The organism is Flavobacterium esculini (assembly GCF_048284325.1).
In the GTDB taxonomy this organism is placed as follows: Bacteria; Bacteroidota; Bacteroidia; order Flavobacteriales; family Flavobacteriaceae; genus Flavobacterium.
The window spans coordinates 1-57671 of the sequence record NZ_JBLVPI010000002.1; the positions used below are offsets into that span (position 1 = coordinate 1).

Below are 57671 nucleotides of genomic sequence, written 5' to 3' on the forward strand. Positions count from 1 at the left end.
GTATTTCAGGAACGGGATTGGTAACAGCCAATGCTAATTCATATACATTTACGTTGACCAATGTTTCAGGATGTACTTCGTTAGACAGTAGTTCGATTGTGGTGAATGCGCAACCAGTTACACCAGCCGCCTCGACTATATCCTCAACTACAGCGACTTGTTCATCAATTGGCACGAGCACGATTAGTAATTATAGTTCTTCAAATACTTATGTTTTTGATCCCGCAACAGCAGGAATCACGATAAACACCACAACAGGATTGATCAGCGGCCTAACCATTGGAACATCATATACGGTAACTGCAGGAAACGGAAGTTGTACATCAGTGGGATCACTATCTTTTAGTAATGCAGCACAATTGGCAACTCCAAGTGCTACATTAGTATTAAGCGGAACAAGTTCAATTTGTATAAGTGCAACAACTAATATAAGTGTAGCAAATTCAGAAGTTGGAATTAGTTACCAATTAAGAAATGGAGTGACAAATGTAGGGACAGCGGTTATAGGTACAGGAGGAACGATTAGTCTTTCAACAGGAGCATTGAATTCAACTACTACTTTCAATGTTTTAGCAACAAATACTTCTACTACTTGTTCTACACAATTAACAGAAACTGAAATTGTAACTGTAAATAATTGTACGCCAGTAGCTTCGAACAGTACTATAAATGTAGCTGAAGAAAGTACCAATACAGGACTGGGATTAACCGTACCAACGGATCCTGACACTACTATTCTTACTATTGCTATTACAGGATTACCAACTTTAGGAACAGTAACCTTGGCTGACGGAACATCAGTAACTAATGGACAAACGCTTACTAGTACCCAATTGACAGAACTACAATATGACGCTCCAGCGGATTATAATGGAATCGATACAGTAGGTGATTTTGCTTACATTGTGAGTGATGGAACCACAGTGGTAAACGGACAAACTAGAATTGCTGTAACAATTGTTAACGACCCACCGGTTGCCGACAACGACCCGGCAACAACCGCTTACGACACGAACGTTGATATTTTGGCTTCAACAGGCGACACCGATATTGATGGCAGCATCAACTTGGCGAGCATTGACTTGGACCCAACAACACCAGCGAACGAAACTACCTTCACGGTAACAGGCGAAGGAACTTACACGGCCAATGCCAATGGAACGGTAACTTTTAATCCATTAGCAACCTTCAGTGGCATAACGACATTAGTCAACTACACCATCGAAGATGCAACAGGAACTAACTCGAATGTGGCTACCCTGCAAATAACCGTAGCAAACAACCCACCGGTTGCCGACAACGACCCGGCAACAACCGTTTACGACACGAACGTTGATATTTTGGCTTCAACAGGCGACACCGATATTGATGGCAGCATCAACTTGGCGAGCATTGACTTGGACCCAACAACACCAGCGAACGAAACTACCTTCACGGTAACAGGCGAAGGAACTTACACGGCCAATGCCAATGGAACGGTAACTTTTAATCCATTAGCAACCTTCAGTGGCATAACGACATTAGTCAACTACACCATCGAAGATGCAACAGGAACTAACTCGAATGTAGCGACCCTGCAAGTAACCGTAGCAAACAACCCACCGGTTGCCGACAACGACCCGGCAACGACCGCTTACGACACGAACGTTGACGTTTTAGCTTCAACAGGCGACACCGATATTGATGGCAACATCAACTTGGCGAGCATTGACTTGGACCCAACAACACCAGCGAACGAAACTACCTTCACGGTAACAGGCGAAGGAACTTACACGGCCAATGCCAACGGAACGGTAACTTTTAATCCATTAGCAACCTTCAGTGGCACAACGACATTAGTCAACTACACCATCGAAGATGCAACAGGAACTAACTCGAATGTGGCTACCCTGCAAATAACCGTAGCAAACAACCCACCGGTTGCCGATAATAATACTAATAGTAGTATTTCGTCAACCGCAGGTGCTACAGTTATTAGTCCATTAGCAGCAACTGATATAGATGGAATGGTATTGAGTTATACTGTTTTAAGTTTACCTGCAAACGGAATTTTAGCTTTGTCAGGAACGGCAGTATTCATAAATCAAGTGTTGACAGCAGCTCAAGTAGCTTTGTTGACGTATGATCCAAGTGGAACATTTGTAGGAAACGACATATTTACTTTTACTGCAACAGATAATAATGGTGCATTAGATGTTACGCCTGCAACGATTATCATTCCAGTTGGAAACAATGTGCCGATAGCGAATAACAATACCAATGCAGGTATTCTATCCACCGCAACAGCTATATTAATAGCTCCATTGACGGCTACGGATACCGATGGAACGATAGCGAGTTATACTATTTTAAGTTTACCTGCAAACGGAATTCTGGCTTTGTCAGGAGTATCGGTAAACATAAATCAAGTGTTGACATCAGCTCAAGTAGCTTTGTTGACGTATGATCCGAGTGGTTCTTTTTCAGGAAATGACAGCTTTACATTTACAGCTACGGATAACAATGGTAGTTTAGATTTGACACCTGCTACAATAACAGTAGTAGTTAACCCATCAATCGATGCCACAAATGATGTGATGTTAGCAGCAGTTCCAGGAGGAGTTGCAACCATAACGCTAAGTTTATTTGGCAATGACAGTGTAAACGGAAATTCATTTACTCCATCACAAATAACTTTGACGACATTGCTAATTGGTGGAGGAATCGTGATGAATGCAGACGGAACATTAAGTATTCCAGCTAATGCACCATCAGGAAGTTACCCAGTAATATACACAATCTGTACTGTAGCAACGCCTGTGGTTTGTGATACAGCAACCACAATGATTGTTGTTAACCCATCTGTTGATGCCACAAATGATGTGATGTTAGCAGCAGTTCCAGGAGGAGTTGCAACCATAACGCCAAGTTTATTTGGCAATGACAGTGTAAACGGAAATCCATTTACTCCATCACAAATAACTTTGACGACATTGCCAATTGGTGGAGGAATCGTGATGAATGCAGACGGAACATTAACGATTCCAGCTAATGCACCATCAGGAAACTATGCGGTGACTTATACCATTTGTACCAAAGCGACGCCAGTGGTTTGTGATACAGCAACCACAATGATTATTGTTAACCCATCTGTTGATGCTACAAATGATATGATGCCAGCAGCAGTTCCAGGAGGAGTTGTAACGACAACACCAAGTTTATTTGGTAATGATAGTGTAAACGGAAATCCATTTACTCCATCACAAATAACTTTGACGATATTACCAATTGGAGGTGGAATTGTGATGAATACAGACGGAACATTAACGATTCCAGCTAATGCACCATCAGGAAGCTATTTAGTAATTTATACAATTTGTACTAAAGCGACGCCAGTGGTTTGTGATACAGCAATCACAACAATCATTGTTAACCCGTCAATCGATGCCACAAATGATGTTACTACAACAGTTCCTGCAGGAGTTGTGACGGTACTTCCAACTTTGTATGCAAATGATAATGTAAATGGCAATCTATTTATCCCATCACAAATAACTCTAACAGTACTACAGCCAATCGGTGGAGGTATTGTAATGAATGAAGATGGAACATTATCTATTCCAGCCAATGCACCATCAGGAAGTTATGCTATAAGTTACAGGATATGTACTAATGCAACCCCAGTGGTTTGTGATACAGCAACAAAAACAATAATTGTTGCAGAAAATCCAAGTATTGCTTTGGTGAAGACAGCAACTTTCAATGATGAAAATGGAGATGGGTATGCTCAAGCTGATGAAACTATTTCATATTCTTTTGTAATTACAAACACAGGTAATGTTGCTCTTTCTAATGTTTCGGTCAAAGACAATTATTTGCCAGATGTAATTCTAACAGGTAGTCCAATAGTTAGTTTAGGAATAGGAAAAACGAATAGTACAGCTTATACAGCAATATATTCTATTAAACAGAATGATATTAATGTAGGTTCAATTGTAAACCAAGCTTCAGTGACTGCTACAAGTTTAAATGGGACTGTTATAACTGACCTGTCAGATGATTCAAGTGATCTTGATGATAAACCAACGGTGTTAGGCATTTTAGGATGTGTACTAGAAGTATTCAATGCAGTTTCTCCAAATGGAGATGGAGACAATGATGTGTTTTATATTAGAGGACTAGAATGTTATCCAAAGAATACTGTGGAGATTTATAATAGATGGGGTGTTTTAGTTTTCGAAATAAACGCTTACAATAATTCAGATAGAGCCTTTAAAGGAATTTCAGAAGGAAGAGTAACCGTTAATCAGGCCGAAGAATTGCCAGCAGGAACGTACTACTATATTTTGAGATATACTGACAGCGCTTCAATAGGACATGAGAAGGCCGGATATTTGTATATAAATAGATAAACATATTTTCTGAGGGTTAGTTAACATACCCTCAGAACCTAAAAACAAAAAATATGAGAATAAAATTAGTATTGTTTTTATTGCTATTATCGGGAGTAATTAGAGCCCAACAAGATGCTCAGTTTACCCAATATATGTACAATACCATTAATATCAATCCTGCTTATGCGGGTTCACGTGAAGCGATCAGTATTTTTACACTGCATCGAACTCAATGGGTTGGTTTAGATGGTGCGCCAGTTACAAACACAGCATCTATAAATACTCCTATAAACGGAAGTAATATAGGTTTGGGAGTTTCTGTTGTCAACGATAGAATTGGACCTTCTGATGAAAATAATATTGCGGTCGATATTTCGTATAGCATCAATACTTCTGAGAGATATAAATTATCATTTGGATTAAAAGCTTCAGCGAATCTACTCAACATAGATTTTACGAAGTTGAATAAGTATGATAAAAATGATTACGCATTTGACACCAATATTGATAATAAGTTTTCTCCCAATATAGGAGCTGGTTTGTATTTTCATTCAGATAACACTTATGTAGGATTGTCGGTTCCTAATTTATTGGAGACGCAACATTTTGACAGATATGCTGGTACAGCATCCAATAGTCACGTAGCCAAAGAGAAGATGCATTACTATTTTATAGCAGGTCATGTATTTGATTTGAGTGCCGATGTAAAATTTAAACCGTCGATTTTAACAAAGATGGTTCAAGGAGCACCATTGCAAGTAGATTTGTCAGCTAATTTTTTAATAAATGATAAATTTACCGCAGGAGTTGCTTACAGATGGAGTGCCGCTTTGAGTGCTATGGTGGGTTTTCAAGGTAGTGATTCTTGGTTTATAGGCTATGCTTATGATATGGAAACTACAAAATTGGCCAATTATAATTCAGGATCTCACGAGATTTTCTTGCGCTATGAATTGTTCAATAGTTATAATAAAATAATTTCTCCTAGATTTTTCTAAACTCTTATCTTTATGAAAGTTAAAAATTTTATTTATAGTACAATTTTGTTTAGCGTAGTTCATTTGGGTTACGCACAGAAAGCAAAAGTGGCCGGAGCAGATAAACAATATGAATAATTATGCTTATGTTGATGCAATTGCTACCTATGAGCGTGTGGCCGAGAAAGGGTACAAAAATGAAAAGATGTTTCAAAAGTTAGGAAACGCATATTATTTCAATGCCGAATTAGAAAAGGCCGCAAAGTGGTATGGAGAACTTTTCACAATGAATCAGGAGCAAGAACCAGAATATTATTATAGATATTCCCAATGTTTGAAAGCAGTTGACGATTATAGTAAGGCGGATAAAATGCTTGAATTATTTAATAAAAAATCTGGTAACGATCAAAGAGCCAGATTATTCGAGAAGAATAAAGATTATTTAGCAGAAATCAAAGCAAACTCAGGACGTTTCAACATAGAAGATGCAGGAATAAACTCAGAGTTTTCAGATTATGGAAGCTCCTTTTCAGGAAACAAATTAGTTTTTGCTTCCGCTAGAGATACTGGCGGGGTATCCAAAAAAGTATTCAAATGGACCAATCAATCCTTTACAAACCTGTATAGCTCAGAAGTTAATTCGAATGGGACATTGGCAATGCCAAAAAGATTTAGCAAAGTAATCAATTCCAAATTTCATGAGTCTACTCCGGTTTTTACTAAAGATGGTAAGACAATGTATTTCACCCGAAATAACTATTTAGATGGAAAGAAAGGGAAAGACAGTCAAAAAGTAACCTTGTTAAAACTATATAAAGCGACATTAGAAGAAGGAGAATGGAAGAAGGTAATCGAACTTTCTTTCAATAGCAACCAATACAGCGTAGCACATCCGGCATTAAGTTTTGATGATAAAGCCCTGTATTTTGCTTCGGATATGCCAGGTACTTTTGGGAAATCAGATTTATTTAAAGTTTCCATTAATGATGATGGTAGTTTTGGTGTTCCAGAAAATTTAGGTAAGTCTATTAACACAGAAGGTAGAGAAAGTTTTCCCTTCATCTCCAATGATAATGAATTGTATTTTGCTAGTGACGGTCGTCCTGGATTGGGAGGATTGGATATTTATGTTGCTAAAATCGAGGCGAATACTACTTTTGGAGAAGTACAGAACATAGGTTCACCAGTGAATAGTTCAAATGATGACTTTGCATTATTGATAGACAGCCAGAGTCGTAACGGTTTTTTTACTTCAAATAGATCAGAAGGAAAAGGGTATGATGATATTTATAAATTTACCGAAACCAAAAAATTGATTTGTGAGCAACTTTTAAAAGGTGTTATCACGGATCGGGAAACAAAAACTGTATTGTCAGAATCAAAGGTAAGTCTGTTTGATGAAAAATTCAAATTCTTAAAAGAAATTACTGCAGATCTAAATGGAGCCTATCGATTTGAGGTGGTTTGTGGAAAGACTTATTATATAAGAGCTGAGAAGAGGGATTTTGAAACTAAGGAAGGTGTAATTGCTATCCCGATTGCATCAGGAGTGAGTGAATTGCCTTTAGCATTGGATAAACGAATTAAACCAATAGTAGTTGGGACAGATTTGGCCAAAACATTAAATATACCAATCATTTATTTTGATTTGGATAAATCCTTCATTCGAAAAGACGCAGCATTTGAGTTAGAGAAAGTGTTAGCGGTAATGAAAGAGTATCCTAAGATGAAAATTGATGTTCGTTCTCATACGGATTGCAGACAAATAGCAAAATATAATGAAGCTTTGTCTGATAGAAGAGCTAAATCTACCGCGACTTGGTTGATTAAAAATGGAATTGAAGTCAACCGATTGGCAGCCAAAGGATATGGAGAATCTCAATTGGTTAATGATTGTGGTTGCGAACCAATCAATAAGTCAAGTTGTACCGAAGAACAGCATCAAGACAACAGACGTAGTGAATTTATCATTGTTTCGATGGAATAATAAATTATTATGTTGGCATAAAAATTAGGCTGTTCATTTTGAACTGCCTAATTTTTTTTATTAAATTGGAAAATATTATAAGTTTTGTTTCCGTTTTTTATTGATGTAATATTTTCCTCCTCTAGGACCGGTGTATCCTTTTTTACAGTTGTATTCGCTGGTAATTTTATCGGTCTCTGTGATTTTGTTTTTAATATTTTTTCTGTTTTAGTGGCTTTAGCTGCGCTTTGTACTTAACAGCTTTGTCTTTAGCTTCTACAGTAATAATACTAATTTTTTCATGATGTAGTTAATTTAACGTTGGGATTGTTAAATATAATTTCAGAATAAATTTAATAATTTCATTTTGAATAATTGAGGTAATAGCTTAAAAATAAGCCCTCAATTGTACGTTTCCTGTGTGAATGGGCTGGCTAGATTCACTTTTTCTTCCTTGGTAATTTAAATTTATATCCAAAAATTGGGTCAGGTTTTTTTGTAGTAATAATCTCCAAGTCAAGTTTTGACCCGTTTGCAATCCTTCTAACATTTGGAAACCAACCGAAGAGAATTCATTTCCTTTAAATTTATTTTGATAAAAAGAAACCTCTCCATTCATGGTGAATTTTTTATCACTCGAATAAGAAAACGAAGTTCCGAAGCGATTTTGTACTAATTTACCTAAAACCCCAATCTGATTTTCTTTGTTTTGCAATTCATAAAATAAATCCCAACTAGTGTTTTTGGAGAATAAATAACTGATTTTTGAAGCCAATTGATAGCCGCTTATACTATAATTTTTTTCAGAAAAATTTTCAGATTCAATAGCGGTTTGAATTGTTTTTGTAAAAAAATTAAACAACCACCTTTTTTGGTATAAGTTGGTATATTGTAGTTGATGTGAACTGTTTTTTGCTTCTTGAGTTCCTATTGACAATAAATTTTTTGTTTGATTTTGTAAATAGGAATATGTAATGGAATGTTTTTGTTTCCCTCGATTATAAAACAAACTATTCCTAAAACTGGAGTTCAATCCCAGCACATTTTCTTTGGAAGAACTAAAAGGATTTAATTCGAAATCGTCACCTTCGCTTTTTATTTTTCGATCAATTATAAAGGCCGTTTGATTATAAAAAAAGGATAGTGATTTTTTTAATCCAAGTTCATTTTGCCATTGATTTGGGTTTATGGTAACAGATTGTGAGAACTTATTTTGATGTGTTTTTATGTAAATTCGGTTCGGTAAGAATATCCGAATGTATTTTGCCTGGTCGATAAATGGAGCGATTTCAAACTCTTGTAATTCCTGAATTCCATTACTATTGTAGTCATTCCAGGTATAAACACCTTGGCCAGCCGGAACTTCTAAGTATGTGAATTCCTGTTGCGGAATACTTCCTGAATTGGTTTCATAAACAGTCGTGCTTTGAATTAATTGATTGAAAAAACGGTCTGAATACACTATCCTGGAATTTAAGGAAGCTTCTTTTTTCTTAGTTGGATCAGCAAAATCAAGTACTCTATAATTCACATAAGCGGTTAAATCACTTTTGTTTGTTTGAATTAATTTTGATTTCAAGTAGTACGTTTGCGATGCATTTACGCGCTGGATAAATCCATTTTGTAAACTATCATTTTTTCGTCTCAAATAGCCTAATTCTACAAAAACTTTAGTGCTGTCCCCGCGTCCTGTAAAAAAACTATATTCAGTGAATCTTTGGCTTAAAGCCGAAAATTTATTTGTAGTTTTTATTTTTTCTTGATTGTCTTCTAATCTTAAGCCGGTTCCAATCCAGTTGGTGTTAAAATGAAATCGAGTCTGCGTTTGGTTTCTATAAAATTTAGAAGATGATTCAACTCCATCGCTTTTTAAGAAATTGCCATGATTTTGAATCGTCCAATTTTTCAATTTAAATACGGCATTTATAGTATGTCTGCTGCCGGAAAAGCTTTCAGAGAAATCCAGTTTTTCAAATTGATAGTTGAGTAATCCTTTGTTCTGGAGATTTTCTTTTGGATTTAATTCGAAATGTAAGCCAGAAACCAGTAAACTTTGATTTCCGATGGCAGTAATTCCTAAATTCCAATCTCGGTCAAATTCAATGCTGTAAAGACGTTCCACAGATTTGAAATTTTTCTGGATAAATTGGTAACTGGCAAAAGCGTCAATATTCCATTTTTTTGAAAATAAGCGTTGTTTTGCATTTATTTTAGCTGCTAAGCCACGGTTGTCAGAATCATCTGTAGAGGAGAAAAGATTTTTATCATTGTTACTGATTCCTATTTCATAATCAAAGGTTGTTTTTTCTGTTGGCTTATACTTTCCTAAAAATGTTGCCACTTGAATTTTCGTGGGAGAAACTAATGGTATTGTAGGTTCATAATTTCCTTGCGGAGTAGTATTAATTGGCGGGGCATATTCATAAATTCGGCCATTAGCCGATGAATTTTTCAAGATATAATTTCCTTTATTTGCACCCACTAAACTGAATCGAACATTGAATAATTCAGCTTCGGGGTTGTTCGAATATTCGAAAATTTCAATAGAATTAAAGTTTGTTTTTCGATACAACACTTTATTATCCGAATAGGAATCTGGATAGGCAGAAGGTGCCGTCATCAAATCCGGATTGTCACCGGCATTCACTAAAATCTGGGCTTGTTCTGGAGAAAGATTCTGTTGTAAGGGTTGGTTTTTTAAATCACTTTCGGAATATAAATAGCCTCCAAAACTCCATTTCTCATTTTCGTGTGAAGCTCCGGCATAAGTTACAAATCGAGAGTAATTCCGATCCGAATATTGGTATTCTATAGCGATTCGCATTTCGGAAGTAATAGTGAAAAGAGGTGTAAACACAATTTCTCCAGCATTATAGTCGATGGTGTAATCATTATTTTCGCCTCGTTTCAATAAAGTGCCGTTTACATAAACCCGTTCTGAACCTGAAATGACAAGAACATATAATTCGCCATTTTGCCCTTTTAATTTATATGGGCCCTGATTGCCTTCCTGACCAACAAAATTGCTTTTGGCATATTGCCCTTTGACTAAAGCGACCGATGCAAAAACATTGGTTTTGCTGTCTTCAGTTCCGAAGTTAAAATTAGTGGAGAGTCCCTGTACTTTTTTATTGAAATTAAGGAACTGTGTGTTTTTGTTTTCAAGAAAAACATCTCCGGCTCTAATATTCCATTTGTCACTAAAAAGTTCCATGAAAATATTGTCAAACTGATCTAATTTTTGAGAATAACCTCCATCTTGCAAAGGAATATTGCTGTCTTGCAAGGAAGCCCTGAGGCTCACTTTCTCGGATAGTTTTCCTGTGATTTGTAAATCGAGGTTCGAATTTAAAACGGTGTTTTGATTGTTGCCAATAGTAACACCACGTGTGATACTTCCGGAAGTGTTTAATCCGTCAAAAGGGATGTTTTTTTTGATTGGATTTGTTTCAATTTTATATAAATTTCCTGTTGTGGCTTCGTTACTGACTATTTGGCTTGAATCATAAATGCGATATTCTCTAGTTAGGATTTCAGGAAGTTTGAGATAATTAATCCTAATGGAGTCTGACTGTTGAGTGAAATTTTTATTAAAAATTAAGAAAGCTTTCTGGAAATTTATTTTATAAAAAACGGTGTCTATTGGTTTTTCATTGGCATCAAGCACTTTGAAGAAACTCGAATTGATACTTTCATTTTCAAGATGAATGGTATCACGGGTAGCGGGTATTTTTTTTGTTTTGTATAACGAGTTAGTTTCCTGGGCTTGCAGTCCGGAAAAACACAGTATTAAAAATAAAAACACTACTTTTTTTAACATAAATACTTAAACTCGAAAGTGTCAAAAGTAGTATTTATAATTGGTAAATTGTAATTAGGATATTTGAGGTTGAAATTGGGATTTTAGAGTGAAATTAGTATGATGCCTGTCATTGTGTGGGACGAAGCAATCTTATTTGCAATGAAAAAAAAATACCGCAAATTTACAAATTTTAAAATCTGCGAATTTGCGGTAAAATTATGAAATGACTTCTATTTTCGGTTTCGTCCCCCTCTCCTTTGCAGGGTCCCTGAAGCGTCGTGAGAGAAGAGGATTTTCTTCTAACTTTCTTTCGTTACTATCTGCATGGTCTCACGGCTCACTTGTTTCAATAAAACAGTTTTGTTTTCTTCAACAGTTGCAGCTGCTTTATCATTGAAATGTCTAATGGTATATAAAGTAACATTTTCGTTAAATTCTACTTTGAATTTTTTCGAAAGAATGGCATTCAAATCTTTAAAATTTTCAAATTTGTCTTCAACACATACGGAGAAACTGATCGCTGAATTTTGAATCAAATTCACTTTTATTTTAAATTGGTGAAACAAAGCAAAAATTTCGCTGATGTTTTCTTCCATGATAAAAGAGAAATCTATTGACGAAAGCGAAATTAAGAGTTGGTTTCTTTTAACAATAAAACAAGGTAAATAAGGTTCTAAATCGGCGCCTTTGGCAACACGAGTTCCTGGTAGCAAAGGATTAATAAACGATTTTACAAACAAAGGAATTTCCTTTTTTTGCAAAGGTTGTAAGGTTTTCGGGTGAATAACCGTAGCGCCATAAAAAGCCAATTCTATCGCTTCACGGTAGGAAATTTGGTTCAGCAAACTTGCATTTTCAAAATACCTGGGGTCAGCATTCATAACTCCAGGAACATCTTTCCAGATGGTTACACTTTCTGCATTTAGGCAATAAGCAAAAATCGCAGCAGTATAATCAGAACCTTCACGACCTAAAGTAGTGGTAAAGTTATTTTCGTCAGATCCCAAGAAACCTTGAGTAATATTTAATGTTTTTCTTTTTACGTTTTTGGCAATATTTTTTTGGGTCAATTCCCAGTCTACTTCGGCATCTCTATAAGTAGCATCGGTTTTTATAAAATTCCGCACGTCTAACCACTGCGTTTTTATTCCCATAAAGCTCATAAAATGGCTTAGGATAGTGGTAGATATTAATTCACCATAACTTACGATTTGATCGTAAACGAAATTATAATTTGGCGATTTATTATGCGCTAAAAAATATTCTAAGTCAGAAAATTGATTGTTTACGGCAGTAAAAACTTCGTGCTTTTCTTCTTCAAACAAATCCATCAGAATTTGATTGTGGTATTTTTTTACCTCTTGAACCGATGAATTTAATTCAGCCGATTTATCAAAATAATTTTTTATTACGGTTTCAAGTGCATTAGTGGTTTTTCCCATTGCAGAAACGACCAATAATACATCCTCATAACCTACTTTTTGCAAAACGTCATATACGTTTTTTATTCCTTCGGCATCTTTTACAGAAGCACCACCAAATTTGAATACTCTCATACTTTTTTAAACAAAAAAATTTGTAATTTTATTTCAATCTATTATCTACAAAATAGTTAATCCCTGCTTCATCCATTTGTGCCACGTACCAATCTCGGAGCACTTTTGCACCTGATTTTTCATAAAAATCAATTGCAGGAGTATTCCAGTCAAGAACATGCCAGTCAATTCTTCGAACATTATCTCTTTTCCCTTGCTTGATAATTTCAGAATACAAAGCATAGCCTAATCCTGTTCCTCGCATTTTATCTTTTACCACTAAATCTTCCAGATGGATTATTTTTCCTTTCCAGGTAGAATAACGATAATAATACAAAGCGATACCTACAATTTCAGATTCCACTTCGGCAACAAAAACATGAAATAAAGGAGTTGTTCCAAAACCATCGCGGATTAAATCATCAACAGTGATAAGAACTGCATCAGGCTCTTTTTCAAAGTCCGCTAACTCTTGAATAAGTCCTAAAACCGCTTCCATGTCTTCTGGATTTCCTTTTCTAATGTTCATATATTCTTTTTTTAATGGTTGAATTGCTCAAAATAAAGCATTTTCTACCCATTATTCAACTATTTTATAAGCAAATATACAATACTGCCAAACTAAGTAAATATTATTCAATTCATTTTCACAAAAAATCCGATATTTGTGACTTCAAACTAACTACAACGATTTCTTAATGGAAGAACGCAACAGAACACTAGGTGAATTTATCATCGAAAATCAAAATGCTTTTCAATATTCGTCAGGCGAATTGTCCCGAATTATCAATTCTATACGATTGGCAGCGAAAGTAGTCAACTACAAAGTAAACAAAGCTGGACTAGTAGACATAATTGGTGCCGCAGGTGAACAAAATATACAAGGGGAAGATCAGCAAAAACTCGATGTGTATGCCAATGATATTTTTATTCAAACTTTAATCAACCGTGAAATTGTATGTGGAATCGCTTCCGAAGAAAATGATGATTTTATTACAGTAGAAGGAAGTGACAAAAGCCATAATAATAAATATGTGGTTTTGATGGATCCTCTCGACGGATCTTCTAATATTGATGTAAATGTTTCCGTAGGGACAATATTCTCGGTGTACAGACGCGTTACTCCAATAGGTACTCCTGTTACAATTGAAGATTTTTTACAGCCGGGAACGAATCAGGTTGCTGCTGGTTATGTGATTTATGGTACTTCAACAATGCTAGTCTATACTACAGGACATGGCGTAAATGGATTTACATTAAATCCGGCAATTGGAACCTTTTATTTGTCGCATCCCAATATGCAGTTTTCTAAGGACGGAAATATTTATTCTATCAATGAAGGAAACTATGTTCATTTTCCGCAAGGGGTGAAAGACTATATTAAATATTGCCAACTCGAAGAGGAAGACAGGCCTTATACTTCACGCTATATAGGAAGTTTAGTTTCTGATATTCATAGAAATATGATAAAAGGGGGGATTTATATTTATCCAACAAGTTCTAAAGCTCCAAAAGGTAAATTACGTTTGTTGTATGAATGTAATCCAATGGCGTTTATTGTGGAACAAGCTGGTGGTAAAGCTTCTGATGGTTTTGGAAGTATAATGGAAATTGTGCCTACTGAATTGCATCAACGTGTTCCTTTTTTCTGTGGAAGTTATAATATGGTAGAGAAGGCCGAAGATTTCATGCAAAAAGCAAAATTAAGCAAATACTAAAAACAACTATAAAAAAAGCTCCTAGAATTTTTAGGAGCTTTTTTATGATTTTTATTTATGCATATTTTGCATTTCGAAAAGGAAAGTATCTAAATCTACTTTTTTATCTACTAATGATAATGCTTTTGATATGATATAGTTCACGTTTTCACCATTAAAGCCTAATGCTACTCCAATTTTCCCTAACAATAATTCTTGTTTATCTCCTAAATGATGATCAACATGAACCATTCTGGCTAAATCATACAAACGTTCCAGTCTTTGCTCGTGTAAATAGGGAGCGTTAATAGGATATTTTAATGGGTTTTCTAAAATTTCGGTATATTCTTCCGGAGAAATTTCTAGTCTGACGGCCAGTTTATCCAAAAATAATTTTTCCTCTGGAACAAACTTTTCATCGGCAAGTGCTACACGAACTATGGCTGAAAAATGACCTTTATTTCTTTGTTTGAATTCGCTATCAAATAAATCTGAAAATGACATAATTATTAATTTTTTATCTTACAAAGATAAATCTATTTTTAAATTATTGATTTTAATTTTATTTTAAATTATGATTTGTTAATCAAAGTGTTTTAAATCCTTTTTTAAGGAATGATTTATATTTTCAAAACAATCATTTTCAAAATTAATCGTAAGTTTACAACCCCTTATCAATATAATAAATTACCTATGTCAGAATTTTGGATTTACTTTCAAATAGGGTTAAAACACGTTTTGGATATTCATGCGTATGACCATGTTTTGTTTTTAATAGCATTAGCTGTTCCTTTCTCTTTTAAGGATTGGCCGCGAATAGTACTCTTGATAACGCTGTTTACAATTGGACATACGTTGGCTTTAGTACTTTCCGTTTTTGGTATAATTGCAATAAAAGTGAATGTTGTTGAGTTGTTGATACCAATAACGATATTAATAACAGCCTTGTTTAATCTTTTTACGGCTGGTAAATCCAGTAAAAAAGAAAGTATAAATTTGGTGTTTTTTATAACACTTTTCTTTGGGATTATTCATGGTTTGGGTTTTTCAAACTATTTTAAATCAATTTTGGGAGGAAGTGGAACCTCTAAATTATTGCCTTTGGGCGAATTTGCATTGGGGATAGAAGCAGCTCAAATTATTGTAGTTTTTGTTGTTTTGGTATTGTCTTATATTATCCAAACTTTTTTTAGATTCTCTAAACGGGATTGGACTTTGGTGATGTCAGCCTTTATAATAGGAGTAGTTTTGCCAATGATTATTGAAAATGAAATCTGGATTAGATAAAAATAATGGAATCAAAAAAATTAAATAAATACGATAAAGCGTATCTTAGAATTGCGACTGAATGGGGACTTTTGTCTTATTGTAAAAGAAAGCAAGTGGGGGCAATCATCGTAAGAGACCGAATGATTATTTCTGATGGTTACAACGGAACGCCATCCGGATTTGAAAACTGTTGCGAAGATGAAGAAGGGTTAACGCGTTGGGATGTGTTGCACGCTGAAGCGAATGCTATTCTCAAAGTGGCACGATCAACACAGTCTTGCGAAGGGGCAACATTATATATTACGCTTTCACCTTGCAAAGAATGCAGTAAATTAATCCATCAATCGGGGATAAAAAGAGTGGTGTATCACAATGGATATCGTGATGATTCAGGAATTCAGTTTTTGATAAAAGCGGGAGTAGAAGTGGAGCATATTCCAGTATTAGAAGAATAAAATGAAAACTGATAATAAATACCTACCTATAATTATTAGTGTGGCTCTTGGTTTAGGAGTTGTTCTGGGCGGGTTATTGAATGCTCCAAATCAAAGCTCCTTTTTTGCTAAAAACAGTTCGAAGAATAAACTCAATAAACTGATTGATTTTATTGATAATGAGTATGTTGATAATGTCAATACAGATTCTATTGTAAATCTGACCGTTGACAATATTTTGGCAAAATTGGATCCGCATTCTGTATATATTCCACCAAGTGAGCAAGCTGAAGTTGTGGAAAGCATGAAAGGAGATTTTGTGGGTATAGGTGTCAATTTCTATATGTACAATGATTCGGTGGCGATAATAAAACCAGTTGAAAATGGCCCTTCGGCAAAAGCAGGAATAAAAGCGGGCGACCGAATTTTGTATGCTGATAAAACCAAATTATTTGGACGTAAATTGCCTAATGACAGTTTGTTTTCTAAACTAAAAGGTACTGTAGGTTCCGAAATTGAACTTACCGTTTACAGAAAATCAGAGCGTAAAAAAATTAAATTAATAGTAAAACGAGATGTCATTCCTCTGAAAAGCGTTGATGTTTCTATGCTTTTGAAAAATAATACCGGTTATATAAAAATAAATCGATTTGCCGAAACTACTTACGGCGAGTTTAAAAGAGGTTTGGATGCGTTGAAAAAAGAAGGTGCTAAATCATTAATTATTGATCTTCGGGATAATGGTGGCGGTTATATGGAAGAAGCCATTGCAATTGCCGATGAATTACTGAAAGACAAACAATTAATTGTTTTTACCAAAAATAAAAAAGGAAACACCGATAAAACTTTTGCGACTGAAAGAGGAAGTTTTGAAAACGGAAATGTTTTTGTATTAATTAATGAAAACAGTGCATCAGCAAGTGAAATTCTCGCGGGAGCCATACAAGATAATGACAGGGGGACAATTGTGGGCCGACGCTCTTTTGGGAAAGGATTGGTGCAACGCGAGATGGATTTTGACGACGGATCGGCAGTTCGGTTGACTATTGCGAGATATTATACGCCAACCGGGCGTTCCATTCAAAAGCCGTATGCTAAAGGAAATGATGCGTATTTTAAAGAATCGGATAATCGTTTTGAAAACGGGGAACTGTATGAAAAAGACAGTATAAAAGTTTCGGATTCTTTAAAATTTAAAACTAAAAAAGGTAAAATCGTATACGGAGGTGGAGGGATTGTTCCGGATGTTTTTGTGCCGCTTGAAGTAGAGCATGGGAATGAAAGTACTGCTTATTTGTTGCAGTCGGGTGTTGTTGGACATTTTGTATTTGAGCAATTAGACAAAAATAGAAATGCTTTTAAAGGATTAACTTTTCAACAATTCATGACGAAGATGAATGAAACGGATGTGTATTTCAATTCGTTTCAAAAATATATTTTTGAAAACGGATTGGATTTGAAATTTGGAAAAAGCAAGTTGTTAGTAAAACGTTATGTAGCTGGAGAATTCGCCAGACAATTGTATGGTGAAAAGTATTACTATGAAATTGTATTGAAAGAAGACGCGATGATTAAAGCGGTTTTAAAGAATCAATAGTAAAGAATTGCCTCTTTTTTACACGGATTAAATTTATAAAATTACAGCTAATTTTCACTGTCCCAATCTTTTCTATAGCGAATGAGTTCTTTATCGATTATGTCTTTGGATGTGTTCAATAGATAGGTTGCATCCTCAGAGTAAATAGGAGCAAAGAAAGTTATTTTAATTTCGGTGGTAGGTTTTCCAAAACATTTTAAAAAATGTGGAATAAAAGTGTCGTTTCCTATGAAGGCATCCGTTTTTTCTTTATAATCAATCGCAATAGGTATAACTGCGGATTCTATTTTGGTTGCCATGACAAATGAGCCATAATTGAAAGCTAGAGTTGTAGGCAAATCATGAGTTGTGCCTTCAGGAAAATTGATGATTGAGTATCCTTTGCTAAGAACTTCCCGAATATTTTCGGCGGTGTTTTGTCTGCTTTTTGAACATTTTCTGTCCACAAATAACACCCCTGATATTTTACAGATGTATCCAATAAGTGGCCATGAAGCGACTTCTATTTTTCCAACAGGATAGGCATGGATTAGATTTACAATTACGATTGGGTCAAAATAAGACCAATGATTGGCCACGATTAACCCTTGTACGGTGGGTTTTTCGCCATAAACGATGGTGCGTATACCTAAAATTACATTTGATGTTTTTATTAAAAAATCGCGTAATACAAGTGCTTTTTTAGAATTAGTTTCTTCACTCCAAAAGAAACTCATGAAATAGAAAATAATCGAGAAAAAGGAAACAAATACTATAAAAACGATGAGTCTTATGAAGCTCAATAATAGTGATAACATAAAAATTGATTAATGAAAGTGTAAACCTACCATTATTTTTCTAGAGATTTTTCACAATGAAATTCTATTTATCTAATACTATCATGACAATGCGTTTGCACGCCACCATTCCATAAAGTTAGAATGTCAGTAGCAACGGCAGCGCCACTTCCGGCAGCAATGGCCAGTTGACTTCTCCAGCCCGCTAGAGTTCCTATAACATAAATCCCATCAGTAACTTTGTGGTCACTATTTTTAAGTTGGATTCGTTGTTTTTCAGGAAGTGCTTTTTTGTGCGGTTCTACATAATGCATTAATCCGTCTATTGCAAAAGTGTTTGCAGACCCAATGCCAATGACGATTGTTCTGGTTTTGTAAGTGCTCTTGTTTGTAGTTATGGTGAATTCAGGAAAAACACCTTCAATTTGCAGCACTTTTTCATTCGGAATTTGTGTAATGTGTGGATAGCTTTCTGAAAGATGCTGAATACTCTCGGTCAATAATTCAGATCCTAGTTTACCTGCAGCGATTCCATAAGCATTATTAAACAATGCATCTTGCAGAGCAGATGCTTTTTGATGAGTGAAAACACCAATTTTTTTATCAGTGGCAAAAGATTTGTTTTTTGCGGAACCCAAAACGAGCGTGCATGACATTCCGGAAACACCGCCACCAATAATTAGAACATCAAATATGTTAGTCATGCATTTTTTTTTCAATTTCTTTCGACATTCTAAAGATAACAAGAATTAGAACGGCACAAAATGAAGCTGCAACACCAATTAGAGCGTACATGCTATCACCTTGAAATAGATGCTTAAAATCAAGACGTGTAATATTAAAGATAATTAGAGCAACTGCTAAAAATATCAAAATGTTAGTAAAGATTTTCATAAGATTTTTTGTTTTTAATATAAAAATAGATGGTTAGGAATATTTCTTTTGGAAATTTAAGTCCAAATAAAATCAAATTATTTTATATTATTGCGTTATGGGGTAAATTTATGAAAATTTATTTTAGACAAACAAACCTTTAACATTCGCAGCGAATAATTTAACAGCAATTGCAAGAAGTACCACTCCAAAAGTCTTTCGGATGACTCCAAGTCCATTTTCTCCTAACATCCGTTCAATTTTAGCAGAAGATTTCAAAACGATATATACCAGAATAATGTTTAAAATAATGGCAACAATAATATTGATGGTCTGAAATTCTGCTTTCAGGGATAATAAAGTGGTCATGGTTCCTGCTCCTGCAACAAGTGGGAATGCGATAGGAACAATTGAAGCGGAGCTAGCTGCTTCATCACGATACAATCGAATGCCTAAAATCATTTCCAATGCTAGAAAAAATAAGACAAAAGACCCCGCTACTGCAAAAGAATTGACATCGATTCCAATTAAATTTAAGAATTCTTCTCCTATAAAAAGAAAGACAATCATAATTGCTCCGGAGGCCAAAGATGCTTTTTCGGATTCAATATGGCCGAATTTCGCTCTCAAATCGATGATAATAGGAATAGTACCAATGATATCAATTACGGCAAAAAGTACCATACTTACGGTAACAATTTCTCTGATGTCAAATCCTATCATAGCTTTTTATTTACAAAGTTAAACTTTTCGGATAAAATAGAATGGTATTGTGATTTATTTAGGCAGTTTTTTAAGATTGGAAAAGAATAATTATTTTGGTTATTTTTTTTATATACTATACTTAATATTAGATTGTTACTGTTGATTTGTTACTCAATTTTCTGATAAAGTTAAAGTTGATTTTTATCTAAAAAAATACAATTTACTTTGACTACCTTTGCTCTTTATAATCACAGTAACCCAAAAGAATGTTTCAATTAGGAAAAACCATCGTCTCAGAAGACATACTCAAAAAAGATTTTGTTTGCAATTTATCAGCCTGTAAAGGGGCTTGTTGTGTAGATGGCGATGCCGGAGCTCCATTGAGTATTGAGGAAACTAAGATATTAGAAGAAATCTATCCTAAAGTAAAACCATTTCTTCGTAAACAAGGAATTGCTGTTATTGAGGCGCAAGGGACTTGGGTAACAGGGACAGATGGTGATCTTGAAACACCACTGATTGACGATAAAGATTGTGCTTACGTGATTTTTGACGGAAAAACAGCACTTTGCGGTATCGAACAAGCGTACAATCAAGGAATAATTGACTGGAAAAAACCAGTTTCTTGTCATTTATATCCTATTCGTGTAAAAGATTTTACTGAGTTTGCCGCTGTCAATTATGACAAATGGGATATTTGTGATGCAGCCTGTTCTTTAGGTCAGGAACTCGAAGTTCCTGTTTACAAATTTGTTAAAGAAGCCTTAGTTAGAAAGTTTGGAGAAGACTGGTATGCAGAGCTTGAAAAAGTGGCTCTGGACATGAAAAAATAAATCTAAAAAAAAATAAATTTTTCTTGTTTTCTGTTTTTAAAATCCTATATTTTACGGTACTTTACACTCTTTTTTAGATTTTAAGTAACTGATATACAGTTTTTTATAGTTTATGCGAAAAAGGTCCTAATTTTTTCTATTTGTTAAAAACTAGGTCCGATTGTGAATAAGTTTGACTTTTAATTTCGGCAATATTTCACAATCTTTGTAATCCACAGAAAGCATAAAATTTCGTTAAAATCTCAATAAAATAAACAATTATAATGGCGCAAGTTGAACCAATTTTACAAGAAAATAAAAATCGTTTCGTAATTTTTCCTATCAAACACCATGATATTTGGGAATTTTATAAAAGTATGGAAGCCAGTTTCTGGACTGCTGAAGAAATCGATTTGTCACAGGATTTAAACGACTGGAATAACAAACTTTCGGACGAGGAACGGTATTTTGTAAAACACATTTTAGCATTTTTTGCTGCTTCTGACGGAATCGTAAATGAAAATCTTGCTGAAAATTTTGTAAACGAAGTGCAATATGCTGAAGCAAAATTCTTTTACGGTTTTCAAATCATGATGGAAAACATCCATAGCGAAACGTATTCTTTGTTGATTGATACCTATGTGAAAGATGAAGTGGAGAAAGATGAATTGTTCAATGCTTTAGAAGTTTTTCCTGCGATTAAGAAAAAAGCAGACTGGGCCTTGAAATGGATTGAATCTGATTCGTTTGCAGAGCGTTTGATTGCTTTTGCAGCGGTGGAAGGAATTTTCTTTTCTGGAGCGTTTTGTTCTATTTATTGGCTGAAAAAACGTGGATTAATGCCAGGATTGACGTTTTCTAACGAATTGATTTCTCGTGATGAAGGCGTTCATTGTGATTTTGCAGTGCATTTACACAACCACCACTTGGTAAATAAAGTTCCAAAAGAAAGAATCAGAAGTATTATTGTCGATGCTTTGAATATAGAGAGAGAATTTATCACGGAGTCACTTCCTGTGAGTTTGATAGGGATGAATGCGGTATTAATGACACAATATTTAGAATTTGTTGCCGACCGATTATTAGTAGAATTGGGTTGCGACAGAGAATACAATACCTCAAATCCTTTTGATTTCATGGATATGATTTCGCTTCAAGGGAAAACAAATTTCTTTGAAAAGAAAGTGGCCGAATATCAAAAAGCAGGTGTTATGAATACCGATGAAGATGCTCAGAAAATTAGTTTTGATGCTGATTTTTAGAAAACAGTTATCGCATCATCGGGTATTTTAGCCCCGATGGAAGGGAATATCCTTTCTAGTCCTGAACTTGTTTCAGGATCCTGAAACAAGTTCAGGACTAGAAAGATTGGAATGACAGCGGGATTAGCTTCCCAAAAAAATGAAACAAATACTCAAAAACGGGAAAGGGATTTTCTGTTTTTTAAAACAATTAAGCGTATGTACGTAGTTAAAAGAGATGGGCACAAAGAGCCGGTAATGTTCGACAAAATCACAGATAGGATTAAAAAACTATGTTATGGTTTGAATGATTTAGTTGATGCCGTGAAAGTGGCAATGCGAGTAATTGAAGGGCTTTATGATGGTGTTTCAACATCTGAGTTAGATAATCTTGCTGCCGAAACTGCGGCTTCGATGACTATTGCGCATCCGGATTATGCACAATTAGCCGCTCGTATTGCAATCTCAAATTTACATTCGAATACAAAAAAATCATTTTCGGAAACGATGAATGATATGTTCAATTATGTAAACCCAAGAAACGGTCAATATGCTCCGTTGCTTTCTGAGGAAGTACATAAAGTGATTATGGATAATGCGGAGTTTCTAGACTCACATATTATATACAATAGAGATTTCAATTACGATTATTTTGGGTTTAAAACTTTGGAAAGATCGTATTTGCTAAAAATAAACGGTAAAATTGTAGAGCGTCCGCAACACATGTTAATGCGGGTGTCAGTCGGGATTCACTTAGACGATTTGAAATCGGTAATAGAAACCTACGACTTAATGTCGAAAAAGTTCTTTACGCATGCAACGCCAACATTGTTCAACGCTGGAACGCCAAAGCCTCAAATGTCTTCTTGTTTCCTTTTGGCAATGCAAGATGATAGTATTGACGGGATTTATGATACGTTGAAACAAACGGCAAAAATCTCCCAATCGGCAGGTGGAGTTGGACTTTCTATTCATAATGTAAGGGCTACCGGTTCTTACATACGTGGGACAAACGGAACTTCAAATGGAATTGTTCCGATGTTGCGTGTTTTCAATGATACCGCTCGTTATGTGGATCAAGGTGGTGGAAAACGTAAAGGTAGTTTTGCTATTTATATCGAAACTTGGCATGCGGATATCTTTGAATTCCTAGACTTGAAAAAGAATACCGGAAAAGAAGAAATGCGTGCAAGAGATTTGTTTTTTGCCATGTGGACTTCAGATTTGTTTATGAAAAGAGTACAGGAAGACAGTTATTGGACATTAATGTGTCCTAATGAATGTCCTGGATTGTATGATGTGTATGGTGAAGAATTTGAGGCGATGTACATTGATTACGAGAAACGTGGAAAAGGTAGAAAAACCATCAAAGCACATGAATTGTGGGAGAAAATTCTGGAATCACAAATCGAGACTGGAACCCCTTACATGTTGTACAAAGATGCTGCCAACAGAAAATCAAACCAAAAAAATCTAGGTACGATTCGTTCTTCGAATTTGTGTACCGAGATTATGGAATTCACTTCGAAAGATGAAATTGCGGTTTGTAACCTGGCTTCACTTTCGTTGCCAATGTTTGTGGAAAACAAAAAATTCAATCACGATTTGTTGTTCACCGTTACAAAACGCGTGACCAGAAACTTGAATAAAGTTATTGACAGAAATTATTATCCGGTACAAGAAGCGGAAAACTCGAATATGCGTCACAGACCAGTTGGTCTTGGAGTGCAAGGATTGGCCGATGCTTTCATTATGTTGCGTTTGCCATTTACGAGTGACGAAGCGAAGAAACTGAATCAGGAAATTTTTGAAACTTTATATTTTGCTGCCGTTACCGCTTCAATGGAAATGGCCAAAGAAGAAGGTCCTTATTCTACTTTTGAAGGGTCGCCAATGTCACAAGGAGAATTCCAGTACAATTTGTGGGGAATGAAAGATGAGGAATTATCCGGTCGCTGGGACTGGGCTTCCTTGCGAAAAGAAGTGATGGAACACGGAGTGAGAAACTCCTTGTTAGTAGCGCCAATGCCAACGGCTTCGACTTCTCAAATTTTGGGTAACAACGAGGCATTCGAACCTTATACTTCTAATATTTATACCAGAAGAGTGCTTTCGGGAGAATTTATTGTGGTAAACAAACACTTGTTGCACGATTTAGTGGAGCGTGGTTTGTGGAACGAAACCTTGAAACAAGAGTTAATGCGAAATAACGGTTCGGTTCAAGACTTAAACATTCCGCAAGACTTGAAAGAACTGTACAAAACCGTTTGGGAAATGTCCATGAAAGACATTATCGATATGTCGCGTCAACGTGGTTATTTTGTGGATCAATCACAATCGTTGAACTTATTCATGCAAAATGCCAATTATTCTAAATTGACATCGATGCATTTCTACGCTTGGCAATCCGGATTGAAAACGGGAATGTATTATTTAAGAACAAAAGCTGCAGTGGATGCAATTAAATTTACATTGAACAATGATAAAAAAGCGGAGCCAATCGAAATTAAAGAGCAACCCATCGCTGTTCCTGTAGTTGCAGAACAAGTAGAAATGACTACCGAAGAATACAAAGCAATGATTGAATTGTCTAAAAATGCTGGTCCGGACGATTGTGAAATGTGTGGGTCTTAGGAATTGTAGAATGATGATTAACGATTTTTGATTTTTGATCGAAAATCAGTATAAATAAACCTTTTACATTTTGGCGAAGGAGAAATTTTAAGCAGTTATTGTAATGATAGCTGCTTTTTTTTGGAGCAATTTCCCGCTTTCCGTTACAATCTTTTTATTTTTAAAGAAAAAATAAAAAGGATTTCCACTTCAATCGGGGCTAAAACCCCAAGATTTAAGAGTAAAATTTGTAAATAATTCACTATATTTGAGATAATTATTAGCCCTTAAAGTCTTTTATTATAATCAAAAACGATAAAAATGGAAAATAAAAAATTTACTGTTACAGATGATTTATTAGCTTCCAAAAGCCAGCGTTTCCTGAATTTCCTTATCGATCTACTGATTATTTATATTATCGGAATCACTATCGGCACCACCATAACTATAATTGGAGATTTAACTCATAGTTATGCTGCGTCGAATTGGGTTACATCATTAAGCCTAATTGAAAGCTTCTTTTTTGGACTGATTATCCTGTTTTTTTATTACTCAATTACTGAAATGTATTTTTCCAGAACCTTCGCTAAATATTTTACAAAAACACTAGTTGTAAAGCAGGACGGTTCAAAACCCAATATGAAAAGCATTATTATACGTACAGTATCGAGATTAATTCCTTTGGAGCCTTTTTCTTTTTTAATGGCTGAGCGAGGATGGCATGATACATTGTCCGTTACGTATGTGGTGAAAAAGTATGAATTTGTAGAAAAAAAGAGATTACTTGATCCATCAGATGAGATTGTAGTTTGACAACAGTATCCCTTAAAAACAAAACCTAGTAGATTTTTAAATCTACTAGGTTTTTTTAATGATTAAACAGTTGCAATGTTTTCTACAGCAATTCTCATCTCTTGAGCTGCAGCTACCATTTCGACTAAAGCCTTTTTAGTTTCGTCCCAATGACGGGTTTTTAAACCACAATCCGGATTGACCCAAAGTTGGTCGACAGGAATAACTGCCGAAGCTTTTTCTAATAATTTTACCATTTCGGTACTGGAAGGCACACGAGGCGAGTGAATGTCATACACACCAGGCCCTATTTCATTTGGATAATTGAAATCGGCAAAAGCATCCAGTAATTCCATTTGCGAACGCGAACATTCTATGGTGATTACATCGGCATCCATATCAGCAATATTCTGGATGATGTCATTGAATTCGCTGTAACACATGTGCGTATGAATCTGTGTGTCATCTTTTACGCCACTTGCCGAAATTCTGAACGCTTTTACCGCCCAATCCAAATACGTTGCCCATTCTTCTTTGCGTAAAGGCAATCCTTCTCGAATGGCAGGTTCATCAATTTGAATAATCTTAATTCCTGCATTTTCTAAATCGACAACTTCATCTCGAATCGCTAATGCAATTTGGGTACAGGTTTCCGAGCGCGGCTGATCGTTACGGACAAAGGACCATTGCAAAATAGTCACGGGACCGGTTAACATTCCTTTTACCCATTTTGGCGTAAGCGATTGAGCAAAAGCCGACCATTTCACAGTCATTGGATTTGGTCTTGATACATCGCCATAAATAACGGGAGGTTTCACACATCGGCTTCCGTAACTTTGTACCCAACCATTTTTGGTAAACGTAAATCCGTCGAGTTGTTCACCAAAATATTCCACCATATCATTGCGTTCAAATTCTCCATGTACTAATACATCAATGCCGGTTTCTTCTTGAAAACGAATCGTTTCTTCGGTTTCTTTTTGAAGCAAATCATCATATTGTTGTTGGTTTAATTCGCCTTTTTTGAACTTCGCTCTCCAGCTACGCACTTCGGTGGTTTGCGGGAAAGAACCAATAGTTGTAGTAGGAAATAAGGGAAGATTCAATACATCTATTTGTTTTTTTCTTCGAACGGAAAATGGATTTTGTCTTTGATCATCACCAGTTGTAATGCTGGCAACACGATTTTTTACCGCATCATTATGGATTAATTTTGATGTTTTTCGGTTTTCGTTGGCGATCGTATTTTCTTGAAATAAAACCGATTCATGTTGAGTTATCTCATTTAAAGCAAAGCTTTGAAGCAGTACTACTTCATCGATTTTTTGTTTGGCGAAAGCCAGCCATTGTTTGATTTCAGGAGTTAATGTTGTGTTGTTGGTTTCTAGTTCCAAATCACATGGCGAGTGAATAAGGGAACACGATGGTGCAATTAGGATTCTGTTTTCGCCAAGTGCGTCCGTTGCTTTTTTGATAAGGGCTAAAGATTTTTTGAAATCATTTTTCCAAATGTTCCTTCCATCGACAACGCCAAGGGAAAGATTTACGTTGTCTGATAATTGTCCGGATTCTAAAATATCATCCAACTGCGAATGACAACGCACCAAATCCAAATGTAAAGTGTGAACAGGTAACGCAAGAACAGTTTCAAGATTTTCGCCAAAACAATCAAAGTAGTTTGCAAGAATTAGCTTGATTTTAGGGAAGCGTTTGTTGATTTCGGTATACACATAAGTGATAGCGCTTCTTTCTTTATCCGTTAGATTCAAAGCCAAAAAGGGTTCGTCAAATTGAATCCATTTTACATTTTCATTTTCCAGTTTTTGAAGAATTTCAAAATATACCGGAAGTAATTTATCAATAAGGTCTATTCTATGGAACCCTTCTTCTTTTTCTTTTCCAAGGAGTAAGTAGGTAACAGGTCCTATAAGTACCGGTTTTGTTGCAATTCCTAAAGTATTGGCTTCTTTGAATTCGTCGATTATTTTTTCGGAGAATAATTTAAATTCTTGATCTTTTGTAAATTCCGGTACGATGTAATGGTAATTGGTATCAAACCATTTTGTCATTTCCATGGCAACCACATCTTCTCCGTCTTTTTGTGAACCTCTTGCCATGGCAAAATACAAATCGATAATGGAGTTTGTTTTGGCTAATTCTTGATAGCGTTTTGGGATAACACCTAATGTAAGTGATAAATCCAGTACTTGATCGTAAAACGAAAAGTCATTGGAAGGGATTAAATCGATTCCGGCCTCGGCTTGTAACTGCCAGTTTTCCTTGCGGATAGTTGCACCTACAGTTAAAAGTTCTGCTACAGAAATTTTTCCTGCCCAATACGATTCACAGGCTTTTTTTAATTCTCTGTTGCTACCAATTCTTGGATAACCTAGATTGTTTGTTTTCATTGTATATAGTATTTTTTACTATGCAAAGTTATTGTATTGGATATTTAAACTTAAATTAGCGCATTGTTTCAGTGAATAAAAATGCTGTATGAGTATATGGCAGGTTTTAGTTCTGAATGAAACTTTTAAAATGATTTTTAACAGTAAAAAATACTATGGAAAATATAGACAACATTGATTTACAAATTTTAAAACACCTACAAGAAAACTCCAATATCAATACTAAAGAGCTAGCAAGTAAATTATTTCTGACGGTTACACCAGTCTATGAGCGGATAAAAAGACTGGAACGAGATGGCTATATTATGAAATATGTTGCCTTGCTTGATAAGAAAAAATTAAATCTTGGAATGACTGTTTTTTGTAATGTACGACTAAAGGAACATGCTAAAAATGTGGGGAGTAATTTTGTAAAAGATATTGTTGCCCTTCCTGAAATTATCGAATGCTACAACATTGCAGGAGATTATGATTTTATGTTGAAAATCCTGGTGGAAGATATGTCCAGTTACCAAGATTTTGTGATGAATAAACTATCCACTATCGAAAATATCGGGAATACGCAAAGTGTTTTTGTGATGGGAGAAATCAAGCACAGTACGGCATTGGCTATTTAACAATGCAAAATGATTGAGTTGGAATTTTTGTTTTAAGAGAATTTTAATTGCGGGGTAAAATCTTAAAATAAAATGTATTTTTGGTTCTTTTAAATCGGAGATCAAAATTCGTTAATCTGAAATTATAAATCATAATGAACTGGGAACAACTTTTATCACTAAGAAGACAAGGCGACAAGGGCAAAAGATTGCGTGTAGAACAAGACGATACCCGTTTGGGTTTTGAGGTTGATTATGATCGTATAATCTTCTCGTCTGCTTTTAGAAGTTTACAGGATAAAACACAAGTTATTCCATTGTCGAAAACTGATTTTGTACATACCAGATTAACACACAGTTTAGAAGTTTCGGTAGTAGGACGCTCTTTAGGGCGATTGGTTGGTAAGAAAATCATAGAAAAATATCCACATTTGAAAGAAGTTCATGGCTATCATATGAATGATTTTGGGGCTATTGTTGCCGCAGCGTCTTTGGCGCATGATATTGGGAATCCGCCCTTTGGACATTCAGGAGAAAAAGCGATTGGAGAGTATTTTTCGATTGGAAAAGGACAGCAATACAAAGACCAGCTTACAGCCAAAGAGTGGCAGGATTTAATTGATTTTGAAGGAAATGCGAATGGATTTTCAGTACTGACAGCAGGTCGCCCCGGAATTGAAGGTGGACTTAGAATTTCCTATGCGACTCTTGGTGCTTTTATGAAATATCCAAAAGAAAGTCTGCCGAAAAAACCTACCGCAGCTATTGCAGATAAAAAATACGGTTTTTTTCAAACTGATAAAGTCTTTTTTCAAGATGTGGCTGCTGATATGGGTTTGATTCTAAATAAATCAGGAGATAATATAGGTTTCGAAAGACATCCTTTGGCTTATTTAGTCGAAGCTGCGGATGATATTTGTTATACCATTATCGATTTTGAAGACGGAATCAATTTAGGGTTAGTTTCGGAGGATTTTGCCTTGGAATATTTGATAAAATTGGTAAAAGACAGTATTGATACTTCTAAATACAAGACTTTAGAAACCAAAGAAGATAGAATAAGTTATTTGAGAGCCTTGGCAATCGGTAGTTTAATTAATGATGCAGTGAAAGTTTTTATCGAAAATGAAGCCTTAATTTTGGAGGGTAAATTTCCGTATGCTATAATGGATAAAAGTAAGTACAAAGCGCAGATGGATGATATCATTAAAATCAGCGTTAAAAACATTTACCAAAGCCGTGAAGTCATCGAGAAAGAAATCGTCGGATATCAAATTATACAAACTTTATTGGATAAATTCATAACCGCTTTCAATAATAAATTCAACGGAGAAGCATCAAATTATGATGCTCTCATTATGAAAATGTTGCCAGAGAAACATCATTTAGAAAAGGAAAATCTTTATGGAAGATTACTTCATATTTGTCATTATGTATCGCTGCTGACTGATGGGAATGCGCTCGAATTATTTGAAACTATTAATGGAAGAAAAAAAGCTTAATTGTTTTAGAAAGCATATACTATTCCCACACCTAAAAGTTGTTTTAGTTGTGTTTTTGGACCTTCGGTAATTTGTTTGCCATCAATTTCTTTTTTTGTTTTTATATCATCATCATAGACTATTCGGGTTCCTATATTTGCTTTTACATATTGGTTTACAACTAAGTCTAATGTTAAATCGCAATCAACATCAACATTGCCAAAATTATTAATGTAATCAGAGTATAAACTTAAGCGGTTTTCTATATTAATATTTTTGGCAATTTCTTTTTTATAAGAGCTAGTCACTAAAAAACCAAGTTCAGTTTTTGACATTTTACCTTCAGAAATTAGAAGCCCAGCACTGTCATAAGTTGCTTTTTCAACACCAAAGGCACCTTGATTGGCTAATTTTTGATCTAAAACCAATGTGGTTTTAAAAGTAAAAGGGGAAATATAGAATATTCTATTTTTATCTTTACTGCTGTTTTCAGCTCCCATCCCCATAAATGCATATGCTGGCGCTAAAGGTTTTGATTTGGCAATTTCTGTATTAGGATACGAATAACCATTTGAAAATTGTGAGTTGAAGTTGAATTTTGCAGTGTGGTACCAATTTGAAAGGGTGTCATTTCGATACCCAAATGAGGAATTAAATCGTATGGCATCTTCCGTTTTTCTTACTTCGATTCCATCTTGTTTGTTTAAACCATATCGAATAACAAGTTCGTTTACCCATTTGCGATTTTTTTTGGCATAAACTCTTGTAAAATCACCTTTAACCAATCCAGATATGGAGCTTGTTCCACCAGCACTCCAATTGACAAAAGCAATTTCAGAGAGGTAGAAGCCTAAACTATTTTTTTTTGTCCAGGGAGATACCGTATATATAGGGGTTGGCGGGTGTATTTTTAGTGCAACTGTCAAAGGTTCGAATGTGGTTACTTTTACGAGTGTTGTTGTAGGTATAAGGCCATCTGTTATAGGCATTGTTGGTGTTTCCTGAGAAAAACTATTTATAGAAATTGTTAGCGAAAACAAGAGTAAAGCGTAGGATAGTAATTTCATAAAATCGTATAAATTTAAGGGCGAAAAATAATTATTTTAATAACTCGAAAAAAGTATTTCAAGACTTTTAACGTCAATTTTGCAATATTGTTGTAGTTCCGTAACAGTGCCCTGTTCGATAAATTCATCGGGAATCCCAAGAACAGTTATTTTTGAAGTATAATTATTCTCGGACGCAAACTCGAGAATTGCACTTCCAAAGCCGCCTTTGATAACGCCGTCTTCTATTGTTAGTATATGTTTAAATTCAGTAAAAATGGAATGTAATTGATTGTTGTATAATGGCTTAACGAAAGGAAAGTCGTAATGGGCAATGATTGTTGTGTTTTTTATTTTGGCTAAAGCCAAAGTAACATTATTACCAATTGTACCATTGGATAAAACGGCTACTTTCGAACCTTTTTTGATGCAAATACTTTTTCCAATTTCTATTTTTTCATACTTGCCAAGATGTTGAATATGCCAATTTTCAATGACACCACGACCTCTCGGATAACGAATCGCTATTGGATTATTCAAGCCCAACTGTGCCGTATATAGAATGTTTTGTAAAGCTATTTCGTTTAATGGAGCATAAACAATCATATTGGGAATGCATCGTAAAAAAGCCAAATCGAAAACGCCATGATGAGTTGCGCCGTCTTCACCCACTAGACCAGCTCTGTCCAAACAAAAAATTACCGGTAAATTCTGTATAGCCACATCGTGGATAACCTGATCGTAGCCTCTTTGTAAAAAAGTAGAATAGATGTTGCAGAAAACCACCATACCTTGTGTTGCCATTCCGGCTGCTAGAGTCACCGCATGCTGCTCGGCAATACCTACATCAAAAGCACGTTTTGGGAAAGCCTCCATCATAAATTTCAAGGAACTTCCGGATGGCATTGCAGGAGTAATTCCTATGATTTTTTCGTTCTTTTTAGCTAAATCCAATAGGGTCAAACCAAATACATCTTGGTATTTTGGGGGTAAATTTTCTTCGGATTTTACGTGGATTTCACCTGTGCTTGCATCAAATTTTCCGGGGGCATGGTATTTCACCTGATCCTCTTCGGCTTGTTGCAGTCCTTTTCCCTTGGTGGTAATGATATGGAGGAATTTTGGACCTTTTGTTTTCTGTAATCGCTTTAATTCCTTAATTACCGCAAAAATATCATGTCCGTCTATTGGTCCCGAATAATTAAAATTCAGAGACTTAATCATGTTGTTTTGTCTTGGATTCTTTCCTTCTTTAACTGCAGTGAGGTATTTTTTCAATGCGCCTACGCTTGGGTCAATGCCAATAGCGTTGTCATTCAGAATCACCAATAAATTAGCATCAGTGACTCCTGCGTGATTTAAACCTTCAAAAGCCATTCCTGATGCGATGGAAGCGTCTCCAATTACTGCAATGTGTTGTTTGTTGAAGTCGCCTTTCAAATTGGAAGCAATTGCCATTCCAAGAGCTGCCGAAATGGAAGTAGAGGAGTGGCCTACGCCAAAAGCATCGTAACTACTCTCACTTCTTTTTGGAAAACCCGAAATGCCCCCTAATTGTCGATTGGTATGAAAATTTTCTCTTCTGCCCGTCAGTATTTTATGTCCGTAGGCTTGGTGGCCTACATCCCAAATCAATAAATCGTTTGGTGTATCAAAAACATAATGCAAAGCGATAGTGAGTTCTATAACGCCAAGACTTGCGCCGAGATGACCTTCTTTTACTGAGACAATATCGATGATGAAATCACGTAATTCCTGAGCAACTTGAGGAAGTTGGGCTTCGTCGAGTACCCGTAAATCGGTTGGGTTATTTATGTTTGAAAGTAAATTATCTGACATAAAGCAAATGTACGAATTGAATTCTTATTTTTGTAGCTATGATAAATCCTTTCACCGACGAATATTTTATGAAAAAAGCGTTGCAAGAAGCCGAAATGGCTTTTGATAAAGACGAAATTCCTGTTGGTGCCATTATTGTCGTTGATAATAAAGTGATAGCCCGAGGTCATAATCTTACTGAAATGCTCGTTGACGTTACTGCTCATGCCGAAATGCAGGCTATTACAGCTGCTGCGAATTATCTCGGGGGTAAATATTTAATTGGGTGCACACTTTATGTGACATTAGAACCTTGCCAAATGTGTGCCGGCGCTTTGTACTGGAGTCAGATTTCGAAAATTGTTTTTGGTGCAACCGATGAAAATCGAGGTTTTACAAAAATGGGAACACAATTGCATCCTAAAACTACTGTTGTTTCTGGAGTTTTAGCTGAGCAAGCTGCAGAGCTGATGAAAAGATTTTTTGTGGAGAGAAGGAAATAATTATATAGAATAACGGTTATTTTGCTTTATATCCTTCAAGCAAATAAACCAGCATATTTCTAACATGCTTTTTATTCCTGAATTGTCTGATGACTACTGGCGTGTTAATTTTTTCGAACATTATTTTGTATGGCTCACTCGGATCGCTAAAATTATTGGATACTGTAATAAAGTAGGCGTCATCACCATATTTTAGTTTCTTTCTGTATTTGTTTAACCATTCATAGGTATGAATATCCTCTAATTTACCAACAGCAATGAAATCTAAATGCAACGGTTGTGCAATATAATTATCGATATGTGCACCAGGAAACCACTTGTTGTTAATTATAAAAGTTGTAGTCGTTTTTCCAGATTCAATCTCTTTTTTATATGTTTTTTGAAACTCATTTTTGAAGAAATTCCAATCGTACATGTCTAATGTTACATCACCTTTACCAAACGATTCTTCTTTTTTATTTCCAATGGTGCCGGGAAAGTAATTAATTAACAGAATTCCAGAAATTGTTATTATCAATATGAAAATACAAGAAGAAATGGCTAATTTATTTAATCTTAGATTTTTATTTTTTAAAGTTTGTACTTCATCAGCAATGTAACAAGCGGTGAGAATCATCAATGCTATAAAGGCCGGTCCGGACCAATGTGGAAGCGTATCTCTGAACAATGACATAAAAAGCAGCAAGAAAATTAATGGAATACTTAATAAAAGAAGTACTCTTTTGATTGGCGCTGCGATATCGAGTTTGTTTTTCCAAAGTGCAATTATTGATACAATAAACAAAAAATAATTAATCGGGTTATTATAAAAAATACCTCCAAAAAATTCTCTAAAAAAACTACTGGAATTAATACCGCTATTAATGGAAACTCTATTACTGTGAAAAGTATAGGTAATGAAATGATTATTAATATTCCAGATTAATACGGGTGAAATAATTATAATAGTGATTAATACCGCAAGATAGAGGTATCCATTTGCCAGCAGAGTCCTTTTATAGCATAAAATATACAATGCAAAGCCGAACCATAAAAATATACCATGTATTTTACTCATAATACACAAGCCAGTAACTAGTCCAAAAAGTAAAAGATTATAATTTAGATTGGTGTCAGTTTTGGTAGCTGATACAATTTTTATAAGTAAAGAAACACAGATCATCCAAAAAAATAATTGTGGGGAATCAGGCATAATAAAAACACCTGCAATTATACTCGAATAAAAAGAACCAGTAAACAATAAAGCAGCGATAAAACCTGCTTTTTCATTCTTTATATTTTTGCAAATAGTATAAATCAAATAGGTGTTAACTCCTGCTAAAATAATAGAACCTAAACGGATGAAAAGTTCGTTTGTGAAAAACAAATTGAGAGTTGTCAATCTGATAAGTAAGGCAACCATAGGTGGATGGTCGAAATAATTCCATTGCAAATGTTGGGCATAAGTAAGGTAATAAACTTCATCGTTGCCCAGTCCTGTTGTAATTGCAATAATCCCCCTAACTAAAGTGGCAATAAGTATCAATAATAATAGCTTGTGCTTTTCTGTCATTATAATTTAAAGGTATACAGTTTGTTGGCGCTAAAATTCCAAACGACCACAATAATAGTAACGATTACTTTGCATATATAAAAATTGATTTTCGTGTTTTTTTGAAGCAAATAAAGCAAAATTGTATTTAATATAAAGCCTATAATTGAAATAAGCAAAAAACTAAAAAACTGAGATACAACATGGCTATCGTTATTATGAAAAGTAAAATATTTGTTGAGAATATAATTGTTTACAACGGCAAATGAAAAACCTAACGAGTTAGCAACATATTTATTTAGTCGCAATTGTTCTTTACAAAACCAAGTAATACAGAAATCGATTGCAAGACCTGTGAAGCCAACTAATCCAAATTTTATAAATATAATGAAATCCATTTAGCCGTTGGTTATTGAAGAGTTTGGAAAAGTAGTGCCCCAAGGTTTTAGCATTAAACGTCTTTGTTTAGTAATTATTTTGATGATTTTTAAACTGATTGTATCGTACCAAACTATAGATAAAGACGCAAACAAAATCCCTATTATAGCTCCGCCCAATACATCTATTAAAAAATGATGGGCCAGATATATTCTGGAATATCCTATTAAAAGGCCAAAGCCAAATGAAAAACCACTAACACGTTTACTTGTGAAATAAGTAGAAAAAATTGTGGCCATTGCAAAAGCGGATGCGGAATGGCCGGAAGGAAAGCTGCGAAATCCAACTCTACTATTCACAAAAGTATCTAAATAAAATTTGTATTTATGGGCTGCAAAATACACACTGGGCCTAGGTGCAGTAATAATTGATTTGAAAATTTGGGAAAATATACCAGAAAACAAATAAGCCATTATTAAAAGGAAAGCTAGTTTTCTATGCTTTTTAGAAAAAACAAGAATTACTGAACTAACTAAAAAAGTGAACATACCATCTCCCAAAAAAGTGATATTCTGAAAGAAGATTTTTAGGGTTTTTGTGTGAAAACTATTCAGAAAAATAAAACCTTCAGTTCTTGAAAGAACGCACAAAAAAACAGCAATAGTTATTGTCAACAGTAAATTAATTTTATAAAACAGACTGTTTTTATTGAGTATGGTTAAAAGGTCATTCATTTTTAAAAAAAAAATATTTTCACAAAAATAACAGCTTACTGTATTTTTAATAGAAGATAAATATTATAAAAATAAAATCAAATTGTGAAACCAATGTTAAGTATGCTGAGATGATTTTATTGAATCAAGTGTCGTATTTTTATAAAAAAACAGAACAAGCTATAACGGCGATCAAAGATTTGGAGAACACAAAAACGTCTAAAAAAAAAGCATAAAAAAACCGCCAATCTCACGAAAGGCGGTTTTTTATTCTGAATTTTATTTCAGAATCTATTCTATAATAACATTTTCTTTTTTATCGAAGAAATGATATTCTAAATACGTGTAAGCGTCACGAGGTATGATTTTCACCCACTTTTTATGTTCAAGAAACCATTTTGAACGTAATGATGGAAAACCTTTGGTAAGGTATGCTGCCACAAATGGATGTACATTAAGTACTACTTCTTTGTGATTTTTTAAAACTCTTTCTAAATCGGAAGCAATTTTATCAATGATTAATATTGGAGCTTCAATTTCTCCATTTTCATTGTTTGGATCTTCTTCTCTAGTTTTAATGTTTACTTCTGGTCTTACTCTTTGTCTTGTAATCTGGACTAATCCAAATTTGCTAGGAGGTAAGATTTTGTGTTTTGCTTTATCATCGCTCATTTCTTCCCTTAGGAATTCGAACAAAACTTTACGATTTTCTGGATTAGACATATCGATAAAATCAACTACAATGATACCGCCCATATCACGAAGACGTAATTGTCTTGCAATTTCGGCAGCAGCAATCATATTCACTTCCATGGCTGTGTCTTCTTGGTTGGTAGCCTTATTAGAACGGTTTCCGCTGTTTACGTCTATAACGTGTAAAGCTTCAGTATGTTCGATAATAAGATAAGCCCCTTTACTCATGGACACTGTTTTTCCAAAAGAAGTTTTGATTTGTCTCTCTATGTTGTATTTCTCAAAAATAGGCGTGTCATTTGATTGATAAAACTTAACAATTGTTTGTTTTGAAGGTGCAATTTCTTGTAAATAATCCTTCGTTTGGTTGAACAACTCTTCATCATCAATTTGAATACCACTAAAGGTATCATTAAATACGTCTCTTAATATAGAAGAGGCTCTGTTGAGTTCTCCTAATACTTTGGACGGATGATGAGCAGTTGGTAATTTTTTACACATTGCAGTCCATCTGCTAAGCAGGTTCTGCAAATCTTTTTCTAATTCGGCTGTATTTTTGCCTTCGGCTACTGTGCGAACAATAACACCAAATCCTTTTGGTTTGATGGATTGTACCAATCGTTTCAAGCGTTCTTTTTCCTTTTTGTCTTCTATTTTTTGAGAAATAGAAACGCGGTCAGAAAACGGAACTAAAACTATAAATCTTCCGGCAAGAGAAAGCTCAGCGCTAATTCTTGGACCTTTAGTAGATATTGGTTCTTTGACGACTTGTACTAAAATAGATTGATTGGCACTCAATACATCAGTAATGGTACCATCTTTGTCTATTTCTTTTTCAAACTGAAAGTTTTTTAGGGAGAAATCTTTTAATTTACCTGCGCTTACAAGTTTTATGAATTTCAGTTGGGAAGATAAATTAGGGCCTAAATCGTGATAATGTAGAAATGCATCTTTTTCGAAGCCTACATTTACAAAAGCAGCATTAAGTCCGGCAACGGGTTTCCTAATTTTGGCAATAAAAATATCACCAACCTGGAAGTTGCTTTTTTCTTCTTCTTTGTGTAATTCAATTAGTTTTCCATCTTTTAATAAGGCAAAATCTACTGCTTCAGAACTAGATCTAATGATTAATTCTTTATTCACACTGTAAATTTTTTATCTATTCGCCAAGGCGAACAAATGGATTAAACAATATTTTAACAGGTATTGAACCCGGGGAGGTTTTAGATTTCTGAGTTTTGATTCTTGATTTTAGATTTTTAAAATCTGCAATCTTAAATCTGTAATCTACAATCTTAAATCTCAATTTCAATGAACGTTTAAAAAGAAAAAAGTAGTTTAAAACTACTTTTTCTTTTTGTGACGGTTAGCTCTCGCTCTTTTTTTACGTTTGTGAGTCGCTACCTTATGTCTCTTTCTTTTTTTACCGCTTGGCATATCTTGAAGATTTTATGATTAATTAATTTATTATTTTGCTTCGTTATTTATTTTTACTCCTTCAACAAAAACTTTTGCAGGTTTGAAGGCTGGAATGTTGTGTGCAGGAATTTTTATTGTTGTATTTTTAGAGATATTTCTACCTGTTTTCTCCGCTCTAGTTTTTACGATAAAACTTCCAAAACCTCTTAAATAAACATTGTCTCCAGTTTCTAATGAATTTTTTACTTCATTCATAAAAGTCTCTACAGTTGCTTGCACATCTCCTTTTTCAAGACCTAATTTTTCTGAAATTTTTGCTACGATATCTGCTTTCGTCATTTTCTTTCCTATTTATTATGTTGTACTATTTTTTTGAGTTTGCAAATATAGGAATTTAAAAAACAATTATTCAAGCTAATTCATTAAATTTTAATAACATAAACTTTTACTTTTGCCAACAAATAATTAAAACATGACTTTTTCTAACTTGCTAATACAATGGTATTTACATAACAAGCGCGATTTGCCTTGGCGGAATACAACCAATCCTTACCCTATTTGGCTCTCGGAAATTATGTTGCAACAGACAAGAGTCGCTCAGGGGATGCCTTATTTTCTGTCTTTTACAGCTGCATTTCCTACTGTTTTTGATTTGGCGAAAGCCGATGAGGAGCAAGTTTTGAAACTTTGGCAAGGTTTGGGGTATTATTCCCGTGCCCGAAATTTACACAAAACGGCTCAGCATGTAGCTGATGAATTAGCAGGCGTTTTCCCTACTAGTTATAAGGACTTATTGCAATTAAAAGGAATTGGAGAATATACCGCTGCCGCAATAGCTTCTTTTTCTTATAATGAAGTGGTTCCAGTTGTTGATGGAAATGTGTTCCGGGTCTTGTCGCGTTATTTTGATGTTGAAACTGATATTGCTGCGGCTTCCGCCAAAAAAGAATTCGCTGCTCTGGCTTTTGAATTAATGCCAAAAGACAATCCCGCGATTTTCAATCAAGCCATCATGGAGTTCGGTGCCTTGCAATGCGTTCCTAAAAGTCCGAATTGTGGTATTTGCGTTTTTAACGAAAGTTGTGCCGCTTTGCAAAAAAACAAAGTAGATCAATTGCCAGTAAAATCTAAAAAATTGAAAGTAAGGAGCCGCTTTTTTAATTATTTGGTAGTCAATGATGAACAGGGAAATACTGTAATTCAAAAGCGAACTGATAAAGGAATTTGGCATAATCTATATGAGTTTCCTTTGATAGAAACTGAAAAAGTGGAAGACTTTGGTTTTATTGCGGAACGCATTCAAAAAGAATTTTTTACTAATAATGAGATCGTCAGTATAATGGAGTGTAATGAAAAGTGTATCATTCATAAACTGTCGCACCAACACTTGCATATCAAGTTTTGGAAAGTAAATATAAAAGGTACAATTGAAAACGGAATAGATGCTGCGACTTTAATTAGATTTCCTTTCCCAATTGTGATTCATAATTTTATTGAAAAGGATTTATAAAGTTTCTAAAAAAATGTATCTTTGATTGAAATACAATTCTACTATTATGAACGGAACATTGAATAAGGTTATGTTGATAGGTCATCTTGGTGATGATGTCAAAATGCATTATTTTGATGGAGGAAATTGTATCGGTAGATTTCAACTGGCGACAAACGAAGTCTATATTAATAAAACGACCAATGAAAAAATCACTTCTACGGAATGGCACAATTTGGTTGTACGCAATAAAGCAGCCGAACTTTGTGAAAAGTACCTTTCGAAAGGGGATAAAATTTATGTAGAAGGCCGATTAAAATCCCGACAATGGCAAGCGGAGGATGGCTCTACTAAATACACAACTGAAATTCAAGTAACCGAGTTTACTTTTTTAACCACCAAAAAGGATAACGAGAACAACAAACAAATTCAAAATCCAGAATCCGTAAAAAACACTAACTTTGACCCGCAAAACAGCGGTTTACCAGTTAATGATTTGCCGTTTTGATGTTTAACTAATCTTTTTTAATTTGGACCCAGAGCCCAGTTTATTTTTTGCCTACGCCATAGACACTGACTTGGTGTTTGGTTTTGTTGGCATATTTGCCTTACTTTTTTGTTCAGCAATTGTTTCAGGAGCTGAAGTGGCTTTGTTTTCATTGTCGCAAAAAGACATTGACGAAACGTTGCTAGAGAATGTTTCAAAAGGGAAAATTATCTCAGGACTTTTAGAAAAACCAAAAAAGCTTTTAGCTACACTTCTGGTCGCTAACAATTTCATCAACATTGGAGTTGTAATCTTATTTTCATTTGTTGGTAAAGATCTGTTTGCTGCTGTCACTTCCCCTATTTTAAAATTTATTCTCGAAGTAATTGTAGTTACTTTTCTATTGTTGTTGTTTGGAGAGGTTTTGCCCAAAGTTTATGCCAGCAGAAACAACATTAAGTTTGCCAAGTTGATCGTTTATCCTGTTGCAGTACTAGATAAATTGCTTTCGCCAATAAGTTTGCCGATGCGAAAAATTACTATTTATTTACATAATAAATTGGGAAAACAAAAGACAAATTTTTCTGTAAATCAATTGTCACAGGCACTGGAGCTGACAGATTCGGATGAAACAACTTCAGATGAGCAAAAAATATTAGAGGGAATTGTAAGTTTTGGGAATACCGATACGAAACAGGTGATGAGTCCCAGGATTGATATTTTTGCTTTAGAAATAGACGAATCTTTTTCAGTTATTTGTCCAAAAATTATAGAAAAAGGGTATTCCAGAATTCCGGTTTACCGAGACAATATAGATCAGATAGAAGGCGTTTTGTTTGTGAAAGATTTGCTTCCACATATAAACACCAGTGAATTTGATTGGAAGTCATTAGTAAGAGAGCCGTTTTTTGTTCCTGAAAATAAAAAATTAGACAATTTGCTGAAAGATTTTCAAAGTATGAAAAGTCATTTGGCCATTGTAGTTGATGAATATGGAGGAACTTCTGGTTTAGTCTCTTTGGAAGATGTAATCGAAGAAATCGTTGGTGATATCAGTGACGAATTTGATGATGATAATATCATTTTTTCTCAAATTGATGATAAAAATTATCTTTTTGAAGGAAAAATAAATCTCAAAGATTTCTATAGAATTATTGATGTAGACGAAGAATTATTCGAAATTAAAAAAGGGGAAGCCGAAACATTAGCTGGATTTATTCTTGAGATTTTAGGAAATTTTCCAAAAAAAGATCAAAAAATCTCATTTGAAAACTGCCAGTTTACGGTAGAGGCAGTGGATGAGAAACGAATTAAACAAATAAAAGTAACGATTGAATAATTAAAAATGTTAAAAAAAATAATCACTTTTTCAACAATACTACTGTCATTATTGAGCATTAGCTGCAAAGACGATGTTATACCAAAGCCATCAAGCTATTTAAGATTGGATTATCCAGAAGCAAAATATGTAAATTTTGAAAATGAATGTCCTTTTACTTTCGAGATGAATTCGGAGGCTGTTATCAAAGGAGAGAAAGATTGCGGATTTACCATTACTTATCCAAAAATGAAAGCCACTATTTATCTGACTTATAAGCCAGTCAATAATAACATTAATAAATTGTTGCGTGATGCTCAAAAACTAACATATGAACACGTTATAAAAGCAGATGATATATTGGAACAACCGTATTTAAATCCTAAACGAAAGGTGTATGGCATGTTTTATCAGGTAGATGGAAATGCGGCCACTAACTCGCAGTTTTATGCAACTGACAGTACAAAACATTTTGTAACCGGCTCTATTTATTTCTATGCGAAACCTAATTTTGATTCTATTATGCCAGCCGCAAGCTATGTCAAAAATGATATGCAAAGGTTAATGGAAACCTTAAAATGGAAATGATTTTTATAGAAAGTTCAATAAAAAAAATTAACCATATAAGATATTTAAGAACAAATAAGCTTATTGATAATAGTGATATGACCTTCAATTTCTTATATGGTTCAATAAAAAAAGCTTCTCAATTGTTGAGAAGCTTTTTTTACGAAATTAAATGATTTCTATTACGACTTCAGATTCGAAACTTTATATGTTTTACCGTCAGCCGTTGCTTCTACAACTTTAGTCAGAGTTTCAGGATTTTGAACGGTTTTGTCAAAAGTTACCGTTGCCAGTTTTTTATCAAAATCTACGGTAGCTTTTTGTACGCCATCCAGATCAGATAATTCACTTTCTATTGTTTTGGCACAACCAATCGCACAAGTCATTCCTTCTACTTTGAAACTTGCTGTTTGCAAATTAGCGGCTACAATTTCTTTTTTAACTTTCGGAACAGTAGTCTCTGTCGAAGCTGTTTTAGTTGGAGCAGTTTCTACAGTATTTTTTTTGCAACTTACAAATAAAAGACCTGCAAGGGCTATCGCTGCTATTGATTTTGTGAAATTCATTTTTATGAGATTTAAATTAAAGGTCTAATTATCAGTTGCAAAATTAATGAAAAAAAGAAGCCCTATTTCATAAAATTATTACAATTTTGGGGCAAAATTAGATTTATGAATGCAAGACAATTGAAATGGGTTTACTTGATGATTCTTGCCTTGATTTGGGGAAGTTCATTTATTTTAATAAAAAAGGGATTAGTTGGTTTAACTGCTTTGCAATTAGGTTCTTTGCGAATCCTGTTTGCAGCGGTTTTTTTGTTATTGATAGGTTTTAAAAGTTTAACAAAAATTCCAAAGGAAAAATGGAAATATATTGCACTCACTTCGTTATTTGGGACATTTACTCCAGCATATCTTTTTGCTATTGCCGAAACTGAAATTGACAGTTCCATAACCGCGATTCTTAATTCCTTGACGCCATTAAATACTTTGATTTTGGGAGCGATGGCTTTTGGGATACATTTCAAAAGAAGTCAGGTTTGGGGCGTTTTTATAGGTCTTGTAGGGAGTATGCTTTTAGTTTTTAACGGTGCCATAAATCATCCGGAGCAAAATTATTATTACGCTATTTTAGTTATAGTCGCTTCTGTTTGCTATGCCATAAACGTCAATTTATTAAAAAAATATTTGCATGATTTGAGCCCGTTGAGTATTACTACCGGGAATTTTGCATTTCTGTTGTTGCCAACATTGCTTATTTTAATTTTCTCTGGTTTTTTTGATGTAATTCATGTTGAGACCGTACAGCATTCGGTTTTGTTTATCATGATTTTGGGAGTGGTAGGAACTGGAATCGCTAATATTCTTTTCTTTAAATTAATCCAAATGTCCTCGCCGGTTTTTGCCACTTCGGTGACGTATTTAATCCCGATAGTCGCTTTTTTCTGGGGATTATTAGACAATGAAATGTTGACGCCAGTTCAGTTTTTTGGCGCTTTTATTATTTTGATTGGAGTTTATTTATCGGCAAAAAAGTAGTTTTAGCATTCAGATTTCAGGTGATGCGATTAGTAAAAAAAAAGGCTTTCTTTTAGGATAGCCTTTGTTGATTTTATTTGTAAACGGGCTTCTCTACAGGATTTCCGTAATTGTCAAAATAGAATAGTGGAATGTTTAGTTTTTCCAATCCCGGAATCACTTCAGATCCTTTTCCGGCAATTATAATTCGGGTATTATCTAAAAGGAAATACGTGTTGGCAGCACGAAGAATGTCATCTGGCGTTACTGCGTTTATGGTTTTAATATAATTTTCATAGAAATCAGCAGGAAGATCTTCTGTTTCTATGTTTAAGGCGTATCGTGCAATTGCCTGTGGCTTTTCCACTTGCATTACAAACCGACCGATGTATCCGGCTTTTACATTTTTAAGCACTTCTGCCGAGACTTTTTCGGTTCTTATTTTTTTAATTTCTTTGATAAATTCTACCACGGCACTATCGGTAACGGTGCTTTTTACAGCAGAGGATGATCTTATTTTTGTAACGTATTTTCCAGAGCCGATGATTGCATTGGCACCATACGTCCATCCATTTTTTTCTCTTAAATTCATATTGAGGTAACTGTTGAAATCTCCACCAAGGATATAAGTGGCAATTACAGCTGGGAAAAAATCAGGATCGCTCATTTTTAAATTCACGGTATTCACTAGCGAAATCTCTGATTGAACGGCATTAGGGACATCAACAAAATTGATTTGGGTAAACGGTACATTTTGCGGGGCTGCATAGGTAAACTTTGGTGTTGGTTTTTTTTCCCATGAGCCAAAAAGTCTTTCAACAATAGGTTTAACATCATTATATTTAATATCTCCAATAATTACCAAATAGCCGTTTTCGGGCACAAAATAGTTTTGATAATTGGATTCCACATCAGCAAGCGTTACGTTTTTAAGTGTTTCTTCGGTCATGTATTCACCGGAAGGGTGGTTTTTTCCAAAGGCAAGCGCATCAACCACTCTGTTAGCAATTGCAGGCACGCTTTTTTCCTGCGCTTTTAGTCCTTCTAATAATTTAGCTTTTTCTTTGTCGAATTCTTCTTGGGTGAATTTTGGATGCAAGGCTCCGTAAGCCATTAGTTCCAAAATTCTTCCTGAATATTTAGAAAGGGAACTGGCATAAGCGCCTTGTGAACTAAAGTTGATATTGGCGCCCAAGAAATCAATTTCTTCGTTGAAAGCATCTTTTGCAATTTTCACACTCCCGTTTCCTATAAGGTTGTTGCACAATTCATCGACACCTTTTTTAGTGCCTTCTGCAAATGGAGCGTTGTCTAATGCAAGATTAAAAGTTACTCGGGGTAATTTGTGATTTTCTACAATCATTACTTTCAAACCATTGTCTAAAGTAAAGGTTTGCGGTTTTTTTATATTTACCACTGGAGAAGCTCCAGGTTTTGGTTGTGGACGATTTTGTGCCTGCATGATTCCTGTTATGAACAAAATGAATAATAGAATAGTTGTTTTTTTCATGATTGAAAAGATCTTAATTTCGAGCCTCCGCTTTTGAAGGAACATAATCCAAAATAAGTCTTTGATTTGGATTTAAATATTTGTTGGCCACATCTCTAATTTCCTCACGTGTTATAGAATGCAATAAGTCAATCTCGGTATTAATCAAATTGATATCGCCATATAGCAAATAGTAAGTAGCTAAATTTTCGGCGATGCCTTCCAGCGAACCATTCTTATTGACAAAACGATTGTCAAACGTATTTTTCAATTTTTGAAAATCTTTCTCCGAAATCAACTCAGTCTGGATTTTTACAATTTCCTCGTCAATTTCTTTTATTAAATCGGCAGAAGTGTGCGTTGCCATTGGTAAACCATACAAAATGTACATGCCGTAATCTTCCTGACTAAAACCAACAGCATCTATTTGCAAAGCCATTTTTTTCTCATCAACGATTTTCTTGTATAATTTAGAGCTTTTTCCATCGCTTAAATAGGAAGAAATTAAATCCAATACTCTTGCATCTCTCGTTTTCATCGAAGGAGTTCTGTAAGTAGCCACAACCATTGGAATCTGAATATTTGAATCCTCATAGTTTGCTCTTATAGTTTGTGTAATCGGTTCTTCTGCAAAAGTTTGTTTTTTTATTTCCTTCCCTTTTGGGATTGATCCAAAATATTTCTGAATCCATTCTTTAGCGTTTGTTTTTTCGAAATCTCCTGCTACTACCAAAACGGCGTTGTTTGGAATATAAAATTTCTTATTAAAAGCCTGAAATTCTTCTAAAGTTGCTGCGTCTAAATGTTCCATGGAGCCAATTGTAGTCCAGCGATACGGATGGTTCTTGAACATATTTTCCTTTACGGCTCCAATGATATTGCCATAAGGCTGATTGTCATAACGACTTCTTTTTTCTTCCTTTATAACCCCGTTTTGAGTGTCAACCCCAATTTTATTGATTACCGGATGCATTAATCTTTCGGATTCCATCCAAAGTGCCAGTTCTAAATTGTTAGAAGGAAATACTTCATAATAATAGGTGCGATCATCCGAGGTATTGGCGTTATTTATTCCGCCATTTGAAGTAACGATTTTGAACCATTCGCCGCGTTTAATGTTTTCGGTTCCTTCGAATAAAAGATGTTCGAAAAAATGGGCAAATCCTGTTCTGTTCGGCGTCTCGTCTTTGGAGCCCACATGATACATTACCGAAGTCACCACAACTGGTGCCGATGGATCGTTATGTAATATGACATGCATGCCATTATCTAAATCATATTCTTCGAAAGCTATTTTTTGAGCCGAAGCTATTCCTCCAAGCATAAGTGCGGTACTTAACATTATTATTAATTTTTTCATACGGATTAATACATTTCTATTTACAATAGATAAAAACGAAAAATATTTATACTTCAAAAATACCTTTTTTTAATCATGATTGTCCGGTGATTTAAAGTTTCGGTTAATTTTAACAAATTTGGCTGGATAAATTCTGTTTACGAATATATAAAGTGTTGAAAAACAAAGTTTAAAATAGGCGAAGTATTTTTTTGCTTGAGGGATTGCAGGATAAATATTTAATTGTATATTTGCAACCTTAAAAATTATTAAAACAATTCAGTATGTATGCAATCGTAGAGATAGCAGGGCAACAGTTCAAAGTAAGCAAAGACCTAAAGGTTTACGTTAACCGTTTGACAAATGAAGAAGGTTCGAAAGTTTCTTTCGACAAAGTTTATTTGTTAGATGATAACGGTACAATCACAATAGGCGCCCCAGCTATAGAAGGTGCTTCAGTAGAAGCTAAAGTGTTACAACACTTAAAAGGAGATAAAGTTATCGTTTTCAAAAAGAAAAGAAGAAAAGGATACAAAAAGAGAAACGGTCACAGACAATATCTTACTCAAATTGTAATTGAAGGTATTACTGGTGTTGGTGCTAAGAAAGCAGCTCCTAAGAAAGCAGCAGTTGAAGCAACTACAGAAGAAGAAGTAGAAGCTCCTAAGAAAAAGGTAGCTAAAGCTAAAAAAGAAGATACACAAGAATAATAACAAAATAAAACTAATACGTCATGGCTCACAAGAAAGGTGTCGGTAGTTCTAAGAATGGTAGAGAATCAGAATCAAAACGTTTAGGTGTTAAGATTTTTGGTGGTCAAGCTGCTATTGCTGGGAACATCATCGTAAGACAAAGAGGTTCAAAACATAATCCTGGTGAAAATGTTTACATCAGTAAAGATCACACACTACACGCAAGAGTAGATGGAGTTGTTTTCTTCCAAAAGAAAAGAGATAACAAATCTTATGTTTCTATACTTCCATTTGAAGTTGAAGCATAATTGATTTTCTCAATTATTAGAAAACCCGTTTCGAAAGAAACGGGTTTTTTGTTTTTAATATTATAAAAATTAATATTATAAAAATTAATATTATAAAAATTAATATTATAAAAATTGATATTGTGACTTTGTTTGGGGTTTAGATTGCAGATTTTTGATGCCTAAATGGGTTTGTATATTCATTTAAGTAGAGTCATTGCTGTTTTTATAAAACTTTATCGGATTACAAATAAAAAATTAAACTTCTGATTGATTTATCCTAATGTTTTATATAAAATATAAGTGTTCAGTAAAAAGTAGAAGAAGGCTGGTAAGGAAACTAACAAAGAATCTTTCATCTTTATTCTTACGCCCACGCCCAGCAGCATCAACAAAGCTAAACCTCCTGAGGCAAAAACTAAAACAGTGTAATTCTGGATGCCTATAAACAAACCAAAAGCGCCTGTCAATTCTAAAACAGCGGTTAATATTCCAAACTTTTCGAGGCCAAAGCGTTTGAATTCATTTTTCATGTTTGTAGAGACAAAATAAGCGATTCCGTAAATGAGAAAGGAGATTGCCGAAAAGAAAACAAGTACGTTTAAGAAATTCATATTTTAATTATTTGGAAGCGAATAGCGCTACAAAAAGGGATAACGCCAAAAGAAATAAAGATGGGAAATGTTTAGACCAGGGGTTTTTTGCTTTAAAATGAAAAAATTGTGCGGATGCCATTAAAAAAGCCATTAAAAGTGCCGGTATAAATACTAATTCAGGAAACCATATCCCTGTTATTAATAACGTTGCCAAAGTTATTTTTGAGGCGCCAACGACGTTTCTTGTTAAATCAGACAAGCCGTATTGTTTAAATTCTACAATGATGTTGTCAAGCCTAAAAATCCAAACATAACTTACGGACAATGCGATTATAAGTTGGGCAATAATGGTATAAATATTCATAATTTTATGGTTGTAATTATTCTCTTTTTCGGTTTTATAAAGATGGTTTTTGAGTAAACTTAGTTAACAGTAAACTATATAATGTACTCAAATATACCATAAACTTAGAACATAATGATTCCGTTGTTGGTTTATTAGTAAATAATAGCGGTGTTTTCATTATGATGCCAATCGAAGTTTTGTCAGTGGGTAATAATTAGTAAATTAAATCTGGATTTTAGCTAATATATAAACGGGAGATAAATCCGTGAGGTAGGTTTTACTAAAAACAAAAAGTCGAGCAGCGAAGCCACCTAAAAACAAAAAACCCTCACATTTCTGCAAGGGTTCTATCTTAATATGTAGTACTAAATTTCTTAATACTAATATCTGTAATATTCTGGTTTGAATGGGCCCTCAACTGGAACACCAATATAATCAGCTTGATCAACACGTAAAGTCTCTAATTCTACACCTAGTTTAGCCAAGTGCAACATTGCTACTTTCTCATCCAAATGTTTTGGTAACATGTAAACGTCATTGTTGTATGCCGCGCTGTTTTTCCATAATTCGATTTGAGCCAAAGTTTGATTTGTAAATGAGTTACTCATTACAAAACTTGGGTGACCAGTAGCACAACCAAGGTTTACTAAACGACCTTCTGCAAGGATAAGAATGTCTTTTCCAGCGATAGTGTATTTATCAACTTGTGGTTTGATTTCAATTTTTGATGCACCGTGGTTTTCGTTCAACCAAGCCATATCAATTTCGTTATCAAAATGTCCGATGTTACAAACAATAGTTTTGTCTTTCATTTTTTCGAAATGAGAACCCAAAACAATATCTTTATTTCCGGTGGTAGTAATAATAATATCAGCAGTAGCGATAACGGTATCTAATTTCTTCACTTCAAAACCGTCCATTGCCGCTTGAAGTGCACATATTGGGTCAATTTCAGTAACAGTAACAATAGATCCGGCACCTCTAAAAGAAGCGGCTGTTCCTTTACCTACGTCACCGTACCCACAAACGATTACTCTTTTTGCAGCAAGCATAATGTCAGTTGCACGACGTACCGCATCAACTGCTGATTCTTTACAGCCGTATTTGTTATCAAATTTCGATTTAGTAACCGAGTCATTTACATTTATAGCAGGCATTGGCAATGTTCCCGCTTTTACTCTTTCGTACAATCTGTGAACACCAGTGGTAGTTTCTTCAGACAATCCTTTGATTCCAGCAACCAATTCCGGGAAACGGTCAATAACCATATTCGTCAAATCTCCACCGTCATCAAGAATCATGTTCAATGGTTTTCTGTCTTCACCAAAGAATAATGTTTGCTCGATACACCAGTCAAAATCAACTTCGTTCAAACCTTTCCAAGCATAAACTTGAATTCCTGCAGCAGCAATTGCTGCAGCAGCTTGATCTTGAGTAGAGAAAATGTTACAAGAACTCCAAGTAACTTCAGCGCCAAGAGCGATTAAAGTTTCAATCAAAACCGCAGTTTGGATTGTCATGTGCAAACATCCTGCAATACGAGCACCAGCAAGTGGTTGTTCGTTTTTGTATTCCGCACGAAGCGCCATTAAACCTGGCATTTCAGCTTCTGCTAGTTCAATTTCTTTTCTTCCCCAAGCCGCTAGAGAAATGTCTTTAACTTTGAAAGCCACAAAAGGCATAGTTGTAGTACTCATTTATAGTATATTTGTAATTACTTCGTCCGTTCGCCTTTAGGCTCGGGCGTAAAATTTTTTGCAAATTTACGTAATAACTTTAGAATTTTACTGTTTTCTAAAAGATTTATGAATTGTTTAATTCGCTAATCTTTTGAACATTAACGAAATAATTTCTTTAAGCTGAACTTGTTTCAGTTTCTGGAGCTATTTCCCGTTATTCGCTATATCTTTTTACACGCAAAAAAAGCGTGAAAAAAGGATGCCGCTACTACCGGGGCTAAAAAACAAAACCTGAACACGATGCCGCTTTTCAAAACCATAAATTTCTCCCGAAGCGTCGGGACCACTACCCAAATTCTTGTTTGGAAAGTAACGGAATCCTATGCGGAATTATTAGAACAAGTGGTCTTAAACGACAGCAATCGCATACGGCTCGACGGAATGAAATCCGAAATGCACCAACGCGCCTTCCTTAGTGTTCGCAAGTTATTGCAGGAAACGGGCCACACGGATTTAGATTTGTATTATGATGAATTTGGCAAACCGCATCTACATGGAGAGAAACACATTTCGATAACACATTCCCATAATTTTTCGGCAATTATCATTAGTGAAGAAACCGTAGGAATCGACATCGAATTACAAAGAGACAAAATCATCCGCATCGCTGATAAATTCTGTGACTCAGAATTTCAATTCTTATCCCGAAGCTTCGGTGCCGAAAATAAGGAAGAATACATCAGGAAATTGACCGTGATTTGGGGCGCCAAAGAAGCCATTTTTAAAATCCGAAACGAAAAAGGGATTAGTTTCAAAGATCATATTAATGTCAATGCTTTTGAATTAAACGTTAAACAAACTATTGCAGAACTTCACTTTGATAGTCTGGTCAAAGATTTCAAAATTCATTTTGAAGAAATAGAAGATTTCACTTTAGTTTATGCGTTTGAAAACTAGTGTTTAGTTTTTAGTTGCCGTTTGTTTTTTGAATGTTCCGATGGCTTCTGAAGAGAAAAGTTATTTATTGTTTACTTCTGCTTTCAAAAATATTCATATAAATAAAAGTACCCATTTTCCGAGCTCTTCGTTTCAGTATTTCGACATTTTCACCTTCAAAAAGTTCGTCTAAAGTTTCAAACCATACGTTCAGCCAAATACCAAATTCATTAGGCGAAATCCGATGGTCAAAATGTTTGTCCACTTCGTTATGAGCTGCAATGGGGTTTCCTTTGTATTTCTTTATTGCAAATAAATTCATTTCCCAAAAATCCGTCAACTTTTCTAAATGTTCCTCCCAATTGATGATTGTTTCATTAAAAAAGAAACCAATTTCTTTGTCGGCTCTTATTTTAGCATAGAAAGAATGGACGAGAAGGGTCAAGTCGTCTCGATTTTTAATTATTTTTTTCATATTGCAATATTATTCAAAAAGATGAACAAAGCACTGCAAAGTACACTTGTAATGATGAGATTGAATACTAATTTATGGTTCATTTGTGATAAAATGGAAGTGTTCACTAACATGCAAATTAAAACAATAATGGCTAATTGTGTCATTTGTAAAATAGAGGTGCCGTTAGAAAGAATGAACATTGCTGCAGCGGCACCAAGACAACTTTGTCCAATAACTGCCATTGTTGAAGAGCCAATAAAATTTTGTTCAAAATTTTCGAATGTTTTTTTATAGAGTGTCATAATATGTGAATTTTATACAGCAAATTTAGTTGCACTTCCATTCAGTTCTTTATGACTTAAATCATAAAGCAAAAATTAACGGTACACTTTTCGGTTAATGATTTTTAAAACTCCTTTTTTTTCTAATGATTTAATGGCTCGAATGACAGTTTCTACACGGAGTCCGGTTAAATCGCCAATTTGCTGCCGGGTTAAATCGATTCGGTATCCGTTTTTATCCGCTTTAAAATTAAAATAAGCAATAGAATAATCAATTAATCGCAATACTCTGTGCTCCGGTTCGTGAGTGGAAATCTCAGCCGCCATAACCGATTTATAATGCAACCGTTGTGCTAAATTTTCAATCACCTTCATGGATTCTGAGGGGTTTTCGTTTAGCAATTTCATAAAGCCGTCTTTTGAAATACTGAGAAGCTCTGTGTCTTCAACAGCTATTGCATTGGCGGGATAGGGTCGATTTAAAAATAATGGTGGCTCTCCAAAACTATGATTTTCGGTAAAAAAACCTTGAATGAATTCACGTCCGTCATCGTTATAATTATTCATTTTTACTTCTCCCGAAAGTATTTGATAATAATGTATCGCTTGATTGCCTTCTTCAAAAATGGTTTCTGTTTTTTTATATGATTTTCTAATGGCGCCATATTTTTCCAATAATTCAGTAGCTATCATAATTGCAGTTGTTTTTTGTTCAGAATCGTATAACAAATATAATTGATTCAAAATAGTTCTCAGACTTCAAAAAAACTTTTACTTTTACAGCTATATGAAGCAAAAGATTTACAATCAACTACTCCAAGCAAAGTTGGAAAACAAAAAAATGTTGGCCATTCTTCTGGATCCGGATAAAGTGGTTTTGGAAAACCTTGATCTTTTAATTTCAAAAATCAATCATTCGCCGGCAACACATATTTTCATTGGCGGAAGTCTGGTTACAACTAATATTCTAGAGGAGTTAATTGTACAGATTAAACAAAATTGTGATTTGCCAATCGTTCTTTTTCCTGGAAATCCATCTCAGATTTCAGATAAAGCAGATGCAATTTTATTCCTGTCGCTAATCTCTGGAAGAAATCCCGATTATTTAATAGATTATCAGGTAAAAGCAGCACCTATTTTAAAACAAACCCAACTCGAAATTATTTCTACCGGATATATTTTAATTGAAAGTGGCAATGAAACCGCCGTAGAACGGATCAGTAAAACCAAACCATTAGACCGGAATAATGTTGGTTATGTAGTTCAAACCGCACAAGCAGGTGAAATGTTAGGAAATAAATTGATTTATTTGGAAGCTGGAAGTGGAGCGAAAAATGCTGTTGCTCTGGAAATGATTAAAAAAGTGGCTCAAAATATTGAAATTCCATTAGTTGTTGGAGGTGGAATTGTAGATTTGCAAGGAATTAAAAAGGCGTATAATGCAGGAGCTGATTTGGTGGTTATAGGAACGGCTTTTGAAAACGACTTGAATTTTTTTAATCAATAATTTTAAAAAAATCTAATGATAGAATATTTTTTTTCTCAATATAGAGATTACCCAACATTCGACATTGTTCTGGAAATTATAGCGGTAATTTTTGGGCTGTTCAGTGTTTGGTATGCTAAAAAAGATAATATTTTGGTTTTTCCAACAGGATTAGTAAGTACATTTATTTATGTTTATTTACTATGGAAATGGACTTTATGGGGTGATATGATGATAAATGGCTATTATTTTATAATGAGTATTTATGGTTGGTATCATTGGACAAGGAAAAAAGGAGATACCGTTGAGTTCCCAATTTCAATAATTTCTAATTATGAAAAAAGAATTGCCATAATTATTTTTATATTTACGGTCGCATTCGTGGTTTCAGTTTATCACTATTTTGATAAATTTACTACTTGGTATGCTTATGTCGATACCTTTATAACGGGTGTTTTCTTTATTGGAATGTGGCTTATGGCCAAAAGGAAAATTGAAAATTGGATATTTTGGATTATTGGAGATGTTATTTCCATTCCATTGTATTTTGCAAAAGGGTTTACTTTTACAAGTTTTCAGTATGTAGTATTTACAATTGTTGCCGTTTACGGTTATTTAGAATGGAAAAAAACCTTAGACAGTTCCCGAAAAACGGATCTACAGAAATCATAAAAATTGCTCTTTTTGGTCCTGAAAGCACAGGCAAAACGACATTGGCAAAACAACTCGCCGAGTATTATAATACGGAATGGGTTCCTGAATTTGCGCGAGATTATCTTCAAGAAAAATGGAATAAAAGTCAACTTATTTGTAATGTTGAAGATATGCTGCCTATTGCTTATGGCCAAACTAAATTGGAAAATGAATATTTAGGATTAGCCAATAAGTATCTATTTTGTGATACTAATTTAATGGTGACCAAGGTTTTTTCAGAAGTGTATTATAACTATTGCGATCCGCTATTAGGTGAAGCGGCTCTTGAACATGAATACGATTTGTTTTTCCTGACGGATATTGACGTTCCTTGGGAAAAAGATGATTTAAGGGATAGCCCAGAAAAAAGAGAATCTGTATTTGCCATTTTTAAACAATCTTTAATTGATAATAAAAAGCCATTTATAACGCTTTCTGGAGACAAAAATTTACGATTAAATAAAGCGATTTCAATAATTGATGATTTGACAGAAGCCATGAAGATGGGCTTTTCTTCTATTGATTTTGTGCAAATTTATGAAAATGAAATTCCATTGGAAAACATCAAGCAACAATTGAGTTTTTTTAGGAATGGAATTACAAAGAGTAATCTGGTAGGGCCTGCAACTTTGTTTAACGGTATTTTGAAATTATCTGAAAGTAATTTTCAAGAAAAAGCAGTGTTTTTTGATGCAAACAAATCGAAATTAAAACTAGAAAAATTCGTTCCTGCATCGGGTGCCGCAAGCAGAATGTTTAAGTTTTTACTTTCTTTTTTGAAAGATTATGATATTGAAAATGAAACTATCAATGCATATATAAACAGAAAAAAAGACACGGAATTGTCTATTTTTATAGTTGGCTTAGAAAAATTTCCATTTTTTAAGGTAATTGATAAGAAATTAAGAGAAGAATTTCCTGATTTTGAATCTTTCGATAAGGATTATAAAAATTATTATTTCATAAAATTACTTTTAGCTAAAGACTACTTTGATTTCTCCAGTAAGCCAAAGGGTGCGCTTCCTTTTCATAAATATAAAAAACGTATTGTAACTCCAGTTGAAGAGCATCTTAATGAATGTATTTATTATGCAAGTTCTGATACTAGTTCAAATATGCATTTTACAATGTCTGAGTCGCATTTAGGTCAATTTGAAACTATAATTGACGCCATTAAAAGTGAAGCAGAAATACAATCAGGAATAGCAATAAATGTAAGCTATTCTTATCAAAACAAGAATACGGATACCATCGCTGTCGATTTTGAGAATAACCCATTTAGGGATGAAAGTGGGCGATTGTTTTTTAGGCCGGGAGGTCATGGTGCTTTAATAGAAAATCTAAATCAACTAGATGCGGATGTTATATTTATCAAAAATATCGATAATGTAATTCAAAATAATATTGAAAAAACAGGAAGGTATAAAAAAGCATTAGCGGGAGTTTTGATGGAATTGCAACAGCAATTATTTGAGTACTTACATGCAATTGACGCTGAGGATATCCAACAAGAATATCTTGATGAAATTTTGCTTTTTTTAGAGGAAAAATTAAATATTAGAATTCCGGATGATTTCTTTAACCTTAGTTTTGAGAATAAAATAATCAAAATAAAATCGCTGTTAAATAAACCTATTCGAGTTTGTGGAATGGTAAAAAATGAAGGAGAAGCCGGCGGCGGACCATTTTGGGTGAAAGATGATAATGGGACTATTTCGTTGCAAATTGTAGAAAGTTCTCAAGTAGATTTATCGAATGAGAATCAAAAGAAAATCCTTAATAGTTCAACACATTTTAATCCTGTAGACTTAGTTTGTGGAATTAAAAATTATAAAAAAGAAAAGTTCGATTTAACGCAATACGTTGATCATAATAGTGGTTTTATAGTGGAGAAAACTACTTTTGGAAGAGATATTAAATCATACGAATTACCTGGATTATGGAATGGTGCTATGGCAAACTGGATTACCATATTTGTTCAAGTGCCTTTAATTACCTTTAATCCTGTAAAAAGTGTAAATGATTTATTAAAATCGGCACACCAGCCGCAATAGTTGTACTGAAACAATCCCGAAGTTTCGGGACGCATAAATGGAGAAAGAAAAAATTATATCAGAATTAACTTTTAAAGCCGTTCGAAGCAGTGGTGCTGGCGGACAAAATGTAAACAAGGTTTCCTCTAAAGTAGTTTTGACTTTTGATTTGAAAAACTCAAAAGCATTGGCCGAAGAGGAGAAATTACTGTTGGAAACTAAATTGTCTTCAAGATTAACAACTGATTTAGTTTTGATTTTGAACTGTGATGAAGATCGGAGTCAACTTAAAAATAAAGAAATTGTAATCAAACGATTTTTGGAAATAATAAGAAACGGCTTAATTGTTCCCAAAGAAAGGAAAGCAACTAAAATTCCCAAATCGGTTATTCGAAAGCGAATAAAAGATAAAAAGAATGTGTCTGAAGTTAAGAAAAATCGCAGGAAACCAGATTTAAATTAAATAAATTTTTTAGGTTCTAATTATTTTTCCAAATCTAACGGTCAAAGAATCTAAATATCTAAAAATCTTTTCTAAATTTGCAGCGTCTCAAAGGGGTGCTTAAAATCTGAATAAGTTCAGAATAAAGCTGAGATTATACCCAAAGAACCTGGACAAGTAATGTTGTCAAGGGAAAAAATGATAAAAAAAGAGTGTATAGTACTTTTTTGTCATAGGAAACAATCATTTTAATTTAACAAAAGAATAATTCCCCCTTTTATTCGTAATCTTTTTACGGATGAATACTTTATTTTATTTTATTGGCCGCAAAGGCACAAAGACGCAAAGTTCAAGATTTTTGCTGTCTATTATTTTTTGTCTATTATCTTTTTATTCCTTTTCCCAAGTCAAAGACACAACCAAAGTAAACCAACTCGATGAAGTATTGGTTTCGGCAATTCGTGTTACTTCAAAAACTCCGGTTAGTTTTAGCAATTTAGATAAAAAAGAACTCAAATTTAGAAATTTAGGACAGGATATTCCTATTTTGATGAATTATCTGCCATCAGTTGTTACGACTTCTGATGCTGGAAATGGAGTAGGATATACTGGAATTCGTGTTCGTGGTAGCGATGCAACAAGAGTAAATGTAACGATCAATGGAATTCCTTATAATGATTCTGAAAGTCATGGAACCTATTGGGTAAATATGCCGGATTTTGCTTCTTCAGTAGAGAGTTTGCAATTGCAACGTGGTGTAGGAACTTCAACAAATGGAGCAGGTGCTTTTGGCGCGAGTTTAAATATGTTGACTGATTCTTATTCTGATAAAGCAACAGGAGAAATTTCTAATTCTTTTGGAAGTTTTAATACTCAAAAACATACTATAAAATTCAGTACGGGATTAATTAATGATCATTTTGAACTGGCGGGACGTTTGTCTGCATTAAAATCTGATGGTTACATTGACAGGGCTAAGTCTGATTTAAAATCTTATTTCCTTCAAGGAACGTACGTTGGTAAAACGACTTTAATTAAAGCGTTGGCTTTTGGAGGAAAAGAAAAAACGTATCAATCGTGGAACGGAACTGACGGCGCAACTTTAATTAGTGACAGGACGTTTAATTCAGCCGGGATTTTTACGGATGAGTCCGGGAATACGAGATATTATGATAATGAAACGGATAATTACCAACAAGATCATTATCAATTGCATTGGAACGAAAAGGTTTCTAATAATTGGAGTACGAACTTAGCTTTTCATTATACTAAAGGAAAAGGATATTATGAAAATTATAAAGAAGACGCTGATTTTTCTGATTATGGATTGCAACCAGTAGGCATTTTAACAACAACGGATTTGATTCGTCAAAAATGGTTGGATAATGATTTCTACGGGACTACATTTTCTGCAAATTATACAACTAAAAAATTGGATGTCATCTTTGGTGGTGGTTATAACAAATACGAAGGAGACCATTTTGGAAAA

51 protein-coding genes and 1 pseudogene (1 of these 52 running past the window's edge) are annotated in these 57671 nt (G+C 34.5%); 27 read left to right on the forward strand and 25 right to left on the reverse strand.

What is annotated here, in order from left to right:
• The 3 genes and pseudogenes from ACNQGG_RS01720 to ACNQGG_RS01730 form a co-directional block, all read left to right on the forward strand.
• Positions 1–4391 (forward strand): Ig-like domain-containing protein (locus ACNQGG_RS01720; RefSeq protein WP_417960950.1); only part of this gene is annotated, 4391 nt, incomplete at its 5' end.
• 53 nt (positions 4392–4444) lie between these two features.
• A complete protein-coding gene (locus ACNQGG_RS01725; protein WP_417960952.1) occupies positions 4445–5371 on the forward strand; it encodes a PorP/SprF family type IX secretion system membrane protein in 927 nt (308 codons plus the stop codon).
• Between the two features lie 12 nt (positions 5372–5383).
• Positions 5384–7337, forward strand: a pseudogene (locus ACNQGG_RS01730) (OmpA family protein).
• 367 nt (positions 7338–7704) lie between these two features.
• Here ACNQGG_RS01730 and ACNQGG_RS01735 read toward each other — a convergent pair.
• The 3 genes from ACNQGG_RS01735 to ACNQGG_RS01745 all read right to left on the reverse strand — a co-directional run bounded on the left by ACNQGG_RS01735 (position 7705) and on the right by ACNQGG_RS01745 (position 13182).
• Positions 7705–11136, reverse strand: coding sequence for a hypothetical protein (locus ACNQGG_RS01735; protein WP_417960955.1), 3432 nt, complete (start codon positions 11134–11136; stop codon positions 7705–7707).
• A 281-nt stretch (positions 11137–11417) separates the two neighbouring features.
• Positions 11418–12674: an aspartate kinase gene (locus tag ACNQGG_RS01740; RefSeq protein ID WP_417960957.1), complete on the reverse strand. Its 1257-nt coding sequence runs from the start codon at positions 12672–12674 to the stop codon at positions 11418–11420.
• A gap of 28 nt (positions 12675–12702) precedes the next feature.
• Positions 12703–13182, reverse strand: coding sequence for a GNAT family N-acetyltransferase (locus ACNQGG_RS01745; protein WP_416856178.1), 480 nt, complete (start codon positions 13180–13182; stop codon positions 12703–12705).
• 169 nt (positions 13183–13351) lie between these two features.
• On the opposite strand from ACNQGG_RS01745, the gene fbp reads away from it, so the two are divergent.
• Positions 13352–14371, forward strand: a complete 1020-nt coding sequence (gene fbp, locus ACNQGG_RS01750) for a class 1 fructose-bisphosphatase (protein ID WP_417960959.1) — start codon at positions 13352–13354, stop codon at positions 14369–14371.
• 51 nt (positions 14372–14422) lie between these two features.
• Here fbp and ACNQGG_RS01755 read toward each other — a convergent pair whose 3' ends face one another.
• Positions 14423–14854: a tellurite resistance TerB family protein gene (locus ACNQGG_RS01755; protein ID WP_417960961.1), complete on the reverse strand. Its 432-nt coding sequence runs from the start codon at positions 14852–14854 to the stop codon at positions 14423–14425.
• Positions 14855–15043: 189 nt separating this feature from the next.
• On the opposite strand from ACNQGG_RS01755, the gene ACNQGG_RS01760 reads away from it, so the two are divergent.
• From ACNQGG_RS01760 to ACNQGG_RS01770, 3 genes are read left to right on the forward strand one after another with little or no spacing between them, the layout of a single operon-like run.
• Complete coding sequence (locus tag ACNQGG_RS01760) at positions 15044–15637, forward strand: HupE/UreJ family protein (protein ID WP_417960963.1); 594 nt, start codon at positions 15044–15046, stop codon at positions 15635–15637.
• A gap of 5 nt (positions 15638–15642) precedes the next feature.
• Complete coding sequence (locus tag ACNQGG_RS01765; protein WP_035669575.1) at positions 15643–16074, forward strand: deoxycytidylate deaminase; 432 nt, start codon at positions 15643–15645, stop codon at positions 16072–16074.
• Between the two features lies 1 nt (position 16075).
• A complete protein-coding gene (locus tag ACNQGG_RS01770; RefSeq protein ID WP_417960966.1) occupies positions 16076–17650 on the forward strand; it encodes a S41 family peptidase in 1575 nt (524 codons plus the stop codon).
• A 47-nt stretch (positions 17651–17697) separates the two neighbouring features.
• Here ACNQGG_RS01770 and ACNQGG_RS01775 read toward each other — a convergent pair whose 3' ends face one another.
• The 4 genes from ACNQGG_RS01775 to ACNQGG_RS01790 form a co-directional block, all read right to left on the reverse strand.
• Positions 17698–18447 carry a lysophospholipid acyltransferase family protein gene (locus ACNQGG_RS01775; RefSeq protein WP_417960968.1) on the reverse strand — a complete coding sequence of 250 codons (750 nt, stop codon included), beginning with the start codon at positions 18445–18447 and terminating at the stop codon, positions 17698–17700.
• Positions 18448–18515: 68 nt separating this feature from the next.
• Positions 18516–19121, reverse strand: coding sequence for an FAD-dependent oxidoreductase (locus tag ACNQGG_RS01780; protein WP_417961557.1), 606 nt, complete (start codon positions 19119–19121; stop codon positions 18516–18518).
• 1 nt (position 19122) lies between these two features.
• Positions 19123–19320 (reverse strand): hypothetical protein, encoded by a 198-nt coding sequence (locus ACNQGG_RS01785; protein WP_416848202.1) that lies wholly within the window; start codon positions 19318–19320, stop codon positions 19123–19125.
• Between the two features lie 123 nt (positions 19321–19443).
• Entirely contained in the window at positions 19444–20022 is a 579-nt protein-coding gene (locus ACNQGG_RS01790) for a MarC family protein (RefSeq protein WP_416856183.1), read from the reverse strand.
• Between the two features lie 248 nt (positions 20023–20270).
• On the opposite strand from ACNQGG_RS01790, the gene ACNQGG_RS01795 reads away from it, so the two are divergent.
• The 4 genes from ACNQGG_RS01795 to ACNQGG_RS01810 all read left to right on the forward strand — a co-directional run bounded on the left by ACNQGG_RS01795 (position 20271) and on the right by ACNQGG_RS01810 (position 25483).
• Positions 20271–20837, forward strand: a complete 567-nt coding sequence (locus tag ACNQGG_RS01795) for a DUF3109 family protein (RefSeq protein WP_417960969.1) — start codon at positions 20271–20273, stop codon at positions 20835–20837.
• Between the two features lie 263 nt (positions 20838–21100).
• Complete coding sequence (locus ACNQGG_RS01800) at positions 21101–22078, forward strand: ribonucleotide-diphosphate reductase subunit beta (RefSeq protein WP_282727534.1); 978 nt, start codon at positions 21101–21103, stop codon at positions 22076–22078.
• A gap of 198 nt (positions 22079–22276) precedes the next feature.
• On the forward strand, positions 22277–24691 hold the full coding sequence (locus ACNQGG_RS01805) for a ribonucleoside-diphosphate reductase subunit alpha (protein ID WP_282710924.1): 2415 nt from the start codon (positions 22277–22279) through the stop codon (positions 24689–24691).
• A gap of 300 nt (positions 24692–24991) precedes the next feature.
• On the forward strand, positions 24992–25483 hold the full coding sequence (locus ACNQGG_RS01810; RefSeq protein ID WP_417960971.1) for an RDD family protein: 492 nt from the start codon (positions 24992–24994) through the stop codon (positions 25481–25483).
• Between the two features lie 62 nt (positions 25484–25545).
• Here ACNQGG_RS01810 and metE read toward each other — a convergent pair whose 3' ends face one another.
• Positions 25546–27870 (reverse strand): 5-methyltetrahydropteroyltriglutamate--homocysteine S-methyltransferase, encoded by a 2325-nt coding sequence (gene metE / locus ACNQGG_RS01815; protein ID WP_417960973.1) that lies wholly within the window; start codon positions 27868–27870, stop codon positions 25546–25548.
• Positions 27871–28025: 155 nt separating this feature from the next.
• Here metE and ACNQGG_RS01820 point away from each other — a divergent pair, with 155 nt between their 5' ends.
• Together ACNQGG_RS01820 and dgt are read left to right on the forward strand one after the other, a co-directional pair.
• On the forward strand, positions 28026–28487 hold the full coding sequence (locus tag ACNQGG_RS01820) for an Lrp/AsnC family transcriptional regulator (RefSeq protein ID WP_282710921.1): 462 nt from the start codon (positions 28026–28028) through the stop codon (positions 28485–28487).
• Between the two features lie 134 nt (positions 28488–28621).
• A complete protein-coding gene (dgt, locus tag ACNQGG_RS01825; RefSeq protein WP_417960975.1) occupies positions 28622–29968 on the forward strand; it encodes a dGTP triphosphohydrolase in 1347 nt (448 codons plus the stop codon).
• A gap of 5 nt (positions 29969–29973) precedes the next feature.
• Here the strand turns inward: dgt and ACNQGG_RS01830 are convergent, their stop codons facing one another.
• Together ACNQGG_RS01830 and ACNQGG_RS01835 are read right to left on the reverse strand one after the other, a co-directional pair.
• Positions 29974–31014: a DUF3078 domain-containing protein gene (locus ACNQGG_RS01830; protein ID WP_417960977.1), complete on the reverse strand. Its 1041-nt coding sequence runs from the start codon at positions 31012–31014 to the stop codon at positions 29974–29976.
• Between the two features lie 36 nt (positions 31015–31050).
• Positions 31051–32832 (reverse strand): 1-deoxy-D-xylulose-5-phosphate synthase, encoded by a 1782-nt coding sequence (locus tag ACNQGG_RS01835; protein WP_417960979.1) that lies wholly within the window; start codon positions 32830–32832, stop codon positions 31051–31053.
• Positions 32833–32870: 38 nt separating this feature from the next.
• On the opposite strand from ACNQGG_RS01835, the gene ACNQGG_RS01840 reads away from it, so the two are divergent.
• Positions 32871–33314, forward strand: a complete 444-nt coding sequence (locus ACNQGG_RS01840; protein WP_417960981.1) for a nucleoside deaminase — start codon at positions 32871–32873, stop codon at positions 33312–33314.
• Between the two features lie 16 nt (positions 33315–33330).
• On the opposite strand, the gene ACNQGG_RS01845 is transcribed toward ACNQGG_RS01840, so the two are convergent.
• From ACNQGG_RS01845 to ACNQGG_RS01865, 5 genes are all read right to left on the reverse strand, one after another.
• On the reverse strand, positions 33331–34866 hold the full coding sequence (locus ACNQGG_RS01845; RefSeq protein WP_417960984.1) for an ArnT family glycosyltransferase: 1536 nt from the start codon (positions 34864–34866) through the stop codon (positions 33331–33333).
• On the reverse strand, positions 34866–35243 hold the full coding sequence (locus ACNQGG_RS01850) for a GtrA family protein (protein ID WP_417960986.1): 378 nt from the start codon (positions 35241–35243) through the stop codon (positions 34866–34868). Before ACNQGG_RS01850 ends, ACNQGG_RS01845 begins: the two co-directional genes overlap by 1 nt.
• Complete coding sequence (locus ACNQGG_RS01855) at positions 35244–35957, reverse strand: phosphatase PAP2 family protein (RefSeq protein ID WP_417960988.1); 714 nt, start codon at positions 35955–35957, stop codon at positions 35244–35246.
• 270 nt (positions 35958–36227) lie between these two features.
• Positions 36228–37772 carry an Rne/Rng family ribonuclease gene (locus ACNQGG_RS01860; protein ID WP_417960990.1) on the reverse strand — a complete coding sequence of 515 codons (1545 nt, stop codon included), beginning with the start codon at positions 37770–37772 and terminating at the stop codon, positions 36228–36230.
• 324 nt (positions 37773–38096) lie between these two features.
• On the reverse strand, positions 38097–38387 hold the full coding sequence (locus tag ACNQGG_RS01865; protein ID WP_016989051.1) for an HU family DNA-binding protein: 291 nt from the start codon (positions 38385–38387) through the stop codon (positions 38097–38099).
• A 133-nt stretch (positions 38388–38520) separates the two neighbouring features.
• Between ACNQGG_RS01865 and mutY the strand changes: the two genes are divergently transcribed.
• The 4 genes from mutY to gldD are packed head-to-tail and all read left to right on the forward strand — an operon-like array spanning position 38521 to position 41930.
• Entirely contained in the window at positions 38521–39558 is a 1038-nt protein-coding gene (gene mutY, locus ACNQGG_RS01870; RefSeq protein WP_417960993.1) for an A/G-specific adenine glycosylase, read from the forward strand.
• A gap of 46 nt (positions 39559–39604) precedes the next feature.
• On the forward strand, positions 39605–40045 hold the full coding sequence (locus ACNQGG_RS01875; RefSeq protein ID WP_417960995.1) for a single-stranded DNA-binding protein: 441 nt from the start codon (positions 39605–39607) through the stop codon (positions 40043–40045).
• A 22-nt stretch (positions 40046–40067) separates the two neighbouring features.
• Positions 40068–41363, forward strand: a complete 1296-nt coding sequence (locus ACNQGG_RS01880) for a gliding motility-associated protein GldE (RefSeq protein ID WP_417960997.1) — start codon at positions 40068–40070, stop codon at positions 41361–41363.
• Between the two features lie 6 nt (positions 41364–41369).
• Positions 41370–41930 carry a gliding motility lipoprotein GldD gene (gene gldD, locus ACNQGG_RS01885; protein WP_417960999.1) on the forward strand — a complete coding sequence of 187 codons (561 nt, stop codon included), beginning with the start codon at positions 41370–41372 and terminating at the stop codon, positions 41928–41930.
• Positions 41931–42091: 161 nt separating this feature from the next.
• Here the strand turns inward: gldD and ACNQGG_RS01890 are convergent, their stop codons facing one another.
• The gene (locus tag ACNQGG_RS01890) at positions 42092–42475 is read right to left on the reverse strand and encodes a heavy-metal-associated domain-containing protein (protein ID WP_417961001.1); all 384 of its coding nucleotides are present in this window, start codon (positions 42473–42475) and stop codon (positions 42092–42094) included.
• 105 nt (positions 42476–42580) lie between these two features.
• Between ACNQGG_RS01890 and ACNQGG_RS01895 the strand changes: the two genes are divergently transcribed.
• The gene (locus ACNQGG_RS01895; protein WP_417961003.1) at positions 42581–43447 is read left to right on the forward strand and encodes a DMT family transporter; all 867 of its coding nucleotides are present in this window, start codon (positions 42581–42583) and stop codon (positions 43445–43447) included.
• Positions 43448–43520: 73 nt separating this feature from the next.
• On the opposite strand, the gene ACNQGG_RS01900 is transcribed toward ACNQGG_RS01895, so the two are convergent.
• Both ACNQGG_RS01900 and ACNQGG_RS01905 read right to left on the reverse strand, forming a co-directional pair.
• The gene (locus ACNQGG_RS01900; RefSeq protein WP_417961005.1) at positions 43521–44936 is read right to left on the reverse strand and encodes a M16 family metallopeptidase; all 1416 of its coding nucleotides are present in this window, start codon (positions 44934–44936) and stop codon (positions 43521–43523) included.
• Between the two features lie 13 nt (positions 44937–44949).
• Entirely contained in the window at positions 44950–46275 is a 1326-nt protein-coding gene (locus ACNQGG_RS01905) for a M16 family metallopeptidase (RefSeq protein WP_417961007.1), read from the reverse strand.
• Positions 46276–46538: 263 nt separating this feature from the next.
• On the opposite strand from ACNQGG_RS01905, the gene rplU reads away from it, so the two are divergent.
• The gene (rplU, locus tag ACNQGG_RS01910) at positions 46539–46964 is read left to right on the forward strand and encodes a 50S ribosomal protein L21 (RefSeq protein WP_039108679.1); all 426 of its coding nucleotides are present in this window, start codon (positions 46539–46541) and stop codon (positions 46962–46964) included.
• A gap of 23 nt (positions 46965–46987) precedes the next feature.
• Positions 46988–47254, forward strand: a complete 267-nt coding sequence (gene rpmA, locus ACNQGG_RS01915; RefSeq protein ID WP_035669638.1) for a 50S ribosomal protein L27 — start codon at positions 46988–46990, stop codon at positions 47252–47254.
• Positions 47255–47508: 254 nt separating this feature from the next.
• Here the strand turns inward: rpmA and ACNQGG_RS01920 are convergent, their stop codons facing one another.
• From ACNQGG_RS01920 to ahcY, 3 genes are all read right to left on the reverse strand, one after another.
• Positions 47509–47847 (reverse strand): DoxX family protein, encoded by a 339-nt coding sequence (locus ACNQGG_RS01920; RefSeq protein WP_417961010.1) that lies wholly within the window; start codon positions 47845–47847, stop codon positions 47509–47511.
• 7 nt (positions 47848–47854) lie between these two features.
• Positions 47855–48193, reverse strand: coding sequence for a DoxX family protein (locus tag ACNQGG_RS01925; RefSeq protein WP_417961012.1), 339 nt, complete (start codon positions 48191–48193; stop codon positions 47855–47857).
• Between the two features lie 362 nt (positions 48194–48555).
• Positions 48556–49872 carry an adenosylhomocysteinase gene (ahcY, locus tag ACNQGG_RS01930; RefSeq protein WP_417961014.1) on the reverse strand — a complete coding sequence of 439 codons (1317 nt, stop codon included), beginning with the start codon at positions 49870–49872 and terminating at the stop codon, positions 48556–48558.
• Between the two features lie 282 nt (positions 49873–50154).
• On the opposite strand from ahcY, the gene ACNQGG_RS01935 reads away from it, so the two are divergent.
• Positions 50155–50811 (forward strand): 4'-phosphopantetheinyl transferase family protein, encoded by a 657-nt coding sequence (locus ACNQGG_RS01935; protein ID WP_417961016.1) that lies wholly within the window; start codon positions 50155–50157, stop codon positions 50809–50811.
• Between the two features lie 64 nt (positions 50812–50875).
• Here the strand turns inward: ACNQGG_RS01935 and ACNQGG_RS01940 are convergent, their stop codons facing one another.
• The 3 genes from ACNQGG_RS01940 to ACNQGG_RS01950 all read right to left on the reverse strand — a co-directional run bounded on the left by ACNQGG_RS01940 (position 50876) and on the right by ACNQGG_RS01950 (position 52221).
• Positions 50876–51265, reverse strand: a complete 390-nt coding sequence (locus tag ACNQGG_RS01940) for a group III truncated hemoglobin (RefSeq protein ID WP_417961018.1) — start codon at positions 51263–51265, stop codon at positions 50876–50878.
• Positions 51262–51549, reverse strand: a complete 288-nt coding sequence (locus ACNQGG_RS01945) for a hypothetical protein (protein WP_417961020.1) — start codon at positions 51547–51549, stop codon at positions 51262–51264. The genes ACNQGG_RS01940 and ACNQGG_RS01945 overlap by 4 nt, the downstream gene beginning before the upstream one ends.
• Positions 51550–51624: 75 nt before the next feature.
• Positions 51625–52221 (reverse strand): Crp/Fnr family transcriptional regulator, encoded by a 597-nt coding sequence (locus ACNQGG_RS01950; RefSeq protein ID WP_417961559.1) that lies wholly within the window; start codon positions 52219–52221, stop codon positions 51625–51627.
• A 94-nt stretch (positions 52222–52315) separates the two neighbouring features.
• Here ACNQGG_RS01950 and ACNQGG_RS01955 point away from each other — a divergent pair, with 94 nt between their 5' ends.
• The 5 genes from ACNQGG_RS01955 to ACNQGG_RS01975 all read left to right on the forward strand — a co-directional run.
• Positions 52316–53035, forward strand: coding sequence for a phosphoglycerol geranylgeranyltransferase (locus tag ACNQGG_RS01955; RefSeq protein ID WP_417961022.1), 720 nt, complete (start codon positions 52316–52318; stop codon positions 53033–53035).
• Positions 53036–53050: 15 nt separating this feature from the next.
• Positions 53051–53686 carry a nicotinamide riboside transporter PnuC gene (gene pnuC / locus ACNQGG_RS01960; protein WP_417961025.1) on the forward strand — a complete coding sequence of 212 codons (636 nt, stop codon included), beginning with the start codon at positions 53051–53053 and terminating at the stop codon, positions 53684–53686.
• Entirely contained in the window at positions 53635–55761 is a 2127-nt protein-coding gene (locus ACNQGG_RS01965; RefSeq protein ID WP_417961027.1) for a DUF4301 family protein, read from the forward strand. The genes pnuC and ACNQGG_RS01965 overlap by 52 nt, the downstream gene beginning before the upstream one ends.
• Before the next feature lie 37 nt (positions 55762–55798).
• Complete coding sequence (gene arfB / locus ACNQGG_RS01970) at positions 55799–56203, forward strand: alternative ribosome rescue aminoacyl-tRNA hydrolase ArfB (protein WP_417961029.1); 405 nt, start codon at positions 55799–55801, stop codon at positions 56201–56203.
• A gap of 277 nt (positions 56204–56480) precedes the next feature.
• On the forward strand, positions 56481–57671 hold the 5' portion of the coding sequence (locus tag ACNQGG_RS01975; RefSeq protein ID WP_417961031.1) for a TonB-dependent receptor. Its footprint extends 951 nt past the window's final position; 1191 of the gene's 2142 nt are visible here — the first part of the coding sequence; it begins with the start codon at positions 56481–56483; its stop codon lies beyond the right edge, outside the window.

Bases quoted from the DNA above. Each gene is read 5' to 3' on its own strand.
- ACNQGG_RS01725 (WP_417960952.1), top strand. From the start codon at position 4,445: ATGAGAATAAAATTAGTATTGTTTTTATTGCTATTATCGGGAGTAATT.
- ACNQGG_RS01735 (WP_417960955.1), bottom strand. From the start codon at position 11,136: ATGTTAAAAAAAGTAGTGTTTTTATTTTTAATACTGTGTTTTTCCGGA.
- ACNQGG_RS01740 (WP_417960957.1), bottom strand. From the start codon at position 12,674: ATGAGAGTATTCAAATTTGGTGGTGCTTCTGTAAAAGATGCCGAAGGA.
- ACNQGG_RS01745 (WP_416856178.1), bottom strand. From the start codon at position 13,182: ATGAACATTAGAAAAGGAAATCCAGAAGACATGGAAGCGGTTTTAGGA.
- fbp (WP_417960959.1), top strand. From the start codon at position 13,352: ATGGAAGAACGCAACAGAACACTAGGTGAATTTATCATCGAAAATCAA.
- ACNQGG_RS01755 (WP_417960961.1), bottom strand. From the start codon at position 14,854: ATGTCATTTTCAGATTTATTTGATAGCGAATTCAAACAAAGAAATAAA.
- ACNQGG_RS01760 (WP_417960963.1), top strand. From the start codon at position 15,044: ATGTCAGAATTTTGGATTTACTTTCAAATAGGGTTAAAACACGTTTTG.
- ACNQGG_RS01765 (WP_035669575.1), top strand. From the start codon at position 15,643: ATGGAATCAAAAAAATTAAATAAATACGATAAAGCGTATCTTAGAATT.
- ACNQGG_RS01770 (WP_417960966.1), top strand. From the start codon at position 16,076: ATGAAAACTGATAATAAATACCTACCTATAATTATTAGTGTGGCTCTT.
- ACNQGG_RS01775 (WP_417960968.1), bottom strand. From the start codon at position 18,447: ATGTTATCACTATTATTGAGCTTCATAAGACTCATCGTTTTTATAGTA.
- ACNQGG_RS01785 (WP_416848202.1), bottom strand. From the start codon at position 19,320: ATGAAAATCTTTACTAACATTTTGATATTTTTAGCAGTTGCTCTAATT.
- ACNQGG_RS01790 (WP_416856183.1), bottom strand. From the start codon at position 20,022: ATGATAGGATTTGACATCAGAGAAATTGTTACCGTAAGTATGGTACTT.
- ACNQGG_RS01795 (WP_417960969.1), top strand. From the start codon at position 20,271: ATGTTTCAATTAGGAAAAACCATCGTCTCAGAAGACATACTCAAAAAA.
- ACNQGG_RS01800 (WP_282727534.1), top strand. From the start codon at position 21,101: ATGGCGCAAGTTGAACCAATTTTACAAGAAAATAAAAATCGTTTCGTA.
- ACNQGG_RS01805 (WP_282710924.1), top strand. From the start codon at position 22,277: ATGTACGTAGTTAAAAGAGATGGGCACAAAGAGCCGGTAATGTTCGAC.
- ACNQGG_RS01810 (WP_417960971.1), top strand. From the start codon at position 24,992: ATGGAAAATAAAAAATTTACTGTTACAGATGATTTATTAGCTTCCAAA.
- metE (WP_417960973.1), bottom strand. From the start codon at position 27,870: ATGAAAACAAACAATCTAGGTTATCCAAGAATTGGTAGCAACAGAGAA.
- ACNQGG_RS01820 (WP_282710921.1), top strand. From the start codon at position 28,026: ATGGAAAATATAGACAACATTGATTTACAAATTTTAAAACACCTACAA.
- dgt (WP_417960975.1), top strand. From the start codon at position 28,622: ATGAACTGGGAACAACTTTTATCACTAAGAAGACAAGGCGACAAGGGC.
- ACNQGG_RS01830 (WP_417960977.1), bottom strand. From the start codon at position 31,014: ATGAAATTACTATCCTACGCTTTACTCTTGTTTTCGCTAACAATTTCT.
- ACNQGG_RS01835 (WP_417960979.1), bottom strand. From the start codon at position 32,832: ATGTCAGATAATTTACTTTCAAACATAAATAACCCAACCGATTTACGG.
- ACNQGG_RS01840 (WP_417960981.1), top strand. From the start codon at position 32,871: ATGATAAATCCTTTCACCGACGAATATTTTATGAAAAAAGCGTTGCAA.
- ACNQGG_RS01845 (WP_417960984.1), bottom strand. From the start codon at position 34,866: ATGACAGAAAAGCACAAGCTATTATTATTGATACTTATTGCCACTTTA.
- ACNQGG_RS01850 (WP_417960986.1), bottom strand. From the start codon at position 35,243: ATGGATTTCATTATATTTATAAAATTTGGATTAGTTGGCTTCACAGGT.
- ACNQGG_RS01855 (WP_417960988.1), bottom strand. From the start codon at position 35,957: ATGAATGACCTTTTAACCATACTCAATAAAAACAGTCTGTTTTATAAA.
- ACNQGG_RS01865 (WP_016989051.1), bottom strand. From the start codon at position 38,387: ATGACGAAAGCAGATATCGTAGCAAAAATTTCAGAAAAATTAGGTCTT.
- mutY (WP_417960993.1), top strand. From the start codon at position 38,521: ATGACTTTTTCTAACTTGCTAATACAATGGTATTTACATAACAAGCGC.
- ACNQGG_RS01875 (WP_417960995.1), top strand. From the start codon at position 39,605: ATGAACGGAACATTGAATAAGGTTATGTTGATAGGTCATCTTGGTGAT.
- gldD (WP_417960999.1), top strand. From the start codon at position 41,370: ATGTTAAAAAAAATAATCACTTTTTCAACAATACTACTGTCATTATTG.
- ACNQGG_RS01890 (WP_417961001.1), bottom strand. From the start codon at position 42,475: ATGAATTTCACAAAATCAATAGCAGCGATAGCCCTTGCAGGTCTTTTA.
- ACNQGG_RS01895 (WP_417961003.1), top strand. From the start codon at position 42,581: ATGAATGCAAGACAATTGAAATGGGTTTACTTGATGATTCTTGCCTTG.
- ACNQGG_RS01900 (WP_417961005.1), bottom strand. From the start codon at position 44,936: ATGAAAAAAACAACTATTCTATTATTCATTTTGTTCATAACAGGAATC.
- ACNQGG_RS01905 (WP_417961007.1), bottom strand. From the start codon at position 46,275: ATGAAAAAATTAATAATAATGTTAAGTACCGCACTTATGCTTGGAGGA.
- rplU (WP_039108679.1), top strand. From the start codon at position 46,539: ATGTATGCAATCGTAGAGATAGCAGGGCAACAGTTCAAAGTAAGCAAA.
- rpmA (WP_035669638.1), top strand. From the start codon at position 46,988: ATGGCTCACAAGAAAGGTGTCGGTAGTTCTAAGAATGGTAGAGAATCA.
- ACNQGG_RS01920 (WP_417961010.1), bottom strand. From the start codon at position 47,847: ATGAATTTCTTAAACGTACTTGTTTTCTTTTCGGCAATCTCCTTTCTC.
- ACNQGG_RS01925 (WP_417961012.1), bottom strand. From the start codon at position 48,193: ATGAATATTTATACCATTATTGCCCAACTTATAATCGCATTGTCCGTA.
- ahcY (WP_417961014.1), bottom strand. From the start codon at position 49,872: ATGAGTACTACAACTATGCCTTTTGTGGCTTTCAAAGTTAAAGACATT.
- ACNQGG_RS01935 (WP_417961016.1), top strand. From the start codon at position 50,155: ATGCCGCTTTTCAAAACCATAAATTTCTCCCGAAGCGTCGGGACCACT.
- ACNQGG_RS01940 (WP_417961018.1), bottom strand. From the start codon at position 51,265: ATGAAAAAAATAATTAAAAATCGAGACGACTTGACCCTTCTCGTCCAT.
- ACNQGG_RS01945 (WP_417961020.1), bottom strand. From the start codon at position 51,549: ATGACACTCTATAAAAAAACATTCGAAAATTTTGAACAAAATTTTATT.
- ACNQGG_RS01950 (WP_417961559.1), bottom strand. From the start codon at position 52,221: ATGATAGCTACTGAATTATTGGAAAAATATGGCGCCATTAGAAAATCA.
- ACNQGG_RS01955 (WP_417961022.1), top strand. From the start codon at position 52,316: ATGAAGCAAAAGATTTACAATCAACTACTCCAAGCAAAGTTGGAAAAC.
- pnuC (WP_417961025.1), top strand. From the start codon at position 53,051: ATGATAGAATATTTTTTTTCTCAATATAGAGATTACCCAACATTCGAC.
- ACNQGG_RS01965 (WP_417961027.1), top strand. From the start codon at position 53,635: ATGGAAAAAAACCTTAGACAGTTCCCGAAAAACGGATCTACAGAAATC.
- arfB (WP_417961029.1), top strand. From the start codon at position 55,799: ATGGAGAAAGAAAAAATTATATCAGAATTAACTTTTAAAGCCGTTCGA.